Here is a 55,012-nt window from a genome sequence, read left to right as displayed (position 1 = left end):
GCAGGTCGATCGCGCGGATCCGCTCCTCGTCCCAGATGTGCGAAGCCGGGACGCCCGGCTGGGCCTCCAGGATGCCCATCCGCCGCGCCCAGTCGACGAGCCGGACCCTCGCCCCCTCCAGATGAGGGCTCAGCGTGGTGGTGAAGGGCAGGTCGAAGTCCGGGATCAGCGAGGGCCCCACGTGCTGGAACGGCACATGGCCGTGGCTGCGTGCCCGCGCGGTCTCCGAGCGGATCGTGAACCTGATGGAGGCGGCGGACATGCCGAAGCCGGGCACTGCCTCACCCGCGCCGCCGCCGTTCATGTAGCGGCTGGAGCGCATGTGCCACTCATGGCCGCCGGACTGCCAGTCCTGGAGCCCCTTGGCGTACGCCAGCACGGCGGCGGTCTGGGCGGGGTCCAGCCCCGTCTCGGCGCAGAGCGGACCGAGTTCGGTCAGAGCGGTGTTCTCGAACTGCTGGAGCCGTGAGGTCAGCAGGTCGTTGACGGCCTCGGCCGCCTCCTGCGTGGAGCAGCCGAGGAACTTCTCCAGTACCAGTACCCCGTTGCTGTTCTCCCCCTCGTCCTCCACCTCACGCTGGTAGGAGAAGAGGTCGTTGCGCAGATGCACCGCGTCGGAGAAGGCGTCCCGCAGCACGCGCAGCGGCCGGGACCCGGCGACCGGCGCCGGTACCTCGGCGTTCGCCGCGTACTCGACCAGGCCCGCGGACCAGGGCGCGCCGCCCACCTTGCGGCGCATCTCGATGTACTCGACGGGGTTGGCGATGCGGCCCTCATGGATGTTGGCGAGCTCCCACAGGGACTCGTTGAGGAGGTTCTCCGTGGACTCCGCGAACCGGGCCCGCCACTCGTCCGTCATCGCGGGGACCGTCCGGGCCCACAGGTCGGCGAGTCCCGCCTCGACGGGGTTCCGCGGCTCGGGTGTCGCCGCCCCGCGCTCCATCGGCATGAAGGCGGGCAGCCGGTCCAGATACCGCTTGCCGCCCTCCCGGTCGGGCGTGCGCTTGAACAGTTCCAGGAAGTGGTCGTCGAAGAAGAAGACCCACACGTACCAGTCGGTGACCAGGTTGAGTGCCTCGGCCGAGCAGTCGGGGTGGGTGTAGGCGCACAGGAGGGCGTAGTCGTGCGCCTCCAGGTCCTTCTCCTCCCAGATGCCGGACCCCTCCAGCATGCCCATGGAGCGGGCCCACTCACGGGTGTGGGCGCGTGCCGTCTCCACATGAGGGTTGAGCCGGGCCGGGTACGGGACGTAGAAGTCCGGCAGTGAGAAGGGCTGTGCCATGTGCGTCAGGCCTTTCCAGAAGCCTCCGCGCGGGGAGACGCGCGGACCGGTGGTGTCCGCGCAGCACTACCCTTCGGCCATACGGAGCACGCACGACGGCGATTAGTCACATCATCGCGTTATTGCATGTGCGTGCTCGGAAGGCGGTCGCTCAGGGGCTTCACGCCGGTGGGGCCCCGAGGGTGACTCAGTACGCGGAGTCGACGTTGTCGATCGAGCCGTACCGGTCGGCGGCATAGTTCGCGGCGGCCGTGATGTTGGCGACCGGGTCGGTGAGCTTCTTCGGGGTGCCCTTGACGTGGTAGGCGTCGAAGGTGGGCTGGATCACCTGGAGCAGGCCCTTGGAGGGGATGCCGTTGCGCGCGTTGATGTCCCAGTCGTTGACGGCGTTCGGATTGCCGCTGGACTCCCGCATGATGTTGCGGTGCAGCCCCTCGTAGGAACCGGGGATGTTCTTCTTCTTCATGATGTCGAGCGACTCGCGGATCCAGCCGTCGAGGTTGTCCGCGAACTTCTTCGGCGTGACGGCCTTGCGCTCGGTGGAGCGGTTGGCGGCCTGCTTCTCGGAACGCGCCTGCTCGGCGTCCTTCCGGGCGGCCGCGCGGTCGGCGGCCTTCTTCGCGGCGGCGTCCTTGGCGGCCTTCTGCTCCGCGGCCTTCTCGGCCGCGTCCTTCGCCGTGGGGATGCCCGCCGCGGCGACCGGCTCCACGGAGACGGAGGACCGGACCGCGGAGGTCTGCGCTTCACTCGGACCGCCGGTGGCTGCTATGGCGGTGACGGAACCGGCCGCGACGAGCACGGCGGTGGCGATCTTGTGCGAGCGGGTGATGCGCAGGGTGGAGATGCGGGGCATGCGTGAGCTCTTCCTATGGGGGACGGGCTTCGCGGCCTTCGCGCCGCGTCGGCCGCAACCGGGTCGTCCGTACCGCGTCCGCCGGTGGGCGATCGACGTCGGCTCGTACTCGGTGCCTGCCGGAATCCATGGTTAGCGGGCACCGGCATAGGAAGCAATGACCGCCTTTACTACTCTTCATCGTTATATGTCCAATTCGTGAGCCAAACGGATGGTTCGTTACGCCGCACGAGGGTGTTCGCCTCCCCTACCCGCGGTCGTAGGTGACGTGGGTCTCGTGGCGGGCCTCACCCCTGGAGGACCCCGGAACGGCACAGGGTCAGCAATCCGTCACGGAACGCACGACAGCGCGCTGCGGGACCCGGTGTGTCGGCACCGGTCCCGCAGCGCGCTGTGTCCTCACAGTGGTCAGGTCACTGTGGTCTTCGGCGGACGGGCCCCTGGCCCGCCCTGTTCCTCTCGTCCCGCCTCGGCGTCCGGCGCTCCCCTCGCCCCGTCCCCGCGCCGTTCCGGCTCAGCGGGTGCCGACCGCCGCCCGCACGGCCCGCCGCGCCATGGCGCAGTCGTCGTGGAGCCTGCGCAGCAGCAGTCGCTGCTCCTCGCCCGAGGAGAGCACGCCGGGACGTTCGGACCCGGCACCCGCCGAGGGAGCCTCGCGCATGGTGCGCTGGACCGCCGTTTCGTAATTCCGGATCTCGCGGGTCAGCACCAGCATCAGGTTCACCAGGAACGCGTCCCGCGCGGCCGGGCCCCTGGACTGGGCCAGCTGACTGATCTGGCGCCGCGCCACCGGGGCGTCGCCCAGTACCGCCCACAGGGTCGCCAGGTCGTAGCCCGGCAGATACCACCCGGCGTGCTCCCAGTCCACGAGCACCGGCCCGGTCGGCGACAGCAGGATGTTCGAGAGCAGGGCGTCCCCGTGGCAGAACTGTCCCATGCCCTGTCGGCCGCTCGCGTGGGCCAGACCGTGCAGCAGTTTCTGGAGGTCGTCGAAGTCGCGGTCCGTGAACAGGCCCAGCTCGTGGTAGCGCGCGATCCGCGAGGCGTAGTCCAGTGGCGCCTCGAACAGACCGGGCGGCGGCCGCCAGGCGTTCACCCGGCTGATCGCCCCCAGCGCGGCACGGATGTCGGCCCGCGGCGGCGCCTCCGCCGGATGGCGGGTGAGGGCGGCGACCCGGCCGGGCATCCGTTCGATCACCAGCGTGCAGTTCTCCGGGTCCGCCGCGATCAGCCGGGGCGCCCGCACCGGGGGGCGGTGCCGGACGAACGCGCGGTACGCCGCTATTTCGTGCCGGAACCGCTCGGTCCACGCCGGCGAGTGGTCCAGTAAACACTTCGCCACGGCGGTGGCCCGCCCGGTCGTCCCGACGATCAGGACCGAACGTCCGCTGCGGCGCAGTACCTGAACCGGGTTGAACTCGGGGCAGACGCGCTGCACGGAGGCGATCGCCATCCGCACCTGCGCCCCCTGGGGCCCGGAAAGGTCGATCCTTCCGCTGAGGGGGCCCCCGCCCGGCCCCGCGGCCCGGCGGGCCCGGCCCGGACCCTGCGCCGGTGCGCCGGCGTGAGGAGCGAGATAGGGCCCGCCGCTCGCGCCCAGGGGGCGGAGCGGACGGGGCGGGGCGGACACGGAGGACGATGCTGTGTACATGGGCGAGACAGATCCCTTCGTGCGCCGACAAGATACGTGCGCCAGCCCGGCCGACGGCCGGTCGGCACCCTGGGGAGTACCGAGGGCTGCCGGACGGGGTGGCGCACTCCTACCTGACAACGGGTCACGGGTGGCAGACCATCTGGCGGACCCTGGCGAACCCTGGCGAATTGGCACTGCGCGTCTGACCAGGGGTTAGTGTCAAGTCAGCCGAGAACCTGGGGGCTTGACGTGACCGGAGAACCCAACACCCGCCTTTCTGACCTGTTCGGCCTGGCCGGCTGGTCCAAGGGCGAACTCGCGAGACTGGTGAACCGGCAGGCGGCGGCCATGGGCCACCCACAGCTGGCGACCGACACCTCGCGCGTCAGGCGCTGGATCGATATGGGGGAGTCCCCCCGTGATCCCGTGCCCGAAGTGCTGGCGGCTCTGTTCACCGAGCGGCTCGGCCGTGTCGTGACCATCGAGGACCTCGGGTTCGGCCGACGCGGGCGTGTGGGGAAACGGCGTGACTCCGGGACGGACGACAATCCCGATCAACTGCCGTGGGCGCCCGAGCGGACGGCAGCGGTCCTCACCGAATTCACGGGAATGGACCTCATGCTCAACCGACGCGGCTTGGTGAGTGCGGGCGCCGCGCTCACCGCCGGATCAACCATCGCCGGCCCCCTGTACGACTGGCTCCGCAACGCCCCCGCCCCGGCGGCCGAAGCTCCCCATGCCAACACTCCCGCGCACGCCGATGCCGCCGGTTCCGACCGGTACGAGGCGGCGCCGGTCGGCTCCGAGGAGATCGAGGCCCTGGAGCACTCCGTCGAGGTGTTCCGTGCCTGGGACGCCTCCCGCGGCGGCGGACTCCAGCGCAAGGCGGTCGTGGGCCAGCTCAACGAGGTGGGCGGCATGCTCGCCTACCGCCACCCCGACCACCTCCAGCGCCGCCTGTGGGGCGTCGCCGCCAACCTCGCCGTCCTGGCAGGCTGGATGTCCCACGACGTCGGCCTCGAACCCACCGCCCAGAAGTACTTCGTCATCGCCGCCCACGCGGCGCGCGAGGGCGGCGACCGGCCGCGCGCCGGAGAAGCACTGTCGCGCGCGGCCCGCCAGATGGTGCACCTCGGCCGGCCGGACGACGCACTCGACCTGATGAAGCTCGCCAAGTCCGGCTCGGGCGAGGAGACCCTGCCCCGTACACAGGCGATGCTGCGCACCATCGAGGCATGGGCGCAGGCGTCGATGGGCCGGGGGCAGGCCATGCGGCGTACTCTCGGCGAGGCCGAGGAACTGTTCACTTCGGACAAGGGCGATGTGCCCGCGCCGAGTTGGATGCAGATGTTCGACGAGGCCGACCTGCACGGCATGCAGGCGCTCGCCTTCCGCACGCTGGCCGAGCACGACCGCAGCGCCGCCGTCATCGCCCAGCGCCACGCCAAGCAGGCGCTGGAGCTGCGGGCCAACGATCGCCAGCGGTCGAAGATCTTCGACTACATCTCGCTCGCATCGGCCTGCTTCATCGCCAACGACCCCGAGCAGGCCGACCGCTACGCCCGGCTCGCGCTGGTGTCGATGGGGGAGACCTCCTCGCACCGCACCTGGGACCGGCTCCGCGAGATGTACCGGCTCACCGGCCAGTTCGCCGGACATGTCGGCGTCCAGGACCTGCGTGAGCAGATCGAGCACTCGATGCCGCCGAGCCGGAAGAAGGCCAAGGGCACCGAGATCTGACCCTGCCCCGCCGCGCCGGTCCGCGCTCCCTCACGCCCCGACGCGGGCCACCAGCACACACGCGTCTTCCCGGCGCTCGGCCCCGCCGAACACCTCGACGACGCCGCGGACGCATTCCTGTGCCGTACGGGCCTCCGAGAACCGGGGGGCGAGGGCGAGCAGCGCCTCCGGGCCCGCACCCCTGGCGCCGCCTCGCGCCAGGCCGCCGGTGTGCAGGACGAGCACGTCACCGGGGAACAACCGCATCTCGTCCTGCTCGTACGGGACGCGGGAGGCGGCGCCGAGCAGCATGCCGTCCGGCGGCGGGAGGAGCCGTCCCGAACCGTGGCGGAACAGCAGTGGCGCGGGGTGTCCGGCCTGCGCCCACGAGAGAAGGGAGGTCTCGGGGTCGAAGCGGCAGCACAGGGCGCTGCCCGACGCGGGCTGTATCGACGTCTCCAGCACCTGGTTCAGGTGCCCCATCAACGTGCCCGGTTCGATGCCGGCGACGGCGAGGGCGCGCAGGGCGCCCAGCATCATCGCCATTCCGGAGGTGGCGGGGATGCCGTGCCCGGTGAGGTCGCCGACGGTGAGCAGGGTGCGCCCGTCCGGAAGCTCCATCGCGTCGTACCAGTCACCGCCGATGAGCCCGCTCGATCCGGAGGGGAGGTAGTGGGCGGCAACGTCCAGGGCGCCCGGGCCCTGCCGGGGGAGACGCAGTGATCCACGCCAGGGGGGAAGGACGGACTCCTGGAGTTCCACGGCCATCCGGCGCTCGGTGCGCTCGATGTGCTGCGCGCGCCGCACCGACGCGCCGCTGCGGTCCACGGCCCGTTCGCTGCGCCGCAGCTCGCTGACGTCCCGCAGCACCGCCCACATCGAGGCGGTGCAGCCGTCGGTGTCGAGGACCGGCTCGCCCGTCATGTGCAGGGTGCGGGTGCGGCCGTCGGGTCGCACGATGCGGAACTCGCCGTCCATCGGCCGGCTGTCGACGAGGCAGCCGGTGACCATGGCGGTCAGCACCGGCTGGTCCTCCGGCACCAGCACGGACGGCAGGTCGTCGAGGGAGAGGGGGGCGGAGCCGGGGGGCCTCCCGAAGATCTCGTACAGCTCGTCCGACCAGGTGCACTCGTCGGTGAGGAGGTTCCATTCGGCGCTGCCCACCCGGTTCGGCAGGGAACCGGCGCCCGGAACGTCCGGGCCCGTGTCGTCCCCGCGTCCCGAGTCCTCGGTATCCCCGTGTTCCGAGTGCTCGGCGTCCGGCGCGGGCAGTGCGGGCAGTCCTGCCCTCAGCCTGCCCAGGTTCTCGCCGAGGTTGTCCAGATGGCGCACGGCCAGCTCGCACAGGGCTCGCTGCCATCGCTGCTGGGGGTCGTCCTCGTCGAGCAGAGCGGCGTCGCGCCGCACGGTGTCCATGTCCCCGCGCAGTCGGCGCGTTCGCTGGATCAGGGCGTCGACGGCGTCATGCGCGGGAAGCTGTGGTGCGGGGCGGTCCGCGAAGAGGGGGGACGGCATCTCGTACTCCGATACAGGCGCGGCCTAGGAGGGTGCTGAGAGGTGGGCCGGTACCGACTTTCGCACAGGCCGCGGCGGGCCGTAAGGGATTCGGCAACACTCGGGGTGATGTTGCTTCTGGCATATGCCAGCGGCTCGCCTGCCGGGAAGGCGCCCGAACAGGCTTGCGTTCGATGGGAGTTGGGTGGCCCGACACAGGGGCTTGCCGGACGGGAATGCGGGGCGCACCGGTCGCGTTACCTCACCAGAACGAAAACGAATCCCATTCCCGATACGCGGAGTGGGGTCGTACGAGACATCGGGAGGCGCTCATGGCGCGCAACGAGATCAGGCCCGTCGTCACCCTCCGGTCCACCGCCGGCACGGGCCGGAGCTACGCGACACGCAAGAACCGTCGCAACAACCCCGACCGGCTGGAGCTCCGCAAGTTCGACTCCTCCGCCGGTCGGCACGTCCTCTTCCGCGAGGTCCGCTGACCGCACGGAAGGCCCTGTCCCCCAGTACGTCATCGCCGGTCCGCGGTGAGGAAGGAACACCCCGATGAAGCCCCGTATCCACCCCGTGTCCCGTCCCGTCGTCTTCCGTGACCGCGCTGCCGGCGTCACCTTCCTCACCCGCTCGACCGCCGACGCCGGTGATCATGTGAGGGGGGAGGACGGCAACACGTACCCCGTCATCGACGTGGAGACCTCATCGGCGAGCCACCCGTTCTACACCGGCGGCCGCCAGGTGCTCGATACGGCGGGCCGTGTCGAGCGGTTCCACCGCCGCTACGGCGACGGCGTGAAGCCCGGCGACTGATCGGGCGCATCCCTGACCAGGGGGAGACGCCGGAATGCGCGTGCCGTGGATCACATCGGCCGCGTTTCCGGGAACGCTCCCAGGTGGTTTATTGTTCATCTATACGTGGGTGTGAGGGGGACAGTGTCCCCGGGCCTCGCCACACAGCCCATGGGGACGATCGCACCGCCGAAGCCCCATGGAGCCCCCCGCCGAGAGGCGACCGCCCTTCGCGCCCGCACACGAGCCGCCCCGGCTGGATTCCCCCGATCCGGCCGGGGCTTCCCCTTGTCCCGCCGTCGTTCCGCCGCGGGCGGTGCCCGGTTCCGGACGGCTCACACGGTCTCGTCGAGATCCTTGGCGTAGTGCTCGATCGCCCGCCGGTACCGCTGGACGGACGGGTCCTGACTGGTCGCCGCCGTCAGCTCCAGCAGCAGCCGCATCGCCTCGTGGTGTTCGTCCGTGTTGTACAGGGCCATCGCCAGGAACGTCCGCAGCGCGCCGTGGTCCGGGAACTCCTCGACCCCCCGGCGCAACGTCTCCACCGCCTGCCCGTACCGGCCGAGGGTCCGGTACGTACTGCCCAGCCCGAGCAACGCCCCCTGCCGGTCCTCCGCGGCGAGCCCCGGATTGCCCAGAGCGCGCTCGTAGTACGGAACCGCCTCCGACTCCAGGCCCAGCACGTCATGCACCCACGCCGTCCGGTAGGCCACCTCCGCGTCGTCCGGGTACGCGGCGGTCAGCGCGAGCAGCCGCTCGCGCGCCTCCTCCGGCCGGCCTGCCTCACGCAACCGGTCGGTCTCCTCCAGCAGGTCCCTCTTCTTGTCGGAGCGCATGTCCTCGTCGGTGGTCATGCGCACATCGTCTCAGGCGGACGCGGAGGGCCGGGCGAGTTTTCGCTCCACGGGCCGGCTTCGGGTGTGGTCCGGCCGGGCGGGGGGCATCCGTCGGCCATGACAGCAGAGGCGAATCCCCCCGCACGCCGGGGGACATGGGTGCGAGTACTGGTGCGCGGAGCCGTCCTGGTGGTGGCGATGCTGGGGCTGGTGGCGTTCTCCGTCCTGCTGGCCAAGGTGACGCTCACACCGTCACCGGCCTCCGAGGACCTCGTCACGTCGAACCTCCGCCCCGGCCGCTCGCTGCGCCAGTACGCGGAGGACTACACCTTCCTCGCCGCGTGCAAACAGGCGGGCGGAAATCTGCTGCTGGGCGTTCCGTTCGGGCTCCTGCTGCCGTTCTTCGTGCCGCGCCGCATGAGGATGATCCGCACGACACTGCTGGCGGCCGCCGTCATGGTCGTCGTCGAACTGATCCAGGGGGCCCTGGTCGCGGGGCGCGCCTTCGACATCGACGACGTCATCCTGAACACGGCGGGTGCGCTGCTCGGGTACTTCCTCCTCGGCCGCCGGATCAGCCACCGCTATTACACCTTCACCGAAGACACCGGCATTCCGGACGCTTCGGGGGAGCCGGTGGCCGAGCGGAGGGCCGGGCCGGAGCGTCGAGCCGCTGCCGGCACCGTGCGCGGGGCCGCCGCGAAGCCCGGTGCCGAACCGAAGCGCGGTCCGGCGGACGCCCGCACCGGAACCGGGCTGCGGGCGCGGCTGAAGCCGTCATCCGCGCCCGCGCGGGAGCGGGTCCCGGCGAAGGAGCGCCTCTCCCGCTTCCGGAAGTCCGCCGACCCGGCCGACGGCGGTCGGAGTACCACCGCGCCGAGGAGCGCCCGCACGCTGCTCGGCCGCATCCGCCGGGGCTGAGGAGGCCCATCGGAACGGCGTCCCGCAGGAGCGTCCCGGCGCGACGCCCCCTGGGCAGCGTCCCCGGAGCGGCGGAGAGACCACCCGCCGCACACGGCGGACCGGCCCCACGGCGGAGATCCGCGGCCCGTGCACGCCGAGGCCCGCCCGCAGCAGGCACGGCACCCGTTCGGGCCGTGCCGTTTGCGGGCGGGCCTTCGCGCACGCACGGTGGGGTCACGTCCCGCGCCCGGATGGCGTACGGGCCCCCTGCCGAGGAGGATCGACATGGCCGAGGCCGAAGGCCGGTGGAGCCCGGGGCGCACGGAGACGGACGCCGACGAGTTCAGGCCCCTCCTGGACATCGTCGAACCGCCACGTCAGCGGCGGCTGACCGTACTCCTGCGACTCCTGCTGCTGATCCCGCACTTCATCGTGCTGTTCTTCCTCCACATCGCGGCGTTCTTCACCGTGATCGTGGGCTGGTTCGCGGCCCTGGTGCTGGGCAGGCTGCCGGACCCCGTCTTCCGCTTCCTGGCCGGCGTCCTCGGCTACGACATGCGCGTATCCGCCTCCGACATGCTGCTGATCGACCGCTACCCGCCGTTCGCCCTGACCCCGCCGGCCGACTTTCCGGTGCGGATCGAGGCGCGCCCCACCGCGCTCAACCGGCTCGCGGTGCTGTTCCGCGTCTTCCTGATGATCCCGGCGGCGATCGTGCAGAGCCTCGCCGTGTACGGGTGGTGGGCCCTGGCCTTCGTCTGGTGGCTGATCACGCTGGTCCTCGGCCGGATGCCCCGGCCGCTGTTCGAAGCGACGACGGCCACCCTGCGCTACCGGATGCGGTTCACCGCGTACGTCATGATGCTCACCCCCGCCTACCCCAAGGGCCTGTTCGGCGACGACGGCCTCGCCGTCGCCCCGGAGACCTCGCGCTCCGCCACCCGCCCGCTGGTCCTGAGCAGCGCCGCGAAGTGGCTGGTGGTGCTGTTCCTGGTGCTGGGTCTGGCGGGGCACATCACCCCGTCCGTGACCGTCTCGACGACCGACGACGCCCCTGCCACCCGGCTTGTCGGCCCCTGAACGGCTGCCGCCCGTACCTCGCTGATCATCGGCCACGGCCGCTCCGAACACGAACGCTTGTGCATGCCCCGGCCGCCTGCACCCGGCAGGGCGCCTTGTTCTCCGACGGCATCCGCTGCCCCGTCCACGTCGGAGACCTGGCCGCCGCCCGGGGGGAGAGCGCCAGGCCCCGTACCGTCGGCGTCCACCACATCGCCGGACCGGACGCGTTGAGCCGCCACGAACCGGGTGAGTTCATCGCCCGTCGTGACGGATCTCGACCCCGCACAGCTGCCCAGCGGCCGCCGCTCCGATACGGGACTGCCCGGCGGGCCCGACGTACGACCCGACAGCCCCACCACGCAGCAGAAGCTGATCACCCAGCTCCGTGGCGCCCACGCGTTCATGAAACGAACGGCACGGAGCTGAGGCGACGTTGCCGACCAGCGGTCGGGCGGTCAACCGATCGTGTTGTGCCCGTCCTCTTCGGCACCAGCGGCGGCCGGCGCACGGCGCTGTCGCGGACGTGGGCATGGACCGGAGGGCCGCCGGCTGCCGGGAGAGGAGGAGGGGGCAGATGGCCGCCCCGGCCGCGCGGGCCCGCCGCAGGTCTTCGGCACGGAGCCGGTATGAGGCGGCGAATAGGCCACACCCTGGCCTATTCGCTTGCGAAGGTGGAGCCGTACCGCACAACGGGAACCACCGGAAGGACCCGATGACCATGACTGCCTCCACCGCCTCCACGTCCCCCGACCCCGAGCGCACCGACGTGCTCGCCGCCCTCGCCGCCGCGCGAGCCGCGCTGCTCGGCGCGGTCGAGGGGATCGACGACGAGCAGGCCGGCCGGGCCCCGACGGTCAGCGCGCTGTGTCTGGGAGGCCTCGTCAAGCACGTCGCCGCCATGGAGCAGAGCTGGCTGGACTTCGTCACCGAGGGCCCGTCCGCGATGGACTTCGCCCTCCCCGACGGCGTCACCTGGGACGACCTCGTGGCCGGCACGGCACGCGCGTACCCGCAATGGGCGATCGACCGGGAGAAGGAGTTCCGGATGCAGCCGGGTGAGACGCTGGCCGGAGTCCTCCGGACGTACGAAGACGTCGCCGCCCGCACCGAGAAGATCGTGCTCGCCGTGCCCGACCTCTCGGCGGCGCACCCGCTCCCCGAGGCGCCCTGGAACGAGCCCGGCGGCGAGTGGAGCGTACGGCGGGTGCTGGCCCACGTCGTCATCGAGACCGCCCAGCACGCCGGGCACGCGGACATCCTGCGCGAAACGCTCGACGGACGGCAGGCGACCTGAGAACGCGGGCATCGGGCTACCGAACGGAAGAGACGACACGGTGACCGTCCTCGACAGCCGGGCGCTCAACCGCGCCACGCTCGCCAGACAGCTGCTGCTCTACCGGTCCGGTCTGCCGGTCGCGGACGCGGTGGCCCACCTCTGCGGCCTACAGGCACAGGAACCGCAGGAGCCCTTCGTCGGGCTCTGGTCCCGGCTGGCCGGCTTCGATCCGGCCGTCCTCTCGGACCTGCTGACCGGGCGGCACGTCGTGCGCACCCATCTGATGCGCCGTACGGTCCACCTCGTGACCGCCGACGACGTCCTCGCCTGGCGGTCCCGCCACGACGCGATGCTGCGCCAACGCGTGCTCGGGGTCTACCGGGACGAGCTGAAAGACATCGACCTCGAAGAACTCGCCTCCGAAGCACGGGAGTTGATGGCGGACGGAGAGCCCCGTACGGCGGCCGAGATCGTGCGGGAGCTCGCCGGGCCCCGGCCCGGTCCGGGGCCCCGGTCGCTGGGCGAGATGGTGGTCGCGGCCCTCGTCCCGATGGCCCAGGCCCCGCCCCGCGGGCTGTGGCGGACGAAGGGCGGCGTGCGCAACGTCGCCCTCTCCTCCTGGCTCGGCCGCCCGGTCGACCCGCCCGCCCCCGACGGGACCGACCCGGTCGGCCGGGCCCTGGTCCGGCGGTATCTGGCCGCCCACGGGCCCGCCACCACGGCAGACCTGCGCGCCTGGTCCGGCCTGGCCGGGCTGCCCGGCGCGGTGGCCGCGGTCCGTGACGAACTGGTCCGCTTCCGCGACGAGCGGGGCCGGGAACTGCTCGACCTGCCCGACGCTCCACGCCCGGACCCGGACACCCCCGCCCCCGTGCGCTTTCTGCCCGCCTTCGACAACGCGATCCTCGGCTACCAGGACCGCGGCCGCATCATCGATGACCAGCACCGCGGCCTTTCGGTCGCCGGTGAGCGTGTGGTGCTGGTCGACGGCCGGGTGTCCGCCACCTGGCGGGTCACCGAAGGAGTGGTGAGCGTGGAGCCGTTGCGCGCCTTCTCCCGTACCGACCGCGCCGCCGTGGCCGACGAAGGCAGGGGGCTGGCGTCGTTCCTCTCCGACGGCGAGAGTGACCGGGTGCGGGTGGAGCCCTCACCCTGCTGAGCGGGCCCGTCGCCGGGGTATCGCCCCCGCGACCGGGGAGAGTCGGAGCGTCTGCCCGTCCGTACCGGAACAGGACCATTTTGTGGGGGAGTTCAGCCGTGAAAAGGAGAGAGACGGACTGAAGGCACCGGGTTCGGGTCAGACGCAGTCCATGACGCCCAGCGACGTAACCACAGAGCCCGCGCCGCACGGCGGCGGAAAACGTGACGCCCGCGCCTCCCGGCGGTGGCTGAAGACTCTCGGCATCGGCACGGCCGTACTGGCCCTGCTGTTCGCCGGCAGTCGGCTCAACCTGCTGCCGGAGATCGACGACTTCTTCGGTGAGGAGACCCACGACCGGTCGGGTCCCGCCGTGCTCAAGTCGATCCAGGACATGAGCGCGTACGAGGCCGCCTCGGGCAACTTCCAGGTGGTCGTCGACCTGGAGAAGGACGCCAAGTTCGTCCCCGACGCCCTGCGCGGCACCCGCACGCTGTTCGTCGGTGCCGGCACGGTCGACGCCTCCGTGGACCTCGGCAGGCTCACCGAGGACGGCGTCGTGGTGAACGAGGACCGTACCGAGGCCGAACTCCGCCTTCCTCGCGCCGTCCTGGGCAAGCCGGCCCTCGACCCCGACCGCTCGTACGCGGTGTCCAAGCAGCGGGGTCTGCTGGACCGGCTGGGCGACTTCTTCTCCGACAATCCCGGCAGTGAGCAGGCGGTCAACAAGCTCGCCGCCCAGCGCATCGCGGAGGCGGCGAGGGAGAGCGAGCTGACGGCCCGTGCCGAGAAGAACACCGCCGAGATGCTGAAGGGGCTGCTCGGCTCCCTCGGCTTCGAACGCGTCTCGGTCCGGTTCGCCGACGACCGGCGGTGATCGCTTCGAAGAGGCGGCAGGGCGCGGTGTGCGCGGCCGCCCGTCCGGGCACCGGGAAGCGGCGGCCCTGGCGAACCACGCTCGTGCCACGTTTCGCGCACGCGTCGCCGGGTGCGGTCCGGCGTGCTCCGGCGCCGCTCACGCCTGCGCACGCAACCCGCCCACCCGACAGGCCCGGTGAGCGCGGGTCGGTCCCGTACGCACCGCGGAGCGACGAAGGGCCACGGGGGCTCACCCGTCGCTGCGGCTGCGGCTTCGATCGAGCGGGGTGAGGACCCCGAGCTGTCGTCCTGCACGCCCCGGTCGCGCCTCACCGCGGTCGGGGCGTGCCGCTGGGCCCGATGGCCGGAAAGCGGCACGGTGCGAATCCTTCACGTGATCGAGCGGCTACTCTACGTCAGCTGTCCTGATCGATCGTCAGTCCCCCGGGAGACCCCTGAATGAACCGCGTCAGCACCGTACTCGCCGCGCTCGGCATCACCGCCGGACTGATCTCCGCCCCGGCGGCGAGCGCCGCACCGGCGTCCGCCCGGCCCGCGCCCGCCGCCGAACGCCACGAACCCTGCACCGGAAAGTTCCGCGGAGACGCCCGCCTCGGCCCCAAGTGGCTGCCCGGCAAGCGGCTCGCGCCGGTCGGCCCGCTCCTGAAGGGCTACCAGCGCACCGGCGACCTCACACCGCAGGACTTCCTCAAGAAGTACTGGGAAGGCCCCGCCGACACCGGCAGCTGGAAGTACCCGCCCAACGACGGATTCGCCGAGGTGAACGGCGAGGTCGACAAGGAGCCCGTCGAGCTCCGTACCGGCCAGCGCCTGGACCGTTTCGGCTCCGAGTACGGCGGCTACCTGGCCCCGGCGGGCGACGCCTACGCCGAACGTGCCCTTCCCCCGCAGAACCTCAACACCCGCGACGCCGACACCCCGTGCGACTACCGCGTCTACAAGGTCGCCAAGCCGTTCTGGGTCTGGCAGGGCGCCATCGCCCCCTGGTTCGAGCAGCCGGGCGGCGGTCAGCAGATCAAGCTCGACGCCGTCTTCCTGAATCCCGGCGAGGGGCAGCGGCTCAACGTGAAGTGGCTGCTGGACCACGCCTACCTGACGCCCGCGGGGGCGTAACCCCGTGGACCGCCGGGCCCTGCACACCGCACTCGTCGAGGCGCACATCCCCGGCGGCTACTACTGGATCGAGGGCGTCCATGAGCCCGCCCCCACCCCGACGGACTTCCTCTTCGTCCGGCGGGGTCCGGGCGACTGCTGGGAGACCGGGGCGTTCGAGCGCGGAACGTACGACGTCCTCACCCGCCACCCGGACGAGGCCGCCGCCTGCGCCCACCTGCTGAAGCTCCTCGTCTGAACCGCCTCGGACCACTGCTGAAGCTCCCGGTCCTCACCGCCTCGGACCCCGCTTTGCCGGATCGGCAAAAATCCTTGTCGGGCGGTGGCACCGGCCGAATGATCGTGACCGGGCGGTCCGGCCTCCACGCCGGTCCGCCCGCCGAACGTCACGACCGTCCGCCCCAGGAGGAGTTATGACCGAGCCCACGTCCGTACCCGCCCCGTCCACGGAGCGCGTCGCCTGCCCCTCCACCGTCCTCCCCGGCGCGACACACCGGACGGTCGACGTCCCCGGCGGCCGGATCCACTGCGTCGAGCAGGGCGAGGGACCACTCGTCCTGCTCGTCCACGGCTTCCCCGAGTCCTGGTACTCCTGGCGCCACCAACTCCCCGCCCTGGCGGCCGCCGGATACCGCGCCGCCGCCATCGACGTACGCGGCTACGGGCGCTCCTCCGCCCCCGCCGCCACCGACGCCTACCGCATGCTCGCCCACGTCGCCGACAACACCGCCGTCGTCCACGCCCTGGGCGAGGGGACCGCCACGATCGTGGGGCACGACTGGGGCTCGCCCATAGCCGCGAACAGCGCGCTGCTCCGGCCGGACGTCTTCACCGCGGTCGCCCTGCTCAGCGTCCCCTACGCCCCCCGCGGCGGTCCCCGCCCCACCGACGGCTTCGCGGGCATCGGCGGGGAGGAGGAGTTCTACGTCAGCTACTTCCAGACCCCCGGCCGGGCCGAGGCGGAGATCGAACCGGACGTACGGGGCTGGCTCGCCGGCTTCTACACGGGCCTCTCCGGCGACGCTCCGGCACGCGACGGCCATCCCGGTCCCTTCTTCGTACCGCAGGGCGCGCGCATGGCCGACCGGTTCCCCACCGGAGATCTGCCCGGCTGGCTCGACGAGCGCGACCTCGACTTCTACGCGGAGGAGTTCGAGCGCACCGGCCTGACCGGCGCGCTCAACCGGTACCGCAACGTCGACCGGGACTGGGAGGACCTCGCCGCCTGGGACGGAGCCCCGGTCACCCAGCCCTCGATCTTCATCGGCGGCGCCCTGGACGCCTCCACCACCTGGATGTCCGACGCCATCGACGCCTACTCGAGAACCCTCCCCGGCCTTTCCTCCTCCCACGTCCTCGACGGGTGCGGCCACTGGATCCAGCAGGAACGCCCCGACGAGGTCAACCGCCTGCTGACCGACTGGCTGCACGGACTGCGCCGAGGAGCGTGAGGCCGGCCCTCCGGCCTCACCGCAGGCCGTGCGGTGTGTCGCATCCCGGCGCAGCGGGCCTTCGGGGCCAGAGTGGGCGGATGAACACCGCAGGCATGCTGGCCGAAGCGTTCGACCGGATCGGGGAAGCGGTCCACGCCGCCGTCGAAGGACTCACACCCGGCGACCTCGACGCCCGCGTCGATCCGGGGGCCAACTCGATCTCCTGGCTCGTCTGGCATCTCACCCGCGTCCAGGACGACCACATCGCCGATGCCGCCGGAACCGAGCAGATCTGGCTCACCGAGGGCTGGGCCGACCGCTTCGCGCTCCCGTTCGACGCGTCGGCGACCGGCTACGGGCAGAGTGCCGACGAGGTCGCCGCCGTACGCGTGGACTCGGCCGACCTCCTCCTCGGCTACTTCGACGCCGTGCAGGAGCGGACCCTCGACTTCGTCGCGGGGCTGGAGGGCCACGCCCTGGACCGGATCGTCGACGAGAACTGGTCGCCCCCGGTGACGCTGGGCGTCCGGCTGATCAGCGTCGTCGCCGAGGACCTCCAGCACGCGGGCCAGGCCGCCTACGTGCGGGGAATGCTGGAACGCGCCTGAGGAAGCCGGTGCACGGACCGGCCCCTCGCGCAACCGTGCGTCGTCCGATCGGCGGTGCCATACTCGGAAGAAGTCAGCGGGCTGGCCAGGCTTGTCCTCGTCCGAGAGGTGACCGTCATGAACTGGGCATCGTGGACGACCAGCGGCGTCTACGCGGGAGCCGGCGGAGTACGCACCGAAGAAGCGGGCGTCCTCAGCGGCGACCTCACGGTCCACACCACCTGGTCCGACGGCCAGGCGTCGGTGGCCGTGCAGTACAGCGGCTCCTCGGACTGGTTCACGCTCACCGGCAGTCCGGTGCCGTGCCCTTCCGAGGAGGAGAGCCGCTCCTTCCACCAGAGTGTGGTCGACGCCGTGCGCGCCGGCGAGGGAGCGACCGTCCCGCCGGTCGGTGCGGAACCGGCATAGCGCCCTCCCCGGTGTGCGCCGCCCCCTAGAGTGGATCACCGGATCCGTCCCGCCAGGGACGGACGGGTGGTACGCGGGGCGAGGAGCGGTGCAATGGGGCGTGCGGGCACACGGCGGTCGAGAGTACGGAAGAATCGGCCGTTCTGGGTGGAGCTGCCGCTCCTCGTCGGACTCGCGCTGGTGCTGGCCCTCCTCATCAAGACGTTCCTGCTGCAGGCGTTCTCCATTCCCTCGGATTCCATGCAGAACACCCTGCAGCAGGGCGACCGGGTCCTCGTCGACAAACTGACCCCGTGGTTCGGGTCGGAGCCCGAGCGCGGTGAGGTGGTCGTCTTCCACGACCCTGCCGACTGGCTCGCGGGAGTGCCCGTGGACGAGCCCAACTCCGTGCAGAAGGTGCTGAGCTTCATCGGGGTGATGCCCTCCGCCGAGCAGAAGGACCTCATCAAGCGGGTCATCGGCGTCGCGGGCGACACCGTGGAGTGCGCGGGCGAAGGGCCGGTCAAGGTCAACGGCACCGCCCTGGACGAACCGTACGTCTTCCCCGGCAACACCCCGTGCAGCGACGACGAGGGCGGCCAGTTCAAGGTCACCGTGCCCGAGGGCAAGCTCTGGGTGATGGGGGACCACCGCCAGGCATCCGCCGACTTCCGCTACCACCAGGACGACCCCGGCAAGGGGATGGTCCCGGTGGACGAGGTCGTGGGCCGGGCCGTCGTCGTCGCGTGGCCGGTGGGCCGCTGGAGCACCCTTCCGGTCCCCGGGACCTTCAAGAACGTGCCGGGGCGGCCGTAGGGTCCAGCCCGTCCGGAGTCGCCGGACGGGCGGTGACGTGTCGGCTAGCGGGGCGCGAAGTTCCGTACATAACGGCGCTGCCAGGGCGTCTCCACCGCCCGCGGGTGGTAGCCGGCACGCACGAACGCCACCGCCTCGTGGGCCGGGACCCCGTCCAGGACGGCCAGGCAGGCCAGCGCCGTCCCGGTGCGGCCCATCCCGCCGCCGCAGGCCACCTCGACCCGATCGTCGGCGGCCCGGTCCCAGACCTCCCGGAGGACGTCGAGTGCCGCCGCCCGGTCCGCCGGGAGCCGGAAGTCCGGCCACCGCAGCCACCGGGACTCCCAGGCGACCGGGGGCGGGGTGCGGCCCAGCAGATGAACGGCGAAGTCCGGCACGGGCCCCGAGGGCAACGGACGGCGCAGGCCCCTGCCCCGTACCAGCCGTCCGGAAGGAAGGGCCAGGACGCCGGGGGCGGTGGCGTTCCAGTGTTCGGTCACGGTCCACAACCTAACGGCCCCGTACGCGGTTGTGGCGCCGTCGCCCCGGGGCAGCGGCGTCGGGCGGCGGCGGTGGCCGGAGAGGCGCCGGAGCCGGTCGCATCCGCGGCGTACGCACCGAAGGGCCCGGCGTCGATCGCCGCGCGGGTACGGGGACGGATCAGGCCGCCGACCAGATGCAGCGCCACGGCCCGGTCACGGGGTTTCCGGGGCGTCCTCGCCGAGCGGCCGGGCGAGCAGAGGGGCCCCCGGAGCCTGGTGGCCGCCGGTGGCGATCATGCGGACCTCGCCCCGGTCGCTGATCTCGGCGCGGACGATCCCGGTCTCGTCCTCGTACACCGGAAATCCGCCCGCCCCCAGCCGGTCGGTCATCCGGACGAGGACCACGTCGTCGGTGGCGCCGGACATCTGGAAGATGAGCTCGTAACGATCGGTGTGCACCATGTTTCCCATGACGGCCTCCCGGCCGGGTGCGAGAGAATACGGTTCTGCCGCCATTGTTTCGCACCCTGGTGCTCGCCGCCCGAGGAGCGACGGCCAACGGGCGGACCCGTCCGGTCGATCGGGTGACTCCGGCCGGTAGGACAACATGACGGGTGGGTTCGGGCGGTAGTCATGCGTGCATGAGACTTGAGCCCCGACGAACGAACAGTGCCTCTTCCCGTTCCCGCACCCTCAAGGCGGTCGGCGCCCTCTCCCTGGCCGCCGCCACGGCCGTCCTGATGACCGGATGCGGCCAGAGCTCGGACAGCGCCACGGGCGCGGCCACCTCCGAGGCCGCGAAGGTCGTCCCGCAGAAGCAGACGACCTCGCCCTCGGCCAGCGCCGAGCTCACGAAGGACCAGCAGGAGCGCAAGAAGGTGCTCGACGAGACGAAGGTCACCTTCGAGGACGCCGCCGGTACGGCCACCGGCGAGGTCGCCGGAGGCAAGCTGGTCGAGCTGGACCTGGAGGGCGTGGACGACGACAACGGGCAGAGCCCCAGCCCGTCCGGCTCCGGCAGCCCCACGGGCTCGGCGAGTCCCTCGGGCTCGGCGGAACCGTCCGGCTCCGCCAGCCCGAGCGGAAGCGGCTCGCCCAGCGCGAGCGCCGCCGCCGAGGGACCGGTCTGGGTCGCGGAGGTCGCGGAGAAGGACGGCACGATCCACACCGTCCGGATCAACGCGGTCGACGGCAAGGTGATCGAAGCCCGTGTCGACGCGGACCAGGACGCCGACGACAAGAAGCAGACGGCCGACCTGCTCGCGCAGGCCACCCAGACACCGCAACAGGCCGCCAAGGTCGCCACCGAGAAGAAGAAGGGGACGGTCACCTCCGTCAGTCTCGACGACAACGACGGCAAGGGCGTCATCTGGAAGGTCGACGTGGTCGGCTCCGACTGGAAGAAGACGACCTTCGACGTGGACGCCAAGAACGACACCATCGTCCGCGAGGAGAGCGACGAGGACTGATCACCGCCCGTCCGATCCGCGAAGGGGCACACCGGAGACCCGGCGTGCCCCTTTTCGGGGTCGTGGCGACGGTTCGTGGCCCGCTCCGGGGGCCTCGCGGAGGTCGCGCCGGGACGGCCGGGGCATTCCCGGCGCCGGCCGTGGCGTGTGCCGCGAGCCCGGCACCATCCGAACGAAGACCCGCGCCGTTCAGCGCGCCGAGGGGACGCCCCCGCTCAGGTCCAGGGCGTACCGGTGGCCGGGGCGGTCGCCGAACATGACGTCCTCCACCGGCTCGAACCCCGCGCGCGCCAGCACCGCGCGGGAGCCCGCGTTGTCCAGCGTCGTCTCGGCGCGCAGGGCCGTGAGCCCGTACTCCCGGACCGCCAGGAGACAGATCTGGCGCACCGCCCGGGTGGCCAGCCCTCGTCCCGCCGCCTTCTCCGCCATCCGGTAGCCCAGCTCGGCCGAACCGTCCCGCACCTCGACGAGGTTGATCCTGCCGAGGACGCCGCCGTCGCCGTCCTCGACGAGGTGGAGGTGGTGCAGCCCGGCGTCCTGTTCGGCGAGCAGGACGCGGTGGCGTTCGGCGAACTCGGCGAAGTACAGGTCGCCCCGGTCGGGGATGGAGGCGGCGAAGTAGGCCCGGTTCTCCCGTTCGAAGGCGAGCAGAGCCTCGGCATGATCGGCACGGAGGCGGCTGATGATGGTCATACCGGGATCGTAGGCGCTGTTCTCCGGACGTACCGAGGCCTGGCGGCGGGAGGTCCCGGTCATCCGGGGAGACCGCGCTCCAACGCGTGCGCCAGTCCGCGTTCGGCGTCGTCCGCCGAGGCGCGCCGGTAGGCCAGCTCGTACGCCGAGTCGCCCGCGGCCTGCCGTGCCCGCAGCTCCCACTGCTCGCGGATGGCCCCGAGTTCCGGGGTGCCGCGATGCGGGTGGCCGATCATGCGCCAGTACGTGTGCCCCGTACCGGAGGCACGGGCCGCGGCCACTCCGTTCCCCTGGGCGGCGATGGCCCCGGCCAGCAGATCGAGGCCGAGCGCTATGCCGAGACTGTCGTGCAGCTCGTGCTTGCCGGCGAGCATCGCTCGGGCATGGCTCTCGGCATGGCGGGGCCGGCCCTGGAGCAGGTGGATGAGGGCGAGCTGGTGATCCGCGTAGGCCCGTGCCCAGTGCTCGCCGAACCGCAGGCTGATCCGCTGGAGCCGCATGGCCTCCTCGTACGCCTCGTCGAGCCGGCCCAGCGCGGACAGGGCGAAGAGGCGTATCACCCGGCAGCGCAGCTGCGAGGGCGCGTCGGCGGGGTCGCCCGGGTGGTCGAGCAGGGCGCGGTCGCTGACCGAGTACGCGGCGAGCGGCCGGCCCATCATGAGATAGGTGAAGCTCACGGAGTGGGTCGCCAGGAGCACCGCCTCGGGGTCCCCGTCACCCTCGGCCGAAACCCGGCACTCCTCGCCGACGCGGCGTGCCGACTCGTGGTCCCCCTGGAGGGTCAACGTGATGCCCAGGGCCCAGAGCGCGCGGGTGCGGTGCGGTCCGGTGGACAGCGGCAGGGCGAGCACCCGTTCCAGATACGAACGGGCTTGGTGCAGATGGCCGCAACAGCTCCAGAACAGACCTGCGCAGCCGGCCATCTCCATCGCCATCTCCGGGTCCTCGGCCAGCAGATGGTCCAGGGCCGCGCACAGATCCGCGTGGGTGTCGGCGATCCGGTGGTACCAGAGGACCTGCGACGGCCCGAGCCAACCCGCGTACGCCTGCACGGCGACGTGGGCGAAGTGCCGCGCGTGCCGGTCCGAGATGAGCACGTCCTCGGCCAGCTCGGCGAGCCACATCGCACCGTACTCGCGCAGTGTGTCCAGCATCCGGTAGCCGCCCCCGGTCCGCCGGAGCACCGACTGGTCGGCCAGGCGCTCCAGGACCGGGGCGACCGCCGCGGCCTCCAGCGGGCCGCCCGCGCACACCGCCTCCGCATCCGCGGCCATGATGACCCCGCGGAAGACGGAGAGCCGCGCCCACAGCAGCCGCTCCAGCGGAGCGCACAGTTCGTGGCTCCAGCCGATCGTGGTGCGCAGGGCACGGTGGCGGCGGGGCCAGACGGTGTCGTCGGTGAGATTCTCCATCCGGGAGGCCAGCCGCCCGGTGATCTCCCGGGGGCTGCTGACGCGCAGCTGGGCACAGGCCAGTTCGACGGCGAGCGGTATGCCGTCGAGCCGCCGGCAGATCTCGGCGACGGCGGTCGCGTTGCCGGGATCGTCGAGCGAGAGGTCCGGGGCCACGGCGGCAGCGCGCTCGTGGAAGAGGCGGATGGCATCACCGCCGTCGTCCCCCGCGGAGAGCGGGGGTACCTCGACGCACCGCTCGTCGGCCGTGCCCAGCGGCACCCGGCTGGTGGCCAGCACCGTCAGTCCCGGAGCCGCGGCGAGCAGTTCGGCCACGAGTTGCGCACAGGGGCCGGCGATCCGGTCGCAGCAGTCGAGGACGAGGAGCAGCCGCCGGTCGGAGAGCCACTCGGCCAACGCGGCCACCGGGTGGCGGTGACTGTGGTCCAGCAGTCCGACGCCGTCGCAGACCGTGGTGGCCAGCAACTCCTCGTCCTGCAGATGGGAGAGATCGGCCCACCAGACGCCGTCCGCGTAGCGCTCGCGGGCACGCTCGGCTGTGCGCAGGGCCAGCCGGCTCTTGCCGACCCCGCCGCTGCCGGTCAGCGTGACCAGCCTATGATCTCGAAGTGCCCGTTCGACGCTGACCAGTTCGCTGTCGCGGCCGACGAAACTGGTTGTCACGACGGGGAGGTTGCCCATCACGGGGACATCCTGCCTCGCTGTGGCCCACTGCCTCCGTTCATAGCGAAAAGCAGTCAGAAACGGCCGACAATGCATCCCAGACGGTCGTCGATGTGCGTAAGGCGACAGGTAGCGGGGGAGCGGTGGCGGCACTTCAGGGGCGGTCGGTGCCGATGGTGCCTGTGATGCCGGTGGTGCCAGTGATGTGAGGACTTCCTGTGCTGCCCGTGGTGCCAGAGGTGGCGGTGGTGTCTGCGGAGTCGATTACCGAGGCCAACGACTCCAGCGCTCCCACCGGGTCGGGGCCGACCGGGGCGAGGACGGTGTCGGTGACGCCGGCCGCCCGGAGTCCGGCGAGGCGGCCACGGGCCTCCTCGGGGGTCCCGGCCACCGCGAGCCGCGCCACCCAGTCGTCGGGCAGGCGGTGCGCGAACTCCTCGCGGCTCGCGCTCCCGGCCCGCAGCTCGGCCAGCGCGTCGGCGAACGGGAGCGGTGCGATGTGCGGGTGCCAGTCGGGCTCGCCGATCCACTCCAGTCCCGGCCGGGCGGCGGCCAGGGCAGCGGCCCGGTCGGAGGCGACGGAGGCGACGCTGTACGCGACCAGACGGTGGCGGCCGTCGGCGGCGATGTGCCCGAGCGCCGTCCGAGCGTACTCGGGGGAGACCGGCTCCGCGAGGACCGTACCGTCGGCCACCTCGCCGGATACGGCCAGGGACTTGGGGCCCCGGACGCCGGCGAGGATGTCCGGTACGACGTCGGGCAGCGCGCTCGGATCGAGCCGCACGTCGTCGAGGCGCACGTACTGGCCGTGCCGCCGCGTGAGTTCGCCGCGCAGCAGTGCCCGCAACGCGTCGACGTACTCGTGGAGGAAGGTGAGCGGGCTCCGGGGCCACTGGCCGACACTGCGCATCCAGTGGGGCATGCCATGACCCACCGCGACGTCGACCCGGCCGGGAAAGAGCTGGGCGAGGGACGCGATCTCCAGCGCCGCGAACGCCACGTTGCGGGCTCCGGCGGGCAGCAGACCGATGCCGACCCGGACCCGGTCGGTGGAGGCCAGGACGGCGGCGGCCTGCGCGACTCCTCCGCGGAAACCGAGATCCTCGACCACCCACACGGCGTCGAACCCCAGCGCCTCGGCCCGGCGCGCATACGGGAGGATCTGGTCGGCGGGCAGATCGCGTGGCAGCAGAACGCCTACGGCCGGGCCGGGGGCGTCGGCGATGGGGAACGCACAGGTGCTCTCCTTCGGTCGTAGGCCGGGTGGCGGCGATGAGCACCCCCGCCGCCCGGCACCTGTCCTGCGAAGGTAGCGAAGCGGCGACGGCCGGCGGGACGTCAGGCTCGCGGACGACGTCGGGCGGGGGCCGGTGCGACGGTCGGAGAGGTGGTGTTCCGCCCCTGCGGTACCGGGGTACGAGGCCGTGTCGCGCCCCTGAGGCACGGCGGTCGGAGGCCCTGCCCCCTCCCCGGGGCCCGGCGGCCGGGGAGGCGGTGTCCTACCCCTGCGCTACGTTGCTGGCATGACGCAATTCGTACTCGTGGCGGGGGCCTGGCTCGGAGCATGGGCCTGGCGCGACGTGGAGCCCGACCTGCGCGCGGCCGGGCACGGGGTGCACCCCCTGACCCTGTCCGGCCTCGCGGACAGGCAAGGGACGGCAGCGGGACAGCAGACGCACGTCCAGGACATCGTCGACGAGGTCGAACGCCTCGGCCTCCACGACGTGGTCCTGGTCGGGCACAGCTACTCCGGCATCCCGGTCGGACAGGCGGCCGAGCGGATCGGCGACCGGCTCGCCCACGTCGTTCTCGTCGACTCCGACGTCCCGGCCGACGGCGAGTCGTTCCTCTCCGGCTGGCCGGACGGCCGGACGGGCGTGGAGGCGGCCATCGCCGCCAACGGCGGGCTCTGGCCGCCGCCGACCGCCGCCGACTGCGCGGACCAGGGCCTCGGCGACGAACAGATCGCCCGGCTGCTCGGCGGTGCGACACCGCACCCCGGCGCCACCCTCACCGAACCGGCGACCCTGGCCCGCCCGCTGGGCCTGCTGCCGGCGACGTACGTCAAATGCCTGCTCGACGGGCCCGAGCCAAACCCCGCCGTGGCCGAGCTGTTGACGAGCGAGCGGTGGAAGCTCGTCACCCTGGACACCGGGCACTGGCCGATGTTCTCGCAGCCGCGCGAACTCGCCCGGATCCTGCTCGACGCCACCGGAAGGGGCGTGTGACGATGCCGGCCTCATCCGGCCCGGAGCGGCGCACCTCGGACGAAGCGGTCACGGAGCACCCGGAGATCACCTACATCGGGTGCGCCCGGTGCGGGACCCTGATCGCCGGCCTCGACGGACGCTACGCCTGTTCGGGCTGCGGCTGGGTCAACGAGTGGACCGAGGGCCACCGGCCTTTGCCCGAGGCCCGGCGGCGCCACGACTGAGCCGTCCGCCCCGCACACCGAGGCCCGCCTCCACGGGCCACGCCCCTCACCGTTCACGGCGCTCCCTGTGCGCCGTGAACGGCACCCCACCGGTACCGAAGACCCGGCGGCCGCCAGGCCGCGGAGGAGAGCACACCATGTCCGACCCGCACGACGCCGACACCGTCCGCGCCTCCCTGGCCCGGATCGCCTCGATGCTCGCCCCCGCCCATCCCGGCGTCGCCGAGGAGGTGCTCCGAGCCCACGACGACCCGAACGGCTACGTGAGTGCCTTCGAGGACCGGCTGGAAGAACGGGGCATCGACGAGCCGGTGGACAATCTCGCCTGGATCGCGCTCATCGACGCGCTCACCGCTCGCGGGCTGCTCGCGGAGTTCGACTGGAAGGAGGACGGGGAGGAGATCCGGGCCCAGCTGACGGCGCTGGAATCGCGGCCTTCCGGGGACCCGTGGGCGCTCTTCGAGACCACGGAGACGTCCCTGCCGACCTACGACTTCCTGCACGCCTGCGGCCGCCACTACCGCGAGATCGGCGCGGCTCTGGCCGTTCTCGACATCGATTCCGACTGCTACCCGGTGGTGGGCCTGCGAGCAGCCCGTGCCGACGAGCTGACCGCGCTCGCCGACCGGGCCGGCTTCACCGTGGAGCACCTGGGCGCCGGGCACTCCGGACCGTGACGAATGCGCCGCGCGGGCCCGCCAGGGGCGGCACCGGGCGCCGTTCCAGCAGGTGCGACGGAGGTCCGCGCGCCGGAACGGAATCGCGGCCGCCACCGCCCACCACGTACACTCGCCCCCGCCTCCGCCGACCGGCAGAGGCTTTCCGCACCCGACCGACGGGGAAACGAACCGTATGAGCTCCGCAGACAGCACCGAAGCACCGATCTACGCCGGCCTCGTGGAAGAGCAGGGCGATGTGCCCGCCGAAGTACGCCGCGTGGCCGAGGAGGTCCTGCGCGAGGCCGGCCGCGCCATCGACTTCGGTACCGCCAGAACGACCGCGGCGGCCCGCTAGGAGACGCCGTGCGGAGCACGTGCGGCTTTCCCCCGGCACCGGCCGACTGGGCGTCCCCGGAGCGAGCCGGAACGCGGGTTCGCGGCCGCCCGAGGGCGGACCCGCCCGGCACCGGACGCCACGCGTCCTGAAGCCGTCGCCATATTCTTGCGTTCGTGGCGCGCCGGCGTGCCGAGCGACCGGCGCGGGCGGAGCGCGTGAGGCCGCGGTACGCCGGGCGTCCGACACCGCTCGCTGCCACCGAGGCCCCGCGTCCGGCACCCGCCGCCCCCGCTCCGGCGGCCGTGCTCCGGTGAGCGGTCCACGCAGCCGCGTGGAGAGCGCTCCCAGCCGGCCGCCTCGGGCGTCAGGCCGCCGCCCCGAAGCCACGCGTGCCCCCCCAGCCGCCGCACCGGCCCCGCTCCGGCCTCGTCGCACGGCGCCCCGATCCTCAGGGGACCGCTGGGGGGTCGCCCCATCCCGCTTGAGTACGCGCACTCAGGCCCCGCGCCCCGGCCGCCACGACGATGAGGGCAGAGCGGGCCGAGCCGTGAGCGGCGGGTCCGCCCGCACCGCCGCCACCAGGCGGCCCCGCCCGCCGGACCTTGGGGAGTTTCCGTGCTCAGCCGCATCGCAGCCGCCGTCGTGCCCTCGCTCGGACACCTCACGGTCACGTCCGACCGCGCCACGGCCCCGGCCGCCGGCAGCATCATCGTCGCCAACCACACCTCCCTGGTCGACCCGGGCATCGTCCTCGCCGCCCTGCGGCGCCTCGGCGTCGAGCCCGTCGTCATGGCCACCGCCGGCCTGTGGCGCATCCCGGTCCTCGGCCGTCTGCTGGAGCGCGGCGGCCACGTGCCCGTGCACCGCGGCACCGACCGGGCGGCGGCCGCGCTCGACACGGCGGCGCTCGCGCTCCGGGACGGCCGTCATCTGCTGATCTACGGCGAGGGCCGGCTGCCCTGCCGCACCGACGCGGCGGAGGCCCCGCCGGAGAGCTTCCGCAGCGGACTCGCCCGCCTCGCCCACGCGTCCGGAGCCCCCGTCGTACCGCTCGGTCAGGCGGGGGCTCGCCGAGTCAGCTCGGGCCCGTGCGTCAAGCAGATCTCCGGCTTCCTCACCGCCCCGGCCCGCCGCCCCCGGCTCCACGTCCACGTGGGGGCCCCGCTGCACCTGCCACCGGAGGTCGGGGCGGCGACCGCCGCAGCCCGCGCGGCCGTCACCGCCGCCTGGCGCACCGCCACGCACAGCATCGGCGAACCCGCGGAGCTCGCCGACGGGGACCAGCCCTGCGGAGAGGGAGTGTCCGGCGGATCCCGGCCGGGCCCGCGACACCCGGCACGATCCGCACGGTAGGCCCTGGTCAGCCCGACGCTTCAGCCTCCCGCGCCGCCTGTTCCAGACGCTGCCGGTACTCCTCCCACCAGGCTGCGTCCTCCGGCGGAATGTTGTCGTTGCCCGCCTGCAGCCCGGCCGACCCGTCGATGAGCTCCCGTACGACATCGGCGTGCCCCGCGTGCCGCTGGAGGTCCGCGATCACATGGACCAGGATCTGGTGCAGCGTCACCCGCGCTCGCTCCGCGGGCCACCACCGCACCCGGCCGGCAGCGTCGAGGGGCAGCGCGGCGATCGTGGCGTCCGCGTGCTCCGCCACCCGCCTGTACAGCGCGAGGACGTCCTCGCGCGATTCGTCCGACCTCGCCCACATGTCCTCGTTCGCCTCCGCGTCGTCCGAGAACGCGTGGGGCGTGTCGGCGAACCGACGGTCGAACGTCTCGCCGAAATACCCGAGCTCCACCCCCGCGGCGTGCTTGACCAGCCCGAGGAGATTGGTCCCCGTCGGCGTGAGAGGACGGCGGACGTCGTACTCGGAGAGCCCTTCGAGCTTCCACAGGAGAGCGTCGCGGGCGGATCGCAGATAGCGCTGGAGATCAGCCTTCGGCTGCTCGGAGATCATGCGGTCAGTCTGTCACCGGCCACTGACACCGCCCCGGGGCCGGTGAGTGGGCAACCGGGGCACGCCCGCCGGCCCCGCTGCGGAGCCACCGGGCGCCCTCGGGCGGTGGCGAGAGACGTCGACCCCGGGGGACCGGCGGGTGCGTACCCGGTCCGTTCCGGGGTGCGGCCCGGGTGGCGGAGGCGACCCCGGCGGCGTAGGTATGGAGGCGTGTCGCTCCGGAGGGCGCGTGACGCCCCGGAGCGCACCGGCCCGCGAACGGCCGGTGACCACCAGCCCACCCGCCGGACCGGTGCCGGAACCCGGCGGCCGACCGGCGGGGACGAGGAGACGGATCCCGATGACCGCGCCCGAGCAGACCACTCCCGTGCACGGCACTCCGTGCTGGGTCAGCCTCATGACACGGGACCTGCGGGCCGCCCAGGACTTCTACGGAGCGGTTCTCGGGTGGACGTTCCGCTCCGGCACTCTCGGCGAGGGGTTCTCCGTCGCCCACCTCGGCGCCGTCCCCGTGGCCGGCATCGGCCGGATCGCCCCCGGTCTGCCCACCGTCGTCTCCTGGACCCCGTACTTCGCCGTCGCGGACGTCGACACCGCCGCCGCACGGGTCCGTGAACGAGGCGGCACGATCGCCGTCGGCCCGATCCGGCTGGGCCCCGGCCGGGGAGCGGTGGCCGCCGACCGGGAAGGGGCCGGTTTCGGCTTCTGGGAGGGGCGTACACCGCCCTGGTCGCTCGGCCGCGACAACGCCCCGGCCTCCCTCGAACTGCGGACGAGCCACGCCTTCGACTCCGCGATCTTCTACGCCGAGGTGTTCGGCTGGGCGTCCGAGGAGCCCGGCGGATGCGACGTCGGCTACGCCTGCCGGGAGGACGCCGTCGTCGTCCGCCAGGGCGGTCACACCGTGGCCACCCTGCGCGGCGGCGGGGACGCGTCCTCGGCGGACCCCCGGCTGCGCCCGCGCTGGCACGTCCGCTTCCGCGTCGCGGACCTGGCAGCGGCCACCGCGACGGCCCGAGCGGCCGGCGGATCGGCCGGCCCGCCGGTGGACTCGCCCGCCGAGGGGACCGAAGCGGTGATCAGGGATCCCGAGGGCGGCATCTTCACGGTCTGCGCCCACCCGGCCTGACCTCCGGGCCCCGCACGGGCTCAACAGACCCGGTACACGTGACCCGGCCGGCCGGCCGGGAGGACGCCGAGATCCCGGCGCACCACGGACACCTCCGCCCCCACGGACGCGCACGCCTTGGCGAAGTCGCGGTCCGTGTACTCGACGACGAACACCCGGTCGTCGTACGCGGAGGCGAAGTCGCCGCACTCGCCGTACCGGCCGCACTCCTCGACGACGGCGAAGTCGAACCCGATCTCCTTCCGCCGCTCCAGCAGGTCGGTGGTGTTCTTCTGGCCGATCGCCAGCCCGGCGGCGTGCGCGCGGTCCGCCAGGAGCTCGGCGAACGCCGCGTTGTGCGCCGGGGTCAGCAGGCCGTCGGACCGCTCGTAGGAGTCGAGGTTGTCCGGCTCCACCGCCTGGAAGCCGGACGTGGCACAGCCGTCGATCCAGTCGCCGACGATCTCCGCCAGGCGGGTGCGCTTGGCCGCGGTGGAGGTGTCGAGCAGGGCCTCGCCCCACGCGTCGTCCTCGACCGGCTCGCCGTCGGCGTCGCGCAGCAGCAGGTCGGGGCCGTTCTCCCGCCACCAGTCCAGTGCGTCGGGCTGGGCCTGGAAGGCGTTGACGTAACAGACGTTGTAGAGGCCGTCCGCCGGCTCGGCGCCACGGTCACGGGAGACCGCCGCGACCCCGGCGGGCGGGGGGTACGCGCCCCCGAGCTGGTAGTCGAAGCGCACATGCGCCGTGGGCGGCACGACCTCGGGCGCCGCGTCGGCCGCGGAGCCCGTGACGGCTGCGTGGGACAGGAGTAGTCCCGCCCCGGCCGCGGCCGCGGCCCCGCCGGCGAGGGCGGCGAGGGCGCGCTTGCGGCGGAGCAGAGGGCGGACGGCGTGGTGGGGCATGCGTACTCCGGGGCGTGGGCTTCGAAGGCGTACTCCAGGGCATGGGCTTCGAAGGCGGGGACGAAGTGGTGACGGGTGCTCTCCTGCCGGAAGGACGCCCCGGCGGGGTCGAGGCCCTGAGCCTGGTGGTCCATGGACAGGCGGACGCCCGCACGGGCGAGGAGACTGGTCCGCAGGCGGGTGCCGAACAACATCCCCCCATCGATGGGTTCCTGGAGTTCGCGTGCCCGCCCCGGAACGGTTCGGGCCGGTTCCCGGCCCCCGAGAACGCCGAGCGTGAAATGTTCCTCGGACGATAAAGGGAAATGGAGAACATTTTTCATGACGCCCGTGCTTTTCGTTATCAGGGTGATCTCCGCGGTTCGGCAGCCGAATTTATTGAATGTTCGTGCCGCTGTCACCAGGATTGTCCGGCGGTCGTGGATCGCCCCATCCTCCTCGGTCATCCCGCCTCCTTTGCTGGACAGCGGCCTGGAAGCGCTTGTGAGACATGGGGTCAAGGACTGCCGAGGATAGAAAAAAAACCGCCTAGTCTGTATCTTATCAGCGCACGTGCATCGCAGGAACGGCTCGCCATTCCCATGACCCCTGGGGGGAGTTATGCCCGAAGCAGCAGTCTTGATCGATCCGGTGCCGGTCATGGATGCGGAGGCCGAAGTGGCGCATCCCGTGGGGATCGACATGGTGCACCGGACCCGGTCCGAGGACGCCTTTCCGCGCAACTGGATGCGCCTGGCGCACGATCGGTTCTCGGTGACGGCGGTCCTCCCGCACGATCACGTGTTCTTCGCCCCTGTCGGCGGCGACCGGCATGACCCGCTGCTGGTCGCCGAAGCGATGCGGCAGTCGGCGATGCTCGCCTTCCACGCCGGGTACGGCGTACCGCTGGGGCACCACTTCCTGCTGTCCGGCCTGGACTTCACGTGCCATCAGGAGCACCTGAGGGTCGGCGGCGCCCCTGCCGAGGTCGACGTGGAGGTGTACTGCTCCGACCTGAAGTGGCGCGGCGGACAGCCGGTGGCGGGGCGCGTCGCGTGGACGGTGCACCGCGACGGAGGACTGGCGGCGACGGGCGTGGGGGTGACCCGCTTCACCCGCCCGGAGGTGTACCGGCGTATGCGCGGCGACACCCCCGCCGCAGGTATATCGATACCGGCCGCTGCGCCCGTCCCCGCAGCCCTGGCGGGCCGGAGCAGGACCGAGGACGTGGTGCTGTCGGAGACCGGCCGGGACGGGCAGTGGGACCTGCGGGTGGACACCCGGCACCCGACGCTGTTCCAGCGCCCCAACGACCATGTTCCGGGCATGCTGCTGCTGGAGGCGGCTCGCCAGGCCGCCTTCCTCGCGGTGGGGCCCGCCGGCATCGTCCCGGCCCGGACCGTCAGCCGGTTCCACCGGTACGCCGAGTTCGCCAGCCCGTGCCGGATCGGGGCGGTGGTCCAGCCCGGAACGGCCGCAGATACGGTGACGGTCCAGGTGACCGGGCATCAGGACGGCGAACCGGTGTTCACCGCGGTCCTGTCCGGCCCGCGGGCCCACGGCTGAGGGGGTGATTCGCAGGTGATCCTCGTGACGGGTGCGACCGGAGCGGTGGGCCGCGAGGTCGCCGCACTGCTGGCGGCTGCCGGCCCCGTGCGGATTCTCGCGCGCCGCCCCGAACGGCTCAGGGTGACCGGGGACGGGGTCGAGGTCGTCGCGGGGGCGTACGCGGACCGGCGGGCCCTCGACCGGGCGCTGCGGGACGTCACCTCCACCTTCCTGGTGACGAACAGCCCCACCGAGCCGGACGACGAGCGGGTCGCCGAGGCGGCGGCCGATGCGGGCGTGCGCCATCTGGTCAAGCTGTCCATGATGGCGGTGGAGGAGCCGGGCGCCGACGACTTCATCACCCGGCGTCTGCGCGAGAACGAGCGGACGATCCGGGAATCGGGGGTTCCCTGGACGTTCGTCCGCCCCAGGACGTTCATGTCCAACACGCTGTCCTGGGCGCCCGGCATCCGGTCCGAAGGCGTGGTGCGCGCGCTCCACGGCGACGCGCCGGTCGCCTGTGTCGACCCGCGCGACGTCGCCGCCGTGGCCGTGGCCGCCCTCACCGGTACGGGGCACGAAGGCAAGGCGTACGCCGTGTCGGGGCCGGAGGCGATCACCGCGCGGGAGCAGACGGCCGAGCTCGCGCGGGTGCTGGGGCGGCCGCTGCGCTTCGAGGAACTGGGTGTGGACGCCGCGCGCGCTGCCCTGCTGGCGAAGTATCCGCTGCCCGTGGCCGAGGCGTTCCTGGAGAGCGCGGAGCGGCAGCGGGTGGGCGCCAAGGCGGAAGTCACCACCGCGGTCCGGGAGCTCACGGGCCGTCCGGCCCGGCCCTACCGCGTCTGGTCGGCCGATCACGCAAGGTCGTTCGCGGCGTGACAGACCGATGCGCGGGTGATCGGGAGGCGGAATCCCGCTGACGCGTCACCACGGACCGCGCGGATGGGCCGGATGACGCGCATCGTCCGTTCCGTTCCGCTTCCGTCGCGCCGTGTCTGTCGGATTTCCGTCGCACGGCATGGATGTGGCCGGAATGCGGCCAGGACTCTCCGTCGTACTCCTCCGTTCCCTGGAAAACCGACCGACTAGTTGGTTGGATAACTCCATGACGCCGTCCCATCGCTCCGGCGTGGAGCCCTCGACCGGTCCCGGTCCTGCCGCCGACCGCTTCTCCCCTGCGGGGAGCGCCCGGTGACCAAGCAGGAGCGCGCCGCCCGTACCCGGCAGGCCCTGATCCGCTCCGCCGCCGCCGTCTTCGAGCAGCACGGTTACGCGCAGGCGCGGCTGGTGCTGATCAGCTCCGGAGCGGGTGTCAGCACGGGTGCACTGCACTTCCACTTCGAGAACAAGGCCGCCCTGGCACAGGCCGTGGTGGCGGAGGCGTCCCAGGGGCTGCGCGACCTGTCGGCCGCGATCCGGCGCAGGACGGACAACGCCCCGCAAGCACTCGTCGACATGTCGCACGCTCTGCTGGGGCGGCTGCGGGACGACCCGGTGAGCCGGGCCGGGTTCAGGCTGAGCTGCGACGGGGACAAAGCCGCCGTCCCGGACCTGCGGCTGGAGTGGCACCACCGGGTGCGGGAACTGCTGGACGAGGCGGCCGTCGCCGGCACGCTCGCCGAAGGCGTCTCGCGGGAGGACGCGGCGGCGGCGACCGTCGCCGTCACGGCCGGGTTCGAGGCGCTCGGCCGGAACGACTCCGTGTGGCTGTCCCCGCACGCGCTCACCGGCTTCTGGCAGTTGCTGCTGCCCCGGCTCGTCACCCCGGAGACGCTGGCGCTCATGCACCCGGCAGGCACCGGTACGGGGTCCTCGGCCCGTGGTTCCGCCCTCGCGGTGCTCGCCGGGAGCACGGCGGAACCGGTGAAAACCGACTGACCGGTCGGCCGGGGGCGACGATCAGGAGGAGCCCCGGCCCCGTACCTCAGCCGACGCCAGGGGAGCGGGGCCTCGCAGAGCGCCGGGCCCGAACCCGCGCTCACGCGCCGTCCACGTCACCGGCCGTCGGCCGGGCCTCGCTCCGCACCGTCGAACAGGTCCATCCGGACCGCGTCGGCCCCCCAGCTCGCCAGCAGGCGCAGGCCCCCGGCCGAATCCGAACCCGGCTCCGCGTGGTAGGTCACCAGATGCTGCTCCTCGTCGTCGGGGAGGTTCAGCGTCTCGTACGCCAGGGTCAGCTCCCCGGCGAGCGGATGCCGGACGAGCTTGGTGCCGTGCCCCTTCTCCTTGACGTTGTGGGTGGCCCACAACCGCCGGAACTCGTCGCTCTTGACCGAGAGTTCGCCCACCAGCGCCGACAGCTCCGGATCGTCGGGGTGGCAGCCCGCGTACAGCCGCAGGTAGCTCACCATGTCCGACGCCTTGGAGTCCCAGTGCACGAACAGGTCCCGGTAGGCGGGGGAGAGGAACACCAGGCGCGCCCAGTTGCGCTCGGCGGGCGGCAGCGCGCCCCAGTCGCCGAACACCGCGGCTGCCATCGGATTCCAGGCGAGGATGTCGGAGCGCGCCCCGGTCACGTACGCGGGGATGCCCTCCATGCTGTCGAGGAGATACAGCAGCCCGGTCCGCACCCGCTGCACCCTCGCCGGACGGCGCTTCTTCTTGTGCCGCGCCGGCCGCGCCAGATGGGTCAGATGCGCGTGCTCGGCGTCGGTGAGCCGCAGCGCACGCGCGATCGCGTCCAGCACCTCCGCCGACACGTTGCGCCCGTTGCCCTGCTCCAGACGCGTGTAGTACGCCACGGACACCCCGGCCAGCTGCGCCAACTCCTCGCGGCGCAGGCCCGGTACCCGGCGGTGCCGGCCGAACTCCGGCAGCCCCACATCCTGCGGCTGGAGCCTGGCCCTCCGGGTCCGCAGGAACTCGCTGAGCTCGGCGCGCCGGTCCAGCGGCTCGGGGGAGGCTGCCTCCGGCTGATCGTCCATGCCTCCATTATTCCGCCGGCGCGCGGTCGTAGGCCGCCGAGCCTGTCCCCGCCAGTAGTAGGACCGCTGGACATAGGTACAACGGTGGCCTGGGTGGATACCGCCCGAGGTGTGACGCTCGGAGACGTACCTACCGCACCACCCAGAGGAGAACCTCCGGCATGACCACCGTTGCCGCCTATGCCGCTCCCCATGCCAAGGCCCCGCTGGAGCGCACCACGATCGAGCGCCGTCCGGTGGGCGAGTTCGACGTCCTGATCGACATCAAGTTCGCCGGTATCTGCCACTCCGACATCCACCAGGCCCGCGACGGATGGGGCGAGGGCATCTTCCCGATGGTGCCCGGCCACGAGATCGCCGGAATCGTCGCCGAGACCGGATCCGGCGTGACCAGGTTCAAGGTCGGCGACCGCGTCGGCGTCGGCTGCATGGTCGACTCCTGCGGACGGTGCGACGCCTGCCGGACGGGTCGTGAGCAGCACTGCGCCGAGGGGAACACCCAGACGTACAACGCGCTCGACCGGAGCGGTCGGCCGACGTACGGCGGCTACTCGACGCACATCGTCGTGCGCGACGCGTTCGTGGTGTCCATCCCGGAGGGCATCGCCCTCGATGAGGCCGCGCCCCTGCTGTGCGCGGGCATCACCACGTACTCCCCGCTCAAGCGCTGGGGCGTGGGCCCCGGCAAGAAGGTCGCTGTCGTCGGCCTGGGCGGTCTCGGCCACATGGCGGTCAAGATCGCCCACACCCTCGGCGCGGAGGTCACCGTCCTCTCCCAGACGCTGCGGAAGAAGGACGACGGGCTCAAGCTGGGCGCCGACCACTACTACGCGACCGGCGACCCCACGACCTTCGAGGAACTGGCCGGAACCTTCGACGTCATCCTCTCCACGGTCTCGGCCCCGCTGGACTTCGGCGCCTACCTCGGCCTGCTGCGGACCGACGGGACCCTGGTCAACGTCGGCGCCCCCGAGGAGCCGATCTCGCTCAACCTGTTCTCGCTGATCGGCGGTGACAAGGCGATCGCCGGCTCCATGATCGGCGGCATCGCGGAGACCCAGGAGATGCTGGACTTCTGCGCCGTGCACGGGCTCGGCGCGGAGATCGAGGTGATCGAGGCGAGCCAGGTCAACGAGGCGTACGAGCGGGTGCTGGCGAGCGACGTCCGCTACCGCTTCGTGATCGACACCGCGACCATCTGAACCGGCGCCCGGCCGACACCCGGCCGCCCTACGCGCGTCCGCCCCGAGTCCTCGAACGGCTCGGGGCGGACGCGTTCCCACGCCGGGTCCGGTGCCCCGGCCGACCGGTGCGCGGCGGTCGGCGGTTCCGGGGAGGGAGTCCTACGGACCTCGGCCGGTGACGGGCCTGTCCTACGACGAGGCCGGGGAACTGCCCGACCTGTCGGCCAGGTCTGCCGCCCCCGGCTCCGGCGCGTCCTCCGCGAGCTGCTCGCGGAGGTACTTCCAGACCACCCCGATCAGCGCGGCCAACGGAACCGCCAGCAGGCTGCCCACCACACCGGCCAGGCTGCCGCCCAGCGTCACCGCGAGCAGGACGACCGCCGCGTGCAGTCCGAGACCCCGGCTCTGGATCATGGGCTGGAAGACGTTGCCCTCCAACTGCTGCACCACGATGATGATCGCGAGTACGAGCAGAGCGTCCATCGGCCCGTTCGACACCAGGGCGATGACCACTGCCACGAAACCGGCGAACAACGCCCCGATGATCGGCACGAACGCCGAGACGAAGGTCAGCACCGCCAGCGGCAACACCAGCGGCACCCCCAGGATCCACAGCCCGAGCCCGATGAAGACCGCGTCCAGCAGGCCGACGGCCGCCTGCGACCGGACGAACGCGCCCAGCGTGTCCCAACTGCGGGAGGCCACCTCGGGGATGTCCACGGCGAGCCGGCCGGGCAGCTGACGGGTCAGCCACGGCAGGAAGCGCGGACCGTCCTTGAGGAAGAAGAACATCAGGAAGACCGCGAGGACCGCGGTGACCAGCCCGTTGACGACGGTGCTCACCCCGGTGACGGCGGTGGTGACCACACTGCCGACGCTCTCCTGGAGCTTGGCGGTGGCGCTGTCGAGCGCACCGGTGATCTCGTCGTCACCGATGTTCAGCGGCGGACCGGCCGCCCACTCACGGAGCTTGTCGATGCCCGCGACCACCCGGTCGGCCAGCTCCCCGGACTGATCCGCCACCGGCACCGCGATCAGGGCCACGATGCCCGCTCCCACGAGCATCGCGAACACCGTCACCGCCGACGCCGCGAGGGCGGGACGCCAGCTGTGCGCGCGCAGGAAGCGGGCGAGCGGCCAGGTCAGCGTGGTGAGGAACAGAGCGACTATCAGCGGCCACACGACCGACCACATCCGGCCCAGCACCCACAACGCGACCCATGCCGCCACCAGGACCAGCAGCACCTCCGCGGAGGCCCGTGCCGATGTGCGGAGGGCAGCCGCGGTCTTTGTCGAACTCAATGGCGAAGACATGGCGTCACCCTATGGGTTCGGCAACCGTGTACCGGCCACCCCCGCAGCCCTTCGGCGCGACCACGCCCGCGAAACCCGCGAAGGGCGCCGCCCGGTCCGTCAGCGCAGAGCCGAGGGCAGTTCCTCCCGGTGGACGATGCCCAGCCGCTGGGTGGCACGGGTGAGCGCCACGTACAGATCGCTCGTGCCGAACCGGCCCGGCTCCACCACCAGGACATGGTCGAACTCGAGCCCTTTGGCCTGACGCGGATCGAGCAGCACCACCGTGCGCGTGAGATCGGGATCCTCACCCGCTGCGATCCCGTCCAGCGGGGCGGCGATCTCCTCGTGCAGCGCCCGTGGCGCGATCACCGCGAGGCGGCCCTCCCGCGGTGTCAGCTCCGCCACCGCGTCTGCCACCGTGCCCGCCAGCTCCGCACCGGACTCCCGCGTCCACGGCTTCTCACCGGTCGACCGCACCGAGACCGGAGCGGTGAACGAGGGATCCAGCTCCCTCAGCACCCCGGCGGCCAGCTCCATGATCTCCGCGGGCGTACGGTAATTGACCTCCAGAGTGACGTGGTCGAAGCGGTCGCCCACGTACGGGGAGAGGATCTTCTCCCAGGATCCGACACCCGCTTCCTCGGAGGTCTGCGCCGGGTCGCCCACCAGGGTCATCGAGCGCGTCGGCGACCGCCGCATCAGCAGCCGCCACGCCATCGGCGACAGCTCCTGGGCCTCGTCCACGATGATGTGCCCGAACGCCCAGGTCCGGTCGGCGGCGGCCCGCTCGGCGGCGGTGCGGTGGTCGGCCTCCTCGTGCCGCTCCGCCATCCGCTCGGCGTCGATGATGTCGTGCGCGGCGAGCACCTCGGACTCCTCGTCCTCGAACTCGTAGCTCTCCGACCCCCGCGACAGCTCCAGCACCCCCTGCGCGTAGCCGACCCGCTCCTGCCGGGCGGCCTCGGCGGCGGCCCGCTCGGCGCTGTCGTCCACGCCGAGCAGTTCGGCCGCCTCATCGAGCAGCGGTACGTCGGCGGGGGTCCACGCCCCGTCGCCGGGAGCGCGGCGAATCGCCTCGGCGTCCGCGTCCGGTACGTACACCGGGTCGGCCAGGTAGTCGCCGAGGAAGCCCTCCGGGGTCAGCGGCGGCCACAGCTCGTCGACGGCGGCGCGCACCTCCTTGCTCAGCGCGACGTCCCGGCCGAGCTGGGCCACGTCGTCGGGGCCGAGGAAGTTGGGCCCCCCGTATGGGTCCGCGCCGATGCGTTCGACGAGTTGGGCGGTGAGCGCGTCGATGACCCGGAAGACGAAGTGCGGGCGGGCGAGATTGTGCGGCAGGCGCGTGTCACGGGCCGCCTGCCGGGCCTCGTAGGCGATCTCCCAGTCCAGGACCAGGTCCCCGCCGTCCTCGTGCGGGATCACCAGCGGCGCACCGGGCTCCGGAAGCAGCTGCCGGTCGCGGACGGCCAGGGCGAGGGCCTCGGCCATCGGCTCTCCGCCCTTGACGGCCGCGGCGCGCGGGGAGTCCGTTCCGGTGGCGTGCACACCGGGGAACAGCTCCGCCTGCGTCGTGAGCAGCACCCCGGTCTCGCCGAGGGAGGGCAGCACCTCCGCGATGTAGCGCAGGAACGCCGGGTTGGGCCCGACGATGAGCACGGCGCGCTTGGCCAGCAGCTCGCGGTGCTCGTACAGCAGGAAGGCGGCCCGGTGGAGGGCGACGGCCGTCTTTCCGGTACCGGGCCCGCCTTCCACGACGAGGACGCCGCGGTGCGGGGCCCGGATGATGCCGTCCTGCTCGGCCTGGATGGTCCGCACGATGTCGCCCATGCGGCCGGTGCGCGCGGAGTTCAGCGCCGCGAGCAGCACGGCGTCACCGTTCGGGTCCTCGAAACCGGTGCGGTCCTCGTCCCCGAGATCGAGGATCTCGTCATGGAGTTCGGTGACCGTGCGGCCCTCGGTGGTGATGTGGCGGCGTCGGCGCAGCCCCATCGGCGTGTGCCCGGTGGCGAGATAGAAGGGACGCGCCACGGGAGCACGCCAGTCGATCAGGACAGGGGTGCGCTCGGTGTCGTCCTCCCGGATTCCGATACGGCCGATATGGTGGGCGATTCCGTCCGAGCGGTCGATGCGGCCGAAACACAGGGATCCGTCCACCGCGTCGAGAGCGGCCAGCAGACCCGAGCGCTCCGCGACCAGGATGTCGCGCTCCAGACGCGCCTGCTGGCCGGTCCCCACCGGCGTCAGCGCACGTTCCACGCCCTCGGCGGCCACGCCGCGCAAGGCGTCGACCCGCGCGTGGAGCCGGTCGATGAATTCCTGCTCGTCCCGCAATTCGTCGCTTTCCCGGTTTGACAAAACGGCTCCCGGCCAGATATATTCGTCTTCATAAGGCCCCCGAGTGGGGCCTTTTCGCATGTGCGCAGAAGAATCCAATATACGCGCGACAAACCCCGGACCGCAATGACGGCCCGGGGTTCTTCGTGTGGCGCGGTCGCCCGGCGCATGTGCTCCGGACGCGACCGGCCGGCCCCCTTTTCGCGTCTGCTTTCCTCGGCCGGAGCAGAGCTGTCGCGCGAGCCCGGTCCCGGACCGGTCCGCGCTCTGCCGGCCGAGCGCCGCCGCTGCCCTACTCCAGGCCGTTGCGCGCGGCGAGTTTCACCAGGACCTCCACCAGAGCGGGTTCGAAACCCAGCGCGATGAAGGTCAGCGGCGGTCCGCCCCGCCGTTCCAGCTCCATGCGGTGGAACGCCATGAGAAGGGACGCGTTGCTCATCCTGCGCAGACCGGTGACCTCCCGCCACGCCACCGTGCCCCGTACTCCGCCGAACGGGCCGGTGACGACCACGCCCCCCTGGTGCAATCGGCACTGATTGCCGCCGCACCGCGCCGTGACGAAGCGCCACGCCAGCCGCAGCCCGAACAGAACGATCACCACCGCCGCGGTCACGGAGCTCTTGAGCAGCGTGGAGTCCGGCCTGATCCACACCAGCGCGCCGATCATGACGAGCGCCAGCAGTGTGATCGTCCGCAGCGCGAACTGGGCGAGCGCGCCCATGGTCCCGACCGCGTGGTAGGTGCCGATCCGCCGTCCCAACTCCGGTCCGCTCCGGGTCTGTCGCACGATGAACCGCCTTCTCGGGATCGAAGCCACCGGGGGCCGCCCGAACGCGAGTGACCGGCGGGGCCCGGACGGCCGCGCAACCATTCCCGCGCCGCCGCCGGCCCCGACGCTACGGCCGCCCGGAGCAGGGCACCAGCGACCACTTCGCATGGAACCCATGCGCGAGCGGAATGCGATCGGCGATGATGCCGGTGTCCGTGCGACGCGCGCTGCGGCAGGGGGAAGACATGTGGGAGAACGAGTCGCTCCGGCTGCTCGTCACCGTGGCCGAGACCGGTTCGTTCACCAGGGCGGCGGCGCGGCTCAACTACACGCAGTCCGCGGTGTCCCGGCGGATCGCGGCGCTGGAGGCCCGAGCGGGCGGGCCGTTGCTCGAGCGCCTGCCACGAGGCGTACGGCTCACCCCTGCGGGGCGGGTGCTGCACCGGCACGCCGTGGAGGTGCTGGACCGGCTCGCCCGTGCCGAGCGGGACCTGGGCGTCCTGCACGCCGGACACGGCGGGCCGCTGCACGCGGGCGCGTTCCCCACCGCCGGCATCGCACTCCTGCCGGCCGCGCTGAGAGTCCTCCGGGACGCCCGGCCGGGGATAGAGGTGGCGGCCGTCGAGAGCCCGACCGACACACTGATGCGGCATCTCACGGACGGGACGTTGGACCTTGCCGTCGTCAGCGACTACCCGTACGGTCTGCCCTCGGCCGAGGGAATCACGACGACCGTGCTGTGCGAGGACGAGCTGCTCGTCGCCCTCCCGCGCCGCCACCCCTTGGCCGGGGCCGACGCCGTCGAGCTGTACGAACTCCGCGACGAGACCTGGATCCAGAACGCGTACGGGGACCGTCCCACGATGCTCGCCGACGCCTGTGCCCGAGCGGGCTTCACGCCGGAACGGGTCATGAGGATCGCCGGGTGGGCGGGGAAGTTCGGCTACGCGGCCGCCGGCCTCGGCGTGGCCCTGGTCCCCTCGCTCGCCGCGCGTGCGGTCCCCGCCGAACTCGTCCTGCGCCCCCTCACCGACCCGGCCCTGCGCCGGACCGTCCACGTGGCACTGCCCGACGCACCGCTCCCGGCGGCCCTCGCCCTGCGGGAGGTCCTGCTCGGCGCGGTCGCGGAGCACGTGGGGCCCCGCTCACCGGGGTGAGACGCCCTCCGCCCCGTCCGATACGCGAGAGGGGACGGCGCTCCGCCCTTGCCCGGCTCGCGTACCGTCGCGGCCACCACCCGCCGCCGCCACCTCCGCGTCCAGGGCGGCCAGGAGCCAGTCGTGCGCGGTCCCCGGCGTCGGCTCGGGGCGGCCGCCGGGAACGCTGATCACCTCGGCCGTCAGCTCCCAGTACCGGTCGATGCGCGGGTCGGCCGCGAGCCGCCCGGCCAGCAGGCGGCGGAAGGCAGGCGTGTCGGCGGCGCCGTACGTACCCGCGTACGCGGTCACGAACCCGTCCAACGCCTCCCCGGAAGCGGGCTCGGCCTCCCGTCGGATCTCCGCGACCGCCAGACCGTACGCCTCGGCGAGACCCGCGTACAGAACGGCCGGGGCACGAGCGTCCGACGCGACGGCGTGCGCGCGGGGCTGGGTGGCGCGGCGTTCCCCCTCGCCGCACGGACGGGACACAAGGGCGTGCAGCCGGGCGAAGGCGAGCACCTGGCCCGGCTCCGGATTCTCGGGCGGATGCGGCACCGCCGCCTCCAGGAACGCGGCGACGGACCGGGCGGGCATGCGCGGCGGAAGCCACGCACGCCAGAAACGGGCCAGCGCGTCGGTGCTCGGTGGGGCGGCGACCGCTCCCACCAGCCGCAGCCGACCGGCTCGTTCGGCCGCGGGGGATTCCTGCACCAGCCGGAGTGCCGCCTCCCGCCAGCGCAGCGCGGCGAGTTCGGCCCCCAGGGACCGCAGCCGGCCGGCCACCGCGTCCTCCAGCGCCCCGCCCCCCGCCGTCCCGCCGTCCCGCTCGTCCGACTCATCGAGAATCCGGCGCACTTCGGAGACCGGCAGATCGAGGCCGCGCAGGGACCGGATCATGCCCAGCCGCTCCACGGCCTCCGGGCCGTACCTGCGGTGTCCACCCGTGGAGCGGCGCGTCTCCGGCAGCAGACCCCGGTCCGAGTAGAAGCGGACGGTCCTGACGCTGAGACCCGCATGCTCGGCCAGTTCACCGATGGTGCAGAGCCCGTCGTACGACGAGAACACTTGAACCTCCACCAGGGGGAGTTCCTACCGTACCGGCCGGTGCTGCCGGGGATCGGACCGGTGCGCGGGAGAGTGTGACGAGGAGGGACCATGACCGTATTCATCCTGGTGGCAGGGGCGTTCACCGGACCGTACGTGTGGCGGGACACCGCGGCCCGGCTGGCCGCGGACGGCGCCGAGGTGCGGACGGTGGCGCTCACCGGACTCGGCGGGGAACCCGGCGGGCCCGGTGGGGCCGTCGACCTGGAGACGCACATCGCGGACGTCCTCGCGGTGATCGACGCGGTGGCCGCTGGGCCCGACCGCGAGATCGTGCTCGTCGGCCACGCCTACGGCATCCATCCGGTGTACGGCGCGGCGGACCGGCGGGCGGGGGCGATCGCCCGCATCGTCCACCTGGACGCCGCTCCGGTGCAGGACGGGACGCCCGCCCTGGCCGCCGTGCCCGACCAGGGTCTGCGCGAGGAGGTGGTGGAACGGGCCGCCGCGCGCGGCGAGGGGGGAAGCGGCGGCGAGCTGCCGCCCCCGGCGCGGGACGGGTGGGCCCGCTGGGGGAGCACCGCGGGTCTCAGCGGGGCGGCGCTCGACGGGCTCACCGCCCTCGCGGCGCCGCAGCCGCTGGACACCCTGCTCCAGCCGCTGCGGCTCACGGGCGCGGTGGCCGCCGTACCCGTGACCGGGGTGCTGTGCACCGGCAACGGGCCGGGCGTCGAGCTGCTCCAGATCATGGTGGACGTCGGCGACCCCGCCCTCAGGGCGCTGGCCGACGCGCGGGTCGCCTTCCTCGAACTGCCCACGGGGCACTGGCCGATGCTGTCCTGTCCCACGGAACTCGCGCAGGCCCTGTCCGAGGCCGCGTCCGGCGGGGGGCGGCTGCTGACCCCGCCCGGCCCCGCCCACCGGCCCGCCCACCTGCGGCCGTTCCTCCTCGACGTACCCGGACGTCCGCGCGAGCGGACCGGGAACATCGACCTGTACCTGCCGGAGGGGCCGGGACCGCACCCGGCCGTGGTGTTCGTGCACGGGGGACCCGTTCCGGCCGGGGCACGGCCCACGCCGCGGGACTGGCCGACCCTGGCGGGATACGCACGCCTCCTCGCCGGGCGGGGGGTCGTGGGCGTGACCCTCGACCACCGCCTGCACGCCGTGACCGACTACGAACGGGCCGCGGCGGACGTGGCCGACGCGGTGGAACGGGTGCGCGCCGATCCGCGGGTGGACGCGGACCGGATAGCGCTGTGGTTCTTCTCGGGCGGGGGCCCGATGATGGCCGACTGGCTGAGCGAGCCCCCTCGGTGGCTGCGGTGCGTGGCCGCGAACTACCCGATCCTCGCGCCACTGCCGAGCTGGGGGCTGACCGGCTCCCGCTTCCATCCGGTCCGAGCCGTCCCCGACGCCGGAGACCTGCCCGTCGTCCTGGTCCGGGCGGGACGCGAGATTCCGGAGATCGCCGCGACCGTCGAGGAGTTCGTGGCCGAGGCCGCCCGCTGCGCGGCCGACGTCGAGATCGTCGACGTACCGGAGGGGCGCCACGGTTTCGAGACGCTCGACCGGACCGACGCGGCGCGTGACGCCGTGCACCGCGCGGCGGGCGCTGTACTGGCCCGCCTGCGCGGCTGACATGCGACGCCACGCCGAGCGGGGCCGGCCCGAGACTTCCGGGCCGGCCCCGCGGGCGAACGGCACGACTACTCGATGACGAGCTCGACGTCGATGTTGCCCCGCGTGGCCTTGGAGTACGGGCAGTAGGCGTGGGTCGCCTCGACCAGCTTCCGCCCGGTCTCTCCCGCGAGGGAGTCCGGCAGCTCCACGCGCATGACGACCGCGAGGCCGAAGCCCCCGCCCTCCTTGCCGATGGAGACCTCGGCGGTCACGGAGGCGTCCTTGGTGTCGATCTTCAGCTCGCGCCCGACCGCGGCCATCGCACTGGCGAAACAGGCCGCATACCCGGCCGCGAAGAGCTGCTCGGGGTTGGTGCCCTTGCCGTCGCCGCCGAGGGCGGGGGGCATGGCCAGGGGCAGATCGAGCTGACCGTCCGAACTCACGGCACGGCCTTCACGGCCGTTGGCGGTGGCGGCGGCGGTGTACAACGCGTCCATGGGTGACCCTCCTCCGAGGGCCCGACCGGGGTGGTCGTGGCCTCTGACATAAAGATTGCACACAACTGAGTTGCACACAACTCAATCGGATGAGCGGCGGTACGCTGGGGTCATGACCACTGCTCCGGGCGCCGCGTCCGACCTGTCCGCCATCCCCGACGCGGAACTCCTGCGACTGGACCATCAGGTCTGCTTCTCGCTGCATGCCGCGTCGCGCGCGTTCGGCGGCTTCTACCGGCAGGCATTGAAGGATCTCGGGCTCACCTACTCGCAGTACCTGGTCATGCTGGTCCTGTGGGAGCACGGCGCCCAGCCGGTCAAGGTCATCGGGGAGCGGTTGCGCCTGGACTCCGGCACCCTTTCACCCCTGCTGAAGCGCCTGGAGGCCGCCGGGCTGGTCCGGCGGGAACGCAGCCGTGAGGACGAACGCTCCGTCCTGATCGAGCTGACCGGCGAGGGTGCGGACCTGCGTGACCGGGCGCTGACGGTTCCCCGCGGTGTGCTGGCCGCCACCGGCCTGTCGGTCGAGGAGGTTCTCGGGCTGCAGGGCGTGCTGCGTCGCCTCACCGTGACTCTGGGGGAGGCCGCGACGGGTGAGGTGGCGGAACCACTGGAAGGTTGACCTGTCGCCCCCTTGGTGCGACAGGAACACTTGTCACGGTCCAGGTCGGCGGTTAGGTTTGTCGCATGGATGATGTGACGTCGGTTCCGACCCCCGTACCGAGCGACGAAGACTTCTGGGCCACGGTCCTGACCCCGGTGGAGCCCGCCTGGCGTGAACCCGGCGACGCGGACGCCTTCGCCATGGACGAGCAGGTGCTGGAGGCGGCCCGAGCCCTGGCCGAGCGGATCTCGACGCGTGCCCTGGCCTATCGCACCGCCGGCAAGCCCTTCGATGTCGCGCTCATGGCCGCGCCCGATGTGCAGCTGGCGCTTCTGCGGTCGCTGTACGAGGCCAGATCGTCCGTCGACCGCCTGGCCGAGAGCGCCGCCACCGTGGCCGGACGCGGCGGAGCCAGCTACACGCAGCTCGGCGCTGCCTGGGGCGGTATCAAGCGGCAGTCGGCCCGCCTGAAGTGGCCCCACGCGGTGCCCAAGAAGTCCGCCAGCGAGTCCATCCCCCTGCACTACGCGGGCGGGGACGCCGTCATCCACCATGACCCGGGAGCGGACGCCTGGTGGTACACCGCCACCGGCGCGGACCTGCGGGAGGACGAGTCGGAGGCCGTGCACGGCACATCCGCCGAGGCCATCGCGCGGGCGACCGAGTTCCTGCTGTCGCACGCCCGCCCCGCACCGCCCGACACCGTGTGAGCGCGGCATCGTATGAGCGTGGCACCGTGTGAGCGCGGTGCAGGCGCGGCCGGTCCCGTGGAGAGCCGGTCCGGCCCACCGGTAACCGCGCAGCCGTCACTGCCGTGGACCACTTCTCGCATGCATGGGCGGCGCCGCGTCCTGCGGCCGCCGGACCGGGGACCTCGGGCGTTCCGCGGGCCGCGCCGCCCGTCACCCCGTCAGCGGGGCACCGGTCAGGCCCCGTCCACGCCGCCGCCGAAATCCCAGGCCACGATGGTGCGGTAGTGGATCTGTCCCGGCCCCCGACCGATGTTGCTGCCCACCAGGTGCAGACTCCCGGCCTCCCAGCTCCGGCCGGCGAACGCGGCGAGCCCCGCCGCGGCCTCCACCGTGGCCGCCTGGTCGCCCCGGCGGGAACGGGCCAGGGTCAGATGGGGCCGGAACGTCCGCTCCGGAAGGAGGACGCCGCACTCACGGACGAGAGCGCGCACGTCGGAGGCGAGGCGGTGCAGCTCGTCCAGGTCCCCCGTGACTCCGCTCCACACCACCCGTTCGTCGAAATGTCCGCCCCCGCGCAGCGCCAGCCGCAGGGGAGCACGCCGCGCCGCGAGCCCGGCGAGCGGAGGCATCAGGGGCGGGACGGCGGAGACCGGCAGCTCACCGAGGAACGCCAGGGTGATGTGCCAGTCCTCGATACGGTTCCACCGCATACGGGGATGGGCGGCGTAGGCCGGGCGCAGCGCACGGGCCAGCTCGTCCTTCGCGTCGTCGGGCGGGGCGAGCGCCAGAAACACGCGCGTGGTCACGGCCCGGACGGGCTCCTCGGCGGAGGAGCCGGTCACGGCTTCGAGCGGTTCGTTCACCTGCCGTACCGTACGTGCCCGCCGGACCGCCACCACAACGCGGGCCACGCCCGATCCGTGGGCGATCCGCTACCGAAGGCGGGCGCGCGCCGACGGCGAACCCCCGGGCGGGGTCCGACACCGGGACCCGCGCGGGCCGATGCCTGTACGGCACGCCCTTGTGGAGCCGTGCACGGCGGAAAGTCGCTGGAACGAAGCCGGCGCCGCTGGCTAAGGTCGCCGGATGAGCACTCGCACCTTCCGCGTCATCGTCCGTGGTGTCTTCGACGGACTCGATCCCGAGCAGCGTGCCGAGCTCCTGGCCCGCGCCGGGGAGCACGATGTCCTGCGCGCGGCCTTCACCGCGGAGGGGAACCTCACCTACGACCTGGCCGCGCGAGCGGCCTTCACCTTCCGCTTCCTGGACACCGGGGAGGCGGAGGAGGACATCCTCGAAGCGACCGAACGCGCCGAGTCGGCGGCGAAGGCGTGGCTGACCGAACGGGGCTACGGCCACAAGAACCTCAGGAGCACCGCCGACGACCTCTCCCGGGCTCCCCTGGGTAAACGGCAGCGCAGGGAAGCGGCCCGCAGGAGCGCCTGAAGTCCACGGGGCGGTCCACCGTCTTCGCCCGGAGCCCGGCCCGCTGCTGCCCGGTGCCCGACCATCGCGGTCGGGCAGGAGACCGGCACCTCCGGTCGGGCATGAGATCCGCCGGTCGGGGGCCTCGTGGCCCGCGCCCGCCCCGCGCTCGCCCGAAACCGTCCGAGCGCGCCACTTGCCCCTTTCGCATACAGTCATGCCCATGACGCAAGAGGATGGCGAGCTGGACAGCCTGGTGCGCACGCGCATTCGTGCCCTGCGTGTGGCTCAGGGGTGGTCGCTGGAGGAGCTGGCCGCTCGTGCCAGGATCAGTCAGTCCACGCTCAGCCGGATCGAGAACGGCCGTCGCCGGCTGGCCCTGGATCAGCTCGTCACCCTGGCCCGTGCCCTGGACACCACCCTCGACCAGCTGGTCGAGACCGCCGCCGACGACATCGTGTCCTCCCCGATGATCGACGGAGTCCATGGCCAGATGCGGTGGCCCCTCAAGGCGGAACCGGGCTTGACCGTGATCCGCCAGCGCCTGACCGGGCCGCCGCCCGACAACCCGTCACGTCTGCGCGCGCATCCGGGCCGTGAATGGCTTGTCGTCCTCTCCGGTACCGCGATCCTGCTTCTGGGCGGTCGGCGCCTGCGGATCGAGACGAACCAGGCCGCGGAGTTCCCCACGATGCTCCCGCACGCGATCGGCGCCGAGGGCGGCCCGTGCGAGCTGCTGGGCATCTTCGACCGGGACGCCCGCCGCGGTCACCAGCGAGGTGAGGGGGGTGAGGGTACGGGGAAGGCACCCCGGTCCGAACCGGCCGGGTGAGACCTCCGCGACGACGCGGGCGCCGGTGACTCATGGCGGTGGCTCCTTCGTTCCGTGCACCGCCGTGTACTCGGCCGCGAGCCAGGGACCCAGTCGGTCGATGAGCATGCCGAGCACCGAGGGGTCCGCCGAGGAGGTGCGACCGGCGGCCGCGGCGGCGCGCATCTGCCCGGCGCGATCGGGGTAGTAGCGGCCGAACACCTCGGCGGACTCGTCGAGGTCGCTGGTCCAGCCGCCCCAACGCGGCATGACCAGGGTGAACCCGGTGCGGACGACACGGCGGCCGACCACCCGGCCGAGTACCGTGCGCTCGGCGTCCGTGGCCGCGGCGGCCCGTGAACGCCGGCGTGGGAGTACGAGCCCCAGATCGCCGTTCGTCTCCCGCGCGAGCAGGGACGTGGGGCGGTAACGGGGAAGCCGTGCGGCGAGATCCGGGCCCAGCAGGGGAGTGCACAGGCAGGCGATGAAGAATCCGCTGTCGTGCCGTTCGGCCTCACTCATCAGCGTACGTACGCCGGAGAGCAGGACGCCGACGCCGTGGATCGGGTCGTAGGACCGGTCGAGGGCTTCCTCGATCGTGCGGGCGTCCGCCCGGTCCGCCTCCGTGGGTTCCTCGTGGAGGGCGAACAACAGGTCGAGGTCGGAGGCGCCGGGGACAGCGGTGCCTCGGGGGATGCTGCCGTAGAGGTAGGCGCTGTGCAGTCGCGTGCCGTCGAACAGCTCGCCGATGCGGGCGCGGGCCGCGTCGACCACCGGGGCGAAGGTCTCCGGCACCCGGCTCAGGGCGCCTTCACGTGCGATCGTCCCGTCCGGGTTCAGCCCTCGTGCACTCATGCGACCACTGTGCCCTCGGCGCGGACGGTTCCCCAGCGCCTTCCACCCACGGTCCGTCGCGGTCCGGTGCTCCGCCGACCGTCACGATCGACGGGCGGAGCGGACCCGGCCCCACGCGAGTACGGGCCGCTTGACCGCTTCCTTCCGGCAGGCCGCGGCCACCCGTCCCACCCCTCGGGCGGACCCCACCGGACCCTTACGCCTCGCGGACCCCGCGGCCACCGCTCAGACTGGCCGGAGACGCGCGGACCGGCCGTGGCCCCACTCGGCACGGACGTGCGACGGCGCGGAGAGGCAGGAAACGATGGGCGAGTACGCGGACCTGCCCGGAGTGAGGACCTGGTACGAGGCCGAGGGCGCCGGCGACCCGCTGCTCCTGCTGCACGGCGGCTTCTGCACCAACGACACGTGGGGGGCTCAGCGCGCCGAGCTCGCCGCTGCCTACCGTGTCTTCCTGCCGGAGCGGCGCGCGCACGGACACACGGCCGACGTCGGGGGACCGCTGACATACCAGGACATGGCCGACGACACGGTGGCCTTCCTGGAGCGGGTCGTCGGAGGGCCCGCCCACCTGGTGGGCTGGAGCGACGGGGGAGTGGTCGCACTGCTCGTCGCCAGGGACCGGCCCGACCTCGTCCGCAAGGTCGTGGCGATCGGTGCCAACTTCCGCCCCGGCTCCGAGTGCTTCGTCGAGCCGTCGATGCTCGACGCGATGACACCCGACGGGCCCGACCTCGCCTTCTTCCGCGAGATGTACGAGCCGGTCGCCCCGGAGGGCGCGGACCACTGGCCCGTCGTGGCCGCGAAGGTGATCGACATGTGGCGGACCCAGCCGACACTGACGTCCGACGACCTGGCTCGCGTCCGAGCGTCCACCCTGGTCATGGCCGGGGACGACGACTTGATGACGCTGGAGCACACCACAGCCCTGTACCGGGCACTCCCCGACGCCGAACTGGCGATCGTCCCAGGGGCGTCCCACCTGGTCCCGCTGGAGAAGCCGGAACTCGTCAACCGGATCGTCCTGGACCACCTCGCGCAGGAGGCGATCGAGACGATGATGCCCCTGCGGCGGGCGGAGACGGGTCCCTCCTCAAGCTGAGGGGTCTTCTGGCGGGGAAACAGCACCCCAAGTGAGGCCACTCCGACCGTGCACGGAGGAGGCCGGGTGCGCCGAAGACCCCGCCCGCGTTGCCCGGATGAACTCCCCCCACCTTGGGGTGCCGTGCGGGGAGCGACCGGAAGCACCCCACTGTGATGGCTTCTCGCCCGGCGCGCGCCACGTGGCGGAGGCGCCCCGCGCCATCGCCCGGGAGCTGCCGGTGCCCTGTCCATGCGTTGATGACAGTGCCGGTGAACCGTGAGTCGGTGACGGGAGAGACGCCCGCATCTATCCTGATTCGATGCGATCTGCTCCTTGGTGGGCGTTGGTCTCCTCCGGGTGTGCCCCCGCGCTGCTCGTCAGCGCCTGGGCGATCGCGCAGGCGCGCCAGGGGCCCTCGTACGACCCCGCGACGGACACGCTGAGCGTGCTGGCCTCCTACGGTGCCGCCAGCTACTGGCTGATGACGGGAACGCTGCTGGTGCTCGGGACGTGCTACGTGGTGACGGCGTGCGCACTCCGGCAGGCGGCGCCCGCCGGGCGGCTGGCCCTGGCCGGTGGCGGGCTGTCCGCACTGGTCCTCATCCTGGTGCCTGTTCCGAGCAGCGGCGGTGCGGTCGAGCACGGCGCGGTGGCCACGGTCGGCGTCGTGCTGCTCGCCGCATGGCCGCCCCTGGCCGCCGTCCGGTCCAGGAAGACCGCGCCGTGGGGGCTGCGCCTCGAGGTGTCCCTCGCCGCGAGCGCGCTGATGTTTGCGAGCGCCCTGTGGTTCCTGGCGGAGCTGCAGAGCGCGCGAGCCCCCGGCGCCGCCGAACGCGTCCTGACGTTCCTCCAGGCGTTGTGGCCATTCCTGGTCGTCGTTTCCTGTCGCCGGGGAGCGACTGTTTGACGGTGTGTGGGTGGTGGGTTTTCAGGGGCATTGCATGTTCGAGGTCGGTCCGGTTAGCCGGTCTTGTGATGTGATGTCATGTCTCGTTCTGGGGATGGTTGTTCCCCGGAACGCAGAGCAGGCACGGCGCCGGTGATCATGTGGTTGTCGAGACCCATGAGAACCGAGCGAGACCGTGCCTGCCCGAACCTCGTCGCCCATGCCCGCCGGGCTGGGACACCTGAACCTCCAGAATCGCGCTGTCACCCGACAGGATGCCGCTGACCTGCGGCGCTTCCTGATCTGGGTGCCCGACCCACGCAGTCGGCGGGGGCGGCGGTATCCGATGCTCCCCCTGCTTGTGCGCGGCAGCTTCGGCCGCGCTGGCCGGTGCCCGTTCCCTCATCGCGATCGGGGAGTGGATAACGGACGCCCCGCAGTCAGCCCTGGAGGTCCTCGACTTCCCGGCCGAGCCGCTCCACTGCGGACTCCACTCCACTGGAGTCCGCTTCGGAATAGACTCCAGTGGAGTCCGGTCCGCTCCTGCAGAAGAGTCCATAGGGCCCCTCCTACGGAGTCTTCTCCACTCCGCAGAGGACTCCATAGGAGGGGTAAACCGATCCCGCTACGCGCACTTGCGGATGGTCACCCGGCCGCCGTTCTTGGTCATCTCACTGGAGTGCGGCGCGAGACAGAGCCCCGTCCACTGGTTGGTGAAGGTGTAGGTACCGCTGATCTTGGTCGGGTTGACCGACCAGAGCTGGTTGCCCGAGTCCCAGCGGGTCTCGCAGCCCCACCACATGAGCTGGGTGTTCTGGCCGGGCGGGGTGCCGTTGTTGTAGGGGACTGTGAGGCAGTAGCCGTTGTTGTTGCGGATGGTGAAATAGCCGTTGCTCGCCTTGACTGCGTTCCATTTCTGCGCGGCCCTGCCGTCGCAGGTACGCTGCACCACGAGCCCGCCGTTGGGGACGGTGGGGCCGATGGCCAGGCACTTGCCGCTCAGCAGGTTCTTGTAGGGAGCCTTGCCGCCGGCTGACCACATGTCGTAGGTCTTGGTGGTCGGCGGGTCCTGCCCGCAGATGTCCCTCAGCTCCGTGTCGGTCATCTTGCGGCTCTGATACAACCAGGCGAAGGACCGGCTGGTGTCGGGCACCCGGACGACCGCGTTCTTGACGAGCTCGTTCTTGTTGCCGTCGTAGCGGGCATCGATGTCGACGACCGCCTCGATCAGCGGCTCCTTGACCTCGATCCAGCCGACGCTGCCCAGGGGGACCGTGGCGGTGTGGGTGTGGGTGTCGCTGGTGCTCCAGGTCCAGCTCCAACCGAGCTTGGGCCCGACGGAGGCCTCCCAGTCACCGAACTTCTTCTTCCCGCCGATGTCGAGGCCGAAGGAGAAGCTGGTGGAGGAGCTCTTGGTTCCGGCGACGCTCACGCTGCCGCTACTGGTGCAGCCGTAGGCGATGGGGCTCTTCCCACTGCCGAGCTTGTCGGGCATGGTGGCCTCGCCCCATACTTGCTTGCTGCTTTTGAAGGTGAGGTAGCACTCGGGGTCCCAGTAGATGATGTCCCCGGCCTGCGTGGGCCTCGGGTCGGCGCAGTCCTCGGCTACCTGCGCGGGCGACTTGGCCGCCGCGAACGCAGTCGGGGTCAGCGGGAAGTAGCTCATTATCAAGACGAGCAACACGATCGTCTTCTTCACGTTCTTCACGAGGCGTGAGCTTAGGGATCATGAATGGCCGCTGAGGGAACGCCGTATGTATCTTACTGATCGTTTCAGCATGAGGTTCGAGTCGTCTCAAGCGGATGATGCTGCAGGCGAGTTGGAGCAGGCCGAGGTGGAGGTCGGCGCGTATCTCGTAGCGGATGCGGAGGCGTTTGAACCGGTGGAGCCAGGCGAAGGTCCGCTCCACGACCCAGCGCGTCTTGCCCAGCCCCGAGCCGTGCGGAACACCTCGACGGGCGATCATCGGTGTGATGCCGCGGGCCCGGAGGATGCGCCGGTACTTGTCGTAGTCGTAGCCGCGGTCGGCGAACAGCCGGCCCGGCCGGTGCCGTGGCCGGCCGACCAGGCCGCGGATGCGGGGGATCGCGTCCAGCAGTGGCGTCAGCTGGGTGACGTCGTGCCGGTTTCCGCCGGTCAGGGTGACGGCGAGGGGTGTTCCGTGCCGGTCGACGATCAGGTGGTGCTTGCTGCCCGGCTTCGCGCGGTCGACCGGCGAAGGTCCGGTGTGAGCCCCCCTTTCAACGCCCTGATGTGCGAGCCGTCGATCGCGCAGTCGTCCATGTCCAGCAGGCCGGCCTCGGTCCAGTCCCGCAGCCGCCGCCAGGCCGTCACCCCGCTGCAGCCGGTCCGCTCGGCGGGCACGTCCCTCCAGCTCACGTTCTTGCGCAGCACGTACACGATGCCTCGCAGAGCGGCGCGGTCGTCTGCGGGCAGGCGTCCGGGATACCGGTGGCGCCGCGGAGGTCGGGGCGGCAGCAGCGGAGCGATACGTTCCCACAGGGCATCAGGCACAAGATCATCCGACACCCGCACCACTCTGCCGCCACCAGAACTGATCGCCAAGCCCTCGCGCCGAACTCATTCTGAAACGATTAGTCAGGGGCATTGCATGGTTGCGGTCTGTCCGGATTGATCACGTGAGGCCGAGGATTCGCAGGGGTCGGGTGTGGTCGCGGCCGGTGTGGCGGAGGGCAGCGGCGATGTTGGTGTGGCCGTTCTGGCGGAAGATGCCGATGGCGAGGTAGCGCAGGCCGGCCATGGTGCGGGGCAGGTGGCCGGTGCGGACTTTGGAGTCGTCCTCGCGGAAGGTCCGGTCTCGGACGTGGTGCAGGAGGTTCTCGATGCCCCAGTGGCCCCTGATCCAGGTGGCGAGCTGGACGGCGGTGGCGTCGTAGGTGTCCAGGCTGGTGATCAGGTAGACCCGTTCGATGGTGAGCTTCCCGGTCGAGCGGTCGCGGCGCCATCGGGCGATCTGGATCGCCTGGCGGGCGCCGGGATAGTCGAGGTGGTGGAAGGCGGCGGTCTTGAGTCGGCGGATCTCGTCGCGGTGGTGGGCTCGGTCGCGGGTGCGGTGGTCCAGCGGGATGTCCGCCCAGGGCAGCGTTTTGACCTGGGCATACAGCCCGGGGTGGTTCTTTTTCACGATGGCCAGGTAGTGGGCGCCGCGCTCGCGGAGGTACGTGCCGTGGGCGTGCTGGGTGTGCAGGGCATCGCTGGTGATCACGGTGTCGCTCAGGTCGATGCTGTCCAGCAGCGGGGCGAAGGCGGGGATCTCGTTGCTTCTGGAGGTGACCTGCCGCTGGGCCAGGACCACGCCGTGGTGGTCCATTGCGGCCAGCAGCTGGATCGCGGTGCTTGTGACGGTGCGCGAGCCGCGGACCGTCTTGCCGTCGACCGCGATCGCCCGCGGCACCGGCTTCGCCGATCGCTCGGACTCGCTCGGGTGTACTCCTCTGGCCTGTAGGAATGCTCCGATGGCAGCGTCCAGAGCGTCGCCGTCCAGCCGCTGGAGCAGGCGCCGGACGGTCGCCGGGTGAGGGACGGGATGGACACCGGTGAGCGGCTCGGCCGGGAAGTCGAGGACCTCCAGGGCCGACTGCGGGGCGTCCGTTATCCACTCCCCGATCGCGATGAGGGAACGGGCACCGGCCAGCGCGGCCGAAGCTGCCGCGCACAAGCAGGGGGAGCATCGGATACCGCCGCCCCCGCCGACTGCGTGGGTCGGGCACCCAGATCAGGAAGCGCCGCAGGTCAGCGGCATCCTGTCGGGTGACAGCGCGATTCTGGAGGTTCAGGTGTCCCAGCCCGGCGGGCATGGGCGACGAGGTTCGGGCAGGCACGGTCTCGCTCGGTTCTCATGGGTCTCGACAACCACATGATCACCGGCGCCGTGCCTGCTCTGCGTTCCGGGGAACAACCATCCCCAGAACGAGACATGACATCACATCACAAGACCGGCTAACCGGACCGACCTCGAACATGCAATGCCC

57 protein-coding genes and 1 pseudogene (1 of these 58 cut by a window edge) are annotated in these 55,012 nt (G+C 72.1%); 35 read left to right on the top strand and 23 right to left on the bottom strand.

What is annotated here, in order from left to right; genetic code table 11:
- The 3 genes from QFZ71_RS00320 to QFZ71_RS00310 form a co-directional block, all read right to left on the bottom strand.
- Window positions 1–1,282: the 5' portion of a germacradienol/geosmin synthase gene (locus tag QFZ71_RS00320; protein ID WP_307666217.1), read on the bottom strand. The gene continues 932 nt to the left of window position 1, outside the view; the window shows 1,282 of its 2,214 coding nt (coding positions 1–1,282); it begins with the start codon at window positions 1,280–1,282; its stop codon lies beyond the left edge, outside the window.
- A 187-nt stretch (window positions 1,283–1,469) separates the two neighbouring features.
- Complete coding sequence (locus tag QFZ71_RS00315; protein WP_307666216.1) at window positions 1,470–2,135, bottom strand: transglycosylase SLT domain-containing protein; 666 nt, start codon at window positions 2,133–2,135, stop codon at window positions 1,470–1,472.
- Between the two features lie 514 nt (window positions 2,136–2,649).
- Window positions 2,650–3,786 (bottom strand): aminoglycoside phosphotransferase family protein, encoded by a 1,137-nt coding sequence (locus tag QFZ71_RS00310; protein ID WP_307666215.1) that lies wholly within the window; start codon window positions 3,784–3,786, stop codon window positions 2,650–2,652.
- 231 nt (window positions 3,787–4,017) lie between these two features.
- Between QFZ71_RS00310 and QFZ71_RS00305 the strand changes: the two genes are divergently transcribed.
- Window positions 4,018–5,508, top strand: a complete 1,491-nt coding sequence (locus QFZ71_RS00305; protein WP_307666214.1) for a hypothetical protein — start codon at window positions 4,018–4,020, stop codon at window positions 5,506–5,508.
- A 30-nt stretch (window positions 5,509–5,538) separates the two neighbouring features.
- Here QFZ71_RS00305 and QFZ71_RS00300 read toward each other — a convergent pair whose 3' ends face one another.
- Complete coding sequence (locus QFZ71_RS00300; RefSeq protein WP_307666213.1) at window positions 5,539–7,002, bottom strand: PP2C family protein-serine/threonine phosphatase; 1,464 nt, start codon at window positions 7,000–7,002, stop codon at window positions 5,539–5,541.
- A 311-nt stretch (window positions 7,003–7,313) separates the two neighbouring features.
- Between QFZ71_RS00300 and rpmG the strand changes: the two genes are divergently transcribed.
- Window positions 7,314–7,478: a 50S ribosomal protein L33 gene (gene rpmG, locus QFZ71_RS00295; RefSeq protein WP_307666212.1), complete on the top strand. Its 165-nt coding sequence runs from the start codon at window positions 7,314–7,316 to the stop codon at window positions 7,476–7,478.
- 64 nt (window positions 7,479–7,542) lie between these two features.
- Entirely contained in the window at window positions 7,543–7,803 is a 261-nt protein-coding gene (locus tag QFZ71_RS00290) for a type B 50S ribosomal protein L31 (RefSeq protein WP_307666211.1), read from the top strand.
- A 314-nt stretch (window positions 7,804–8,117) separates the two neighbouring features.
- Here QFZ71_RS00290 and QFZ71_RS00285 read toward each other — a convergent pair whose 3' ends face one another.
- Window positions 8,118–8,618, bottom strand: a complete 501-nt coding sequence (locus tag QFZ71_RS00285; protein WP_307671296.1) for a tetratricopeptide repeat protein — start codon at window positions 8,616–8,618, stop codon at window positions 8,118–8,120.
- A gap of 117 nt (window positions 8,619–8,735) precedes the next feature.
- On the opposite strand from QFZ71_RS00285, the gene QFZ71_RS00280 reads away from it, so the two are divergent.
- The 12 genes from QFZ71_RS00280 to lepB all read left to right on the top strand — a co-directional run bounded on the left by QFZ71_RS00280 (window position 8,736) and on the right by lepB (window position 18,233).
- Window positions 8,736–9,539 (top strand): VanZ family protein, encoded by an 804-nt coding sequence (locus QFZ71_RS00280; protein ID WP_307666210.1) that lies wholly within the window; start codon window positions 8,736–8,738, stop codon window positions 9,537–9,539.
- Window positions 9,540–9,806: 267 nt separating this feature from the next.
- Window positions 9,807–10,601, top strand: coding sequence for a DUF4389 domain-containing protein (locus QFZ71_RS00275; RefSeq protein WP_307666209.1), 795 nt, complete (start codon window positions 9,807–9,809; stop codon window positions 10,599–10,601).
- Window positions 10,602–10,847: 246 nt separating this feature from the next.
- The gene (locus QFZ71_RS00270; RefSeq protein WP_307666208.1) at window positions 10,848–11,009 is read left to right on the top strand and encodes a hypothetical protein; all 162 of its coding nucleotides are present in this window, start codon (window positions 10,848–10,850) and stop codon (window positions 11,007–11,009) included.
- A 286-nt stretch (window positions 11,010–11,295) separates the two neighbouring features.
- Window positions 11,296–11,877 (top strand): DinB family protein, encoded by a 582-nt coding sequence (locus tag QFZ71_RS00265; protein ID WP_307666207.1) that lies wholly within the window; start codon window positions 11,296–11,298, stop codon window positions 11,875–11,877.
- 40 nt (window positions 11,878–11,917) lie between these two features.
- The gene (locus QFZ71_RS00260) at window positions 11,918–13,018 is read left to right on the top strand and encodes a winged helix DNA-binding domain-containing protein (protein ID WP_307666206.1); all 1,101 of its coding nucleotides are present in this window, start codon (window positions 11,918–11,920) and stop codon (window positions 13,016–13,018) included.
- 151 nt (window positions 13,019–13,169) lie between these two features.
- Window positions 13,170–13,874 carry a DUF4230 domain-containing protein gene (locus tag QFZ71_RS00255; protein ID WP_307666205.1) on the top strand — a complete coding sequence of 235 codons (705 nt, stop codon included), beginning with the start codon at window positions 13,170–13,172 and terminating at the stop codon, window positions 13,872–13,874.
- A gap of 440 nt (window positions 13,875–14,314) precedes the next feature.
- The gene (locus QFZ71_RS00250) at window positions 14,315–14,989 is read left to right on the top strand and encodes a TNT domain-containing protein (RefSeq protein WP_307666204.1); all 675 of its coding nucleotides are present in this window, start codon (window positions 14,315–14,317) and stop codon (window positions 14,987–14,989) included.
- Between the two features lie 4 nt (window positions 14,990–14,993).
- Window positions 14,994–15,227, top strand: a complete 234-nt coding sequence (locus tag QFZ71_RS00245; RefSeq protein WP_307666203.1) for a hypothetical protein — start codon at window positions 14,994–14,996, stop codon at window positions 15,225–15,227.
- 175 nt (window positions 15,228–15,402) lie between these two features.
- Window positions 15,403–16,440 (top strand): alpha/beta fold hydrolase, encoded by a 1,038-nt coding sequence (locus QFZ71_RS00240; RefSeq protein ID WP_307666202.1) that lies wholly within the window; start codon window positions 15,403–15,405, stop codon window positions 16,438–16,440.
- A gap of 80 nt (window positions 16,441–16,520) precedes the next feature.
- Window positions 16,521–17,030 carry a DUF664 domain-containing protein gene (locus QFZ71_RS00235; RefSeq protein WP_307666201.1) on the top strand — a complete coding sequence of 170 codons (510 nt, stop codon included), beginning with the start codon at window positions 16,521–16,523 and terminating at the stop codon, window positions 17,028–17,030.
- 117 nt (window positions 17,031–17,147) lie between these two features.
- A complete protein-coding gene (locus QFZ71_RS00230) occupies window positions 17,148–17,438 on the top strand; it encodes a hypothetical protein (RefSeq protein WP_307666200.1) in 291 nt (96 codons plus the stop codon).
- Window positions 17,439–17,531: 93 nt separating this feature from the next.
- Window positions 17,532–18,233 (top strand): signal peptidase I, encoded by a 702-nt coding sequence (gene lepB / locus QFZ71_RS00225; protein WP_307666199.1) that lies wholly within the window; start codon window positions 17,532–17,534, stop codon window positions 18,231–18,233.
- 44 nt (window positions 18,234–18,277) lie between these two features.
- Here lepB and QFZ71_RS00220 read toward each other — a convergent pair whose 3' ends face one another.
- Together QFZ71_RS00220 and QFZ71_RS00215 are read right to left on the bottom strand one after the other, a co-directional pair.
- The gene (locus tag QFZ71_RS00220) at window positions 18,278–18,712 is read right to left on the bottom strand and encodes a protein-tyrosine phosphatase family protein (RefSeq protein WP_307666198.1); all 435 of its coding nucleotides are present in this window, start codon (window positions 18,710–18,712) and stop codon (window positions 18,278–18,280) included.
- Window positions 18,713–18,907: 195 nt separating this feature from the next.
- Entirely contained in the window at window positions 18,908–19,156 is a 249-nt protein-coding gene (locus QFZ71_RS00215; protein ID WP_307671295.1) for a DUF6296 family protein, read from the bottom strand.
- 179 nt (window positions 19,157–19,335) lie between these two features.
- Here QFZ71_RS00215 and QFZ71_RS00210 point away from each other — a divergent pair, with 179 nt between their 5' ends.
- A complete protein-coding gene (locus QFZ71_RS00210; protein ID WP_307666197.1) occupies window positions 19,336–20,163 on the top strand; it encodes a PepSY domain-containing protein in 828 nt (275 codons plus the stop codon).
- A gap of 189 nt (window positions 20,164–20,352) precedes the next feature.
- Here QFZ71_RS00210 and QFZ71_RS00205 read toward each other — a convergent pair whose 3' ends face one another.
- From QFZ71_RS00205 to QFZ71_RS00195, 3 genes are all read right to left on the bottom strand, one after another.
- Window positions 20,353–20,856, bottom strand: a complete 504-nt coding sequence (locus tag QFZ71_RS00205; protein WP_307666196.1) for a GNAT family N-acetyltransferase — start codon at window positions 20,854–20,856, stop codon at window positions 20,353–20,355.
- A 59-nt stretch (window positions 20,857–20,915) separates the two neighbouring features.
- Complete coding sequence (locus QFZ71_RS00200; RefSeq protein ID WP_307671294.1) at window positions 20,916–22,949, bottom strand: regulator; 2,034 nt, start codon at window positions 22,947–22,949, stop codon at window positions 20,916–20,918.
- A gap of 136 nt (window positions 22,950–23,085) precedes the next feature.
- Complete coding sequence (locus QFZ71_RS00195; protein WP_307671293.1) at window positions 23,086–24,156, bottom strand: LLM class flavin-dependent oxidoreductase; 1,071 nt, start codon at window positions 24,154–24,156, stop codon at window positions 23,086–23,088.
- A gap of 298 nt (window positions 24,157–24,454) precedes the next feature.
- Here QFZ71_RS00195 and QFZ71_RS00190 point away from each other — a divergent pair, with 298 nt between their 5' ends.
- The 5 genes from QFZ71_RS00190 to QFZ71_RS00170 all read left to right on the top strand — a co-directional run bounded on the left by QFZ71_RS00190 (window position 24,455) and on the right by QFZ71_RS00170 (window position 27,714).
- The gene (locus QFZ71_RS00190; protein WP_307666195.1) at window positions 24,455–25,159 is read left to right on the top strand and encodes an alpha/beta fold hydrolase; all 705 of its coding nucleotides are present in this window, start codon (window positions 24,455–24,457) and stop codon (window positions 25,157–25,159) included.
- Between the two features lie 2 nt (window positions 25,160–25,161).
- Entirely contained in the window at window positions 25,162–25,365 is a 204-nt protein-coding gene (locus QFZ71_RS00185; protein ID WP_307666194.1) for a hypothetical protein, read from the top strand.
- A 137-nt stretch (window positions 25,366–25,502) separates the two neighbouring features.
- A complete protein-coding gene (locus tag QFZ71_RS00180) occupies window positions 25,503–26,042 on the top strand; it encodes a DUF6630 family protein (RefSeq protein ID WP_307666193.1) in 540 nt (179 codons plus the stop codon).
- A gap of 175 nt (window positions 26,043–26,217) precedes the next feature.
- A complete protein-coding gene (locus QFZ71_RS00175) occupies window positions 26,218–26,379 on the top strand; it encodes a hypothetical protein (protein WP_307666192.1) in 162 nt (53 codons plus the stop codon).
- 597 nt (window positions 26,380–26,976) lie between these two features.
- Window positions 26,977–27,714, top strand: coding sequence for a 1-acyl-sn-glycerol-3-phosphate acyltransferase (locus QFZ71_RS00170; RefSeq protein ID WP_307666191.1), 738 nt, complete (start codon window positions 26,977–26,979; stop codon window positions 27,712–27,714).
- Between the two features lie 7 nt (window positions 27,715–27,721).
- Here QFZ71_RS00170 and QFZ71_RS00165 read toward each other — a convergent pair whose 3' ends face one another.
- Window positions 27,722–28,315 (bottom strand): DinB family protein, encoded by a 594-nt coding sequence (locus QFZ71_RS00165; RefSeq protein ID WP_307666190.1) that lies wholly within the window; start codon window positions 28,313–28,315, stop codon window positions 27,722–27,724.
- A 340-nt stretch (window positions 28,316–28,655) separates the two neighbouring features.
- Here QFZ71_RS00165 and QFZ71_RS00160 point away from each other — a divergent pair, with 340 nt between their 5' ends.
- Complete coding sequence (locus QFZ71_RS00160) at window positions 28,656–29,444, top strand: VOC family protein (RefSeq protein ID WP_307666189.1); 789 nt, start codon at window positions 28,656–28,658, stop codon at window positions 29,442–29,444.
- A gap of 20 nt (window positions 29,445–29,464) precedes the next feature.
- Here the strand turns inward: QFZ71_RS00160 and QFZ71_RS00155 are convergent, their stop codons facing one another.
- A complete protein-coding gene (locus QFZ71_RS00155; RefSeq protein WP_307666188.1) occupies window positions 29,465–30,325 on the bottom strand; it encodes an endo alpha-1,4 polygalactosaminidase in 861 nt (286 codons plus the stop codon).
- Between the two features lie 14 nt (window positions 30,326–30,339).
- Here QFZ71_RS00155 and QFZ71_RS00150 point away from each other — a divergent pair, with 14 nt between their 5' ends.
- The 4 genes from QFZ71_RS00150 to QFZ71_RS00135 all read left to right on the top strand — a co-directional run bounded on the left by QFZ71_RS00150 (window position 30,340) and on the right by QFZ71_RS00135 (window position 33,730).
- Window positions 30,340–30,624, top strand: a complete 285-nt coding sequence (locus tag QFZ71_RS00150; protein ID WP_307666187.1) for a hypothetical protein — start codon at window positions 30,340–30,342, stop codon at window positions 30,622–30,624.
- A gap of 301 nt (window positions 30,625–30,925) precedes the next feature.
- Window positions 30,926–31,870 carry a ScbA/BarX family gamma-butyrolactone biosynthesis protein gene (locus QFZ71_RS00145; protein WP_307666186.1) on the top strand — a complete coding sequence of 315 codons (945 nt, stop codon included), beginning with the start codon at window positions 30,926–30,928 and terminating at the stop codon, window positions 31,868–31,870.
- Between the two features lie 15 nt (window positions 31,871–31,885).
- Complete coding sequence (locus QFZ71_RS00140) at window positions 31,886–32,731, top strand: NmrA family NAD(P)-binding protein (RefSeq protein WP_307666185.1); 846 nt, start codon at window positions 31,886–31,888, stop codon at window positions 32,729–32,731.
- A gap of 312 nt (window positions 32,732–33,043) precedes the next feature.
- Entirely contained in the window at window positions 33,044–33,730 is a 687-nt protein-coding gene (locus QFZ71_RS00135) for a ScbR family autoregulator-binding transcription factor (RefSeq protein ID WP_307666184.1), read from the top strand.
- Between the two features lie 116 nt (window positions 33,731–33,846).
- Here the strand turns inward: QFZ71_RS00135 and QFZ71_RS00130 are convergent, their stop codons facing one another.
- Window positions 33,847–34,776 carry a helix-turn-helix domain-containing protein gene (locus tag QFZ71_RS00130; protein ID WP_307666183.1) on the bottom strand — a complete coding sequence of 310 codons (930 nt, stop codon included), beginning with the start codon at window positions 34,774–34,776 and terminating at the stop codon, window positions 33,847–33,849.
- 161 nt (window positions 34,777–34,937) lie between these two features.
- On the opposite strand from QFZ71_RS00130, the gene QFZ71_RS00125 reads away from it, so the two are divergent.
- Window positions 34,938–35,978 carry an NAD(P)-dependent alcohol dehydrogenase gene (locus QFZ71_RS00125; RefSeq protein ID WP_307666182.1) on the top strand — a complete coding sequence of 347 codons (1,041 nt, stop codon included), beginning with the start codon at window positions 34,938–34,940 and terminating at the stop codon, window positions 35,976–35,978.
- A 171-nt stretch (window positions 35,979–36,149) separates the two neighbouring features.
- Here QFZ71_RS00125 and QFZ71_RS00120 read toward each other — a convergent pair whose 3' ends face one another.
- The 3 genes from QFZ71_RS00120 to QFZ71_RS00110 all read right to left on the bottom strand — a co-directional run bounded on the left by QFZ71_RS00120 (window position 36,150) and on the right by QFZ71_RS00110 (window position 40,377).
- Window positions 36,150–37,274 (bottom strand): AI-2E family transporter, encoded by a 1,125-nt coding sequence (locus QFZ71_RS00120; protein ID WP_307666181.1) that lies wholly within the window; start codon window positions 37,272–37,274, stop codon window positions 36,150–36,152.
- A gap of 99 nt (window positions 37,275–37,373) precedes the next feature.
- Window positions 37,374–39,587 carry an AAA family ATPase gene (locus QFZ71_RS00115; RefSeq protein ID WP_307671292.1) on the bottom strand — a complete coding sequence of 738 codons (2,214 nt, stop codon included), beginning with the start codon at window positions 39,585–39,587 and terminating at the stop codon, window positions 37,374–37,376.
- A 295-nt stretch (window positions 39,588–39,882) separates the two neighbouring features.
- Entirely contained in the window at window positions 39,883–40,377 is a 495-nt protein-coding gene (locus tag QFZ71_RS00110; RefSeq protein WP_307666180.1) for a hypothetical protein, read from the bottom strand.
- Between the two features lie 227 nt (window positions 40,378–40,604).
- Here QFZ71_RS00110 and QFZ71_RS00105 point away from each other — a divergent pair, with 227 nt between their 5' ends.
- Window positions 40,605–41,516, top strand: coding sequence for a LysR family transcriptional regulator (locus QFZ71_RS00105; RefSeq protein WP_307666179.1), 912 nt, complete (start codon window positions 40,605–40,607; stop codon window positions 41,514–41,516).
- Here QFZ71_RS00105 and QFZ71_RS00100 read toward each other — a convergent pair.
- Window positions 41,505–42,563 (bottom strand): MerR family transcriptional regulator, encoded by a 1,059-nt coding sequence (locus QFZ71_RS00100; protein WP_307671291.1) that lies wholly within the window; start codon window positions 42,561–42,563, stop codon window positions 41,505–41,507. The two genes, QFZ71_RS00105 and QFZ71_RS00100, sit on opposite strands and share 12 nt — an antisense overlap.
- Before the next feature lie 90 nt (window positions 42,564–42,653).
- On the opposite strand from QFZ71_RS00100, the gene QFZ71_RS00095 reads away from it, so the two are divergent.
- Window positions 42,654–44,183, top strand: coding sequence for an alpha/beta fold hydrolase (locus QFZ71_RS00095; protein ID WP_307666178.1), 1,530 nt, complete (start codon window positions 42,654–42,656; stop codon window positions 44,181–44,183).
- 68 nt (window positions 44,184–44,251) lie between these two features.
- Here the strand turns inward: QFZ71_RS00095 and QFZ71_RS00090 are convergent, their stop codons facing one another.
- Complete coding sequence (locus tag QFZ71_RS00090; RefSeq protein WP_307666177.1) at window positions 44,252–44,662, bottom strand: Ohr family peroxiredoxin; 411 nt, start codon at window positions 44,660–44,662, stop codon at window positions 44,252–44,254.
- A gap of 112 nt (window positions 44,663–44,774) precedes the next feature.
- Here QFZ71_RS00090 and QFZ71_RS00085 point away from each other — a divergent pair, with 112 nt between their 5' ends.
- Complete coding sequence (locus tag QFZ71_RS00085) at window positions 44,775–45,284, top strand: MarR family winged helix-turn-helix transcriptional regulator (protein ID WP_307666176.1); 510 nt, start codon at window positions 44,775–44,777, stop codon at window positions 45,282–45,284.
- Between the two features lie 65 nt (window positions 45,285–45,349).
- Window positions 45,350–45,976, top strand: a complete 627-nt coding sequence (locus QFZ71_RS00080; RefSeq protein WP_307666175.1) for a hypothetical protein — start codon at window positions 45,350–45,352, stop codon at window positions 45,974–45,976.
- Between the two features lie 215 nt (window positions 45,977–46,191).
- Here QFZ71_RS00080 and thpR read toward each other — a convergent pair whose 3' ends face one another.
- Complete coding sequence (gene thpR / locus QFZ71_RS00075; protein WP_307666174.1) at window positions 46,192–46,821, bottom strand: RNA 2',3'-cyclic phosphodiesterase; 630 nt, start codon at window positions 46,819–46,821, stop codon at window positions 46,192–46,194.
- A gap of 223 nt (window positions 46,822–47,044) precedes the next feature.
- On the opposite strand from thpR, the gene QFZ71_RS00070 reads away from it, so the two are divergent.
- Together QFZ71_RS00070 and QFZ71_RS00065 are read left to right on the top strand one after the other, a co-directional pair.
- Complete coding sequence (locus tag QFZ71_RS00070) at window positions 47,045–47,404, top strand: DUF6204 family protein (protein WP_307666173.1); 360 nt, start codon at window positions 47,045–47,047, stop codon at window positions 47,402–47,404.
- Between the two features lie 202 nt (window positions 47,405–47,606).
- Window positions 47,607–48,215: a helix-turn-helix transcriptional regulator gene (locus QFZ71_RS00065; RefSeq protein WP_307666172.1), complete on the top strand. Its 609-nt coding sequence runs from the start codon at window positions 47,607–47,609 to the stop codon at window positions 48,213–48,215.
- Window positions 48,216–48,245: 30 nt separating this feature from the next.
- On the opposite strand, the gene QFZ71_RS00060 is transcribed toward QFZ71_RS00065, so the two are convergent.
- Window positions 48,246–49,049: a nucleotidyltransferase domain-containing protein gene (locus QFZ71_RS00060; protein ID WP_307666171.1), complete on the bottom strand. Its 804-nt coding sequence runs from the start codon at window positions 49,047–49,049 to the stop codon at window positions 48,246–48,248.
- Between the two features lie 304 nt (window positions 49,050–49,353).
- On the opposite strand from QFZ71_RS00060, the gene QFZ71_RS00055 reads away from it, so the two are divergent.
- Window positions 49,354–50,151: an alpha/beta fold hydrolase gene (locus QFZ71_RS00055; protein ID WP_307666170.1), complete on the top strand. Its 798-nt coding sequence runs from the start codon at window positions 49,354–49,356 to the stop codon at window positions 50,149–50,151.
- Window positions 50,152–50,452: 301 nt separating this feature from the next.
- Window positions 50,453–51,040 carry a DUF998 domain-containing protein gene (locus QFZ71_RS00050; protein WP_307666169.1) on the top strand — a complete coding sequence of 196 codons (588 nt, stop codon included), beginning with the start codon at window positions 50,453–50,455 and terminating at the stop codon, window positions 51,038–51,040.
- 604 nt (window positions 51,041–51,644) lie between these two features.
- Here the strand turns inward: QFZ71_RS00050 and QFZ71_RS00045 are convergent.
- From QFZ71_RS00045 to QFZ71_RS00035, 3 genes and pseudogenes are all read right to left on the bottom strand, one after another.
- Complete coding sequence (locus tag QFZ71_RS00045; RefSeq protein WP_307666168.1) at window positions 51,645–52,727, bottom strand: RICIN domain-containing protein; 1,083 nt, start codon at window positions 52,725–52,727, stop codon at window positions 51,645–51,647.
- Window positions 52,728–52,806: 79 nt separating this feature from the next.
- Window positions 52,807–53,549, bottom strand: a pseudogene (locus QFZ71_RS00040) (IS5 family transposase); the annotation flags it as partial.
- Window positions 53,550–53,655: 106 nt separating this feature from the next.
- Entirely contained in the window at window positions 53,656–54,699 is a 1,044-nt protein-coding gene (locus QFZ71_RS00035; RefSeq protein WP_307666167.1) for an ISAs1 family transposase, read from the bottom strand.
- Between the last annotated feature and the right edge of the window lie 313 nt (window positions 54,700–55,012).

The sequence above is a fragment of the Streptomyces sp. V2I9 genome (assembly GCF_030817475.1).
Lineage (GTDB): Bacteria > Actinomycetota > Actinomycetes > Streptomycetales > Streptomycetaceae > Streptomyces.
Note: the sequence above shows the minus strand (reverse complement) of the source record. Positions and strands in the feature narration are given on the sequence as shown.

Bases quoted from the DNA above. Each gene is read 5' to 3' on its own strand.
- QFZ71_RS00315 (WP_307666216.1), bottom strand. From the start codon at position 2,135: ATGCCCCGCATCTCCACCCTGCGCATCACCCGCTCGCACAAGATCGCC.
- QFZ71_RS00310 (WP_307666215.1), bottom strand. From the start codon at position 3,786: ATGTACACAGCATCGTCCTCCGTGTCCGCCCCGCCCCGTCCGCTCCGC.
- QFZ71_RS00300 (WP_307666213.1), bottom strand. From the start codon at position 7,002: ATGCCGTCCCCCCTCTTCGCGGACCGCCCCGCACCACAGCTTCCCGCG.
- rpmG (WP_307666212.1), top strand. From the start codon at position 7,314: ATGGCGCGCAACGAGATCAGGCCCGTCGTCACCCTCCGGTCCACCGCC.
- QFZ71_RS00290 (WP_307666211.1), top strand. From the start codon at position 7,543: ATGAAGCCCCGTATCCACCCCGTGTCCCGTCCCGTCGTCTTCCGTGAC.
- QFZ71_RS00285 (WP_307671296.1), bottom strand. From the start codon at position 8,618: ATGCGCTCCGACAAGAAGAGGGACCTGCTGGAGGAGACCGACCGGTTG.
- QFZ71_RS00280 (WP_307666210.1), top strand. From the start codon at position 8,736: ATGACAGCAGAGGCGAATCCCCCCGCACGCCGGGGGACATGGGTGCGA.
- QFZ71_RS00275 (WP_307666209.1), top strand. From the start codon at position 9,807: ATGGCCGAGGCCGAAGGCCGGTGGAGCCCGGGGCGCACGGAGACGGAC.
- QFZ71_RS00265 (WP_307666207.1), top strand. From the start codon at position 11,296: ATGACCATGACTGCCTCCACCGCCTCCACGTCCCCCGACCCCGAGCGC.
- QFZ71_RS00255 (WP_307666205.1), top strand. From the start codon at position 13,170: ATGACGCCCAGCGACGTAACCACAGAGCCCGCGCCGCACGGCGGCGGA.
- QFZ71_RS00250 (WP_307666204.1), top strand. From the start codon at position 14,315: ATGAACCGCGTCAGCACCGTACTCGCCGCGCTCGGCATCACCGCCGGA.
- QFZ71_RS00240 (WP_307666202.1), top strand. From the start codon at position 15,403: ATGACCGAGCCCACGTCCGTACCCGCCCCGTCCACGGAGCGCGTCGCC.
- QFZ71_RS00235 (WP_307666201.1), top strand. From the start codon at position 16,521: ATGAACACCGCAGGCATGCTGGCCGAAGCGTTCGACCGGATCGGGGAA.
- QFZ71_RS00230 (WP_307666200.1), top strand. From the start codon at position 17,148: ATGAACTGGGCATCGTGGACGACCAGCGGCGTCTACGCGGGAGCCGGC.
- lepB (WP_307666199.1), top strand. From the start codon at position 17,532: ATGGGGCGTGCGGGCACACGGCGGTCGAGAGTACGGAAGAATCGGCCG.
- QFZ71_RS00215 (WP_307671295.1), bottom strand. From the start codon at position 19,156: ATGGTGCACACCGATCGTTACGAGCTCATCTTCCAGATGTCCGGCGCC.
- QFZ71_RS00210 (WP_307666197.1), top strand. From the start codon at position 19,336: ATGAGACTTGAGCCCCGACGAACGAACAGTGCCTCTTCCCGTTCCCGC.
- QFZ71_RS00205 (WP_307666196.1), bottom strand. From the start codon at position 20,856: ATGACCATCATCAGCCGCCTCCGTGCCGATCATGCCGAGGCTCTGCTC.
- QFZ71_RS00200 (WP_307671294.1), bottom strand. From the start codon at position 22,949: ATGGGCAACCTCCCCGTCGTGACAACCAGTTTCGTCGGCCGCGACAGC.
- QFZ71_RS00190 (WP_307666195.1), top strand. From the start codon at position 24,455: ATGACGCAATTCGTACTCGTGGCGGGGGCCTGGCTCGGAGCATGGGCC.
- QFZ71_RS00185 (WP_307666194.1), top strand. From the start codon at position 25,162: ATGCCGGCCTCATCCGGCCCGGAGCGGCGCACCTCGGACGAAGCGGTC.
- QFZ71_RS00180 (WP_307666193.1), top strand. From the start codon at position 25,503: ATGTCCGACCCGCACGACGCCGACACCGTCCGCGCCTCCCTGGCCCGG.
- QFZ71_RS00175 (WP_307666192.1), top strand. From the start codon at position 26,218: ATGAGCTCCGCAGACAGCACCGAAGCACCGATCTACGCCGGCCTCGTG.
- QFZ71_RS00165 (WP_307666190.1), bottom strand. From the start codon at position 28,315: ATGATCTCCGAGCAGCCGAAGGCTGATCTCCAGCGCTATCTGCGATCC.
- QFZ71_RS00160 (WP_307666189.1), top strand. From the start codon at position 28,656: ATGACCGCGCCCGAGCAGACCACTCCCGTGCACGGCACTCCGTGCTGG.
- QFZ71_RS00155 (WP_307666188.1), bottom strand. From the start codon at position 30,325: ATGCCCCACCACGCCGTCCGCCCTCTGCTCCGCCGCAAGCGCGCCCTC.
- QFZ71_RS00145 (WP_307666186.1), top strand. From the start codon at position 30,926: ATGCCCGAAGCAGCAGTCTTGATCGATCCGGTGCCGGTCATGGATGCG.
- QFZ71_RS00130 (WP_307666183.1), bottom strand. From the start codon at position 34,776: ATGGACGATCAGCCGGAGGCAGCCTCCCCCGAGCCGCTGGACCGGCGC.
- QFZ71_RS00125 (WP_307666182.1), top strand. From the start codon at position 34,938: ATGACCACCGTTGCCGCCTATGCCGCTCCCCATGCCAAGGCCCCGCTG.
- QFZ71_RS00120 (WP_307666181.1), bottom strand. From the start codon at position 37,274: ATGTCTTCGCCATTGAGTTCGACAAAGACCGCGGCTGCCCTCCGCACA.
- QFZ71_RS00105 (WP_307666179.1), top strand. From the start codon at position 40,605: ATGTGGGAGAACGAGTCGCTCCGGCTGCTCGTCACCGTGGCCGAGACC.
- QFZ71_RS00095 (WP_307666178.1), top strand. From the start codon at position 42,654: ATGACCGTATTCATCCTGGTGGCAGGGGCGTTCACCGGACCGTACGTG.
- QFZ71_RS00090 (WP_307666177.1), bottom strand. From the start codon at position 44,662: ATGGACGCGTTGTACACCGCCGCCGCCACCGCCAACGGCCGTGAAGGC.
- QFZ71_RS00085 (WP_307666176.1), top strand. From the start codon at position 44,775: ATGACCACTGCTCCGGGCGCCGCGTCCGACCTGTCCGCCATCCCCGAC.
- QFZ71_RS00080 (WP_307666175.1), top strand. From the start codon at position 45,350: ATGGATGATGTGACGTCGGTTCCGACCCCCGTACCGAGCGACGAAGAC.
- QFZ71_RS00070 (WP_307666173.1), top strand. From the start codon at position 47,045: ATGAGCACTCGCACCTTCCGCGTCATCGTCCGTGGTGTCTTCGACGGA.
- QFZ71_RS00065 (WP_307666172.1), top strand. From the start codon at position 47,607: ATGACGCAAGAGGATGGCGAGCTGGACAGCCTGGTGCGCACGCGCATT.
- QFZ71_RS00060 (WP_307666171.1), bottom strand. From the start codon at position 49,049: ATGAGTGCACGAGGGCTGAACCCGGACGGGACGATCGCACGTGAAGGC.
- QFZ71_RS00055 (WP_307666170.1), top strand. From the start codon at position 49,354: ATGGGCGAGTACGCGGACCTGCCCGGAGTGAGGACCTGGTACGAGGCC.
- QFZ71_RS00050 (WP_307666169.1), top strand. From the start codon at position 50,453: ATGCGATCTGCTCCTTGGTGGGCGTTGGTCTCCTCCGGGTGTGCCCCC.